The organism is Paenibacillus oleatilyticus (assembly GCF_018998565.1).
In the GTDB taxonomy this organism is placed as follows: Bacteria; Bacillota; Bacilli; order Paenibacillales; family NBRC-103111; genus Paenibacillus_G; species Paenibacillus_G oleatilyticus.
The window spans coordinates 1-54,262 of sequence record NZ_JAHNZO010000042.1; the positions used below are offsets into that span (position 1 = coordinate 1).

General features: G+C 53.7%; 55 protein-coding genes and 1 other RNA gene. 30 read left to right on the forward strand and 26 right to left on the reverse strand.

The window, feature by feature from the left end; translation table 11 throughout:
• Positions 1 to 181 precede the first annotated feature (181 nt).
• The 5 genes from KQX66_RS33320 to KQX66_RS33340 form a co-directional block, all read right to left on the reverse strand.
• Positions 182 to 1,282 carry an efflux RND transporter periplasmic adaptor subunit gene (locus tag KQX66_RS33320; RefSeq protein ID WP_216797859.1) on the reverse strand — a complete coding sequence of 367 codons (1,101 nt, stop codon included), beginning with the start codon at positions 1,280 to 1,282 and terminating at the stop codon, positions 182 to 184.
• A 21-nt stretch (positions 1,283 to 1,303) separates the two neighbouring features.
• Entirely contained in the window at positions 1,304 to 2,695 is a 1,392-nt protein-coding gene (locus KQX66_RS33325) for an ABC transporter permease (protein ID WP_216797861.1), read from the reverse strand.
• On the reverse strand, positions 2,692 to 3,384 hold the full coding sequence (locus tag KQX66_RS33330; RefSeq protein WP_216797863.1) for an ABC transporter ATP-binding protein: 693 nt from the start codon (positions 3,382 to 3,384) through the stop codon (positions 2,692 to 2,694). Before KQX66_RS33330 ends, KQX66_RS33325 begins: the two co-directional genes overlap by 4 nt.
• 165 nt (positions 3,385 to 3,549) lie before the next feature.
• Positions 3,550 to 4,740 carry an MFS transporter gene (locus KQX66_RS33335; protein WP_216797864.1) on the reverse strand — a complete coding sequence of 397 codons (1,191 nt, stop codon included), beginning with the start codon at positions 4,738 to 4,740 and terminating at the stop codon, positions 3,550 to 3,552.
• On the reverse strand, positions 4,737 to 6,101 hold the full coding sequence (locus KQX66_RS33340; protein ID WP_216797865.1) for a multi antimicrobial extrusion protein MatE: 1,365 nt from the start codon (positions 6,099 to 6,101) through the stop codon (positions 4,737 to 4,739). Before KQX66_RS33340 ends, KQX66_RS33335 begins: the two co-directional genes overlap by 4 nt.
• 184 nt (positions 6,102 to 6,285) lie before the next feature.
• Between KQX66_RS33340 and KQX66_RS33345 the strand changes: the two genes are divergently transcribed.
• The 4 genes from KQX66_RS33345 (at position 6,286) to pfkA (ending at position 9,380) form a co-directional block, all read left to right on the forward strand.
• The gene (locus KQX66_RS33345) at positions 6,286 to 6,603 is read left to right on the forward strand and encodes a hypothetical protein (RefSeq protein WP_216797866.1); all 318 of its coding nucleotides are present in this window, start codon (positions 6,286 to 6,288) and stop codon (positions 6,601 to 6,603) included.
• 94 nt (positions 6,604 to 6,697) lie between these two features.
• A complete protein-coding gene (locus KQX66_RS33350; RefSeq protein ID WP_216797868.1) occupies positions 6,698 to 7,303 on the forward strand; it encodes a hypothetical protein in 606 nt (201 codons plus the stop codon).
• Between the two features lie 37 nt (positions 7,304 to 7,340).
• Positions 7,341 to 8,366 (forward strand): tetraprenyl-beta-curcumene synthase family protein, encoded by a 1,026-nt coding sequence (locus KQX66_RS33355; protein ID WP_193394549.1) that lies wholly within the window; start codon positions 7,341 to 7,343, stop codon positions 8,364 to 8,366.
• Between the two features lie 48 nt (positions 8,367 to 8,414).
• Positions 8,415 to 9,380 carry a 6-phosphofructokinase gene (gene pfkA, locus KQX66_RS33360; RefSeq protein ID WP_216797881.1) on the forward strand — a complete coding sequence of 322 codons (966 nt, stop codon included), beginning with the start codon at positions 8,415 to 8,417 and terminating at the stop codon, positions 9,378 to 9,380.
• A gap of 56 nt (positions 9,381 to 9,436) precedes the next feature.
• Here pfkA and KQX66_RS33365 read toward each other — a convergent pair whose 3' ends face one another.
• Positions 9,437 to 9,889: a peroxiredoxin gene (locus KQX66_RS33365; protein ID WP_216797882.1), complete on the reverse strand. Its 453-nt coding sequence runs from the start codon at positions 9,887 to 9,889 to the stop codon at positions 9,437 to 9,439.
• 90 nt (positions 9,890 to 9,979) lie between these two features.
• Positions 9,980 to 11,011 (reverse strand): DUF4855 domain-containing protein, encoded by a 1,032-nt coding sequence (locus tag KQX66_RS33370; RefSeq protein ID WP_216797883.1) that lies wholly within the window; start codon positions 11,009 to 11,011, stop codon positions 9,980 to 9,982.
• A 331-nt stretch (positions 11,012 to 11,342) separates the two neighbouring features.
• On the opposite strand from KQX66_RS33370, the gene KQX66_RS33375 reads away from it, so the two are divergent.
• Both KQX66_RS33375 and KQX66_RS33380 read left to right on the forward strand, forming a co-directional pair.
• Positions 11,343 to 11,876, forward strand: a complete 534-nt coding sequence (locus KQX66_RS33375) for an NADPH-dependent FMN reductase (protein WP_216797884.1) — start codon at positions 11,343 to 11,345, stop codon at positions 11,874 to 11,876.
• Between the two features lie 28 nt (positions 11,877 to 11,904).
• Positions 11,905 to 12,612 (forward strand): uracil-DNA glycosylase, encoded by a 708-nt coding sequence (locus KQX66_RS33380; RefSeq protein ID WP_216797885.1) that lies wholly within the window; start codon positions 11,905 to 11,907, stop codon positions 12,610 to 12,612.
• Positions 12,613 to 12,692: 80 nt separating this feature from the next.
• Here the strand turns inward: KQX66_RS33380 and KQX66_RS33385 are convergent, their stop codons facing one another.
• On the reverse strand, positions 12,693 to 13,871 hold the full coding sequence (locus KQX66_RS33385) for a putative glycoside hydrolase (protein WP_216797886.1): 1,179 nt from the start codon (positions 13,869 to 13,871) through the stop codon (positions 12,693 to 12,695).
• 114 nt (positions 13,872 to 13,985) lie between these two features.
• On the opposite strand from KQX66_RS33385, the gene KQX66_RS33390 reads away from it, so the two are divergent.
• Positions 13,986 to 15,143 (forward strand): MFS transporter, encoded by a 1,158-nt coding sequence (locus KQX66_RS33390; protein WP_216797887.1) that lies wholly within the window; start codon positions 13,986 to 13,988, stop codon positions 15,141 to 15,143.
• A gap of 28 nt (positions 15,144 to 15,171) precedes the next feature.
• Here KQX66_RS33390 and tatA read toward each other — a convergent pair whose 3' ends face one another.
• On the reverse strand, positions 15,172 to 15,420 hold the full coding sequence (gene tatA / locus KQX66_RS33395; protein WP_054973572.1) for a twin-arginine translocase TatA/TatE family subunit: 249 nt from the start codon (positions 15,418 to 15,420) through the stop codon (positions 15,172 to 15,174).
• 126 nt (positions 15,421 to 15,546) lie between these two features.
• Positions 15,547 to 17,346, reverse strand: a complete 1,800-nt coding sequence (locus tag KQX66_RS33400; protein WP_216797888.1) for an alpha-L-fucosidase — start codon at positions 17,344 to 17,346, stop codon at positions 15,547 to 15,549.
• Positions 17,347 to 17,503: 157 nt separating this feature from the next.
• Between KQX66_RS33400 and KQX66_RS33405 the strand changes: the two genes are divergently transcribed.
• Positions 17,504 to 18,367 carry an AraC family transcriptional regulator gene (locus tag KQX66_RS33405; RefSeq protein WP_216797889.1) on the forward strand — a complete coding sequence of 288 codons (864 nt, stop codon included), beginning with the start codon at positions 17,504 to 17,506 and terminating at the stop codon, positions 18,365 to 18,367.
• Positions 18,368 to 18,448: 81 nt separating this feature from the next.
• Here the strand turns inward: KQX66_RS33405 and KQX66_RS33410 are convergent, their stop codons facing one another.
• The 4 genes from KQX66_RS33410 to KQX66_RS33425 form a co-directional block, all read right to left on the reverse strand.
• Entirely contained in the window at positions 18,449 to 18,643 is a 195-nt protein-coding gene (locus KQX66_RS33410) for a hypothetical protein (protein WP_036680096.1), read from the reverse strand.
• A 130-nt stretch (positions 18,644 to 18,773) separates the two neighbouring features.
• Positions 18,774 to 19,628, reverse strand: a complete 855-nt coding sequence (locus KQX66_RS33415; protein ID WP_216797890.1) for a YitT family protein — start codon at positions 19,626 to 19,628, stop codon at positions 18,774 to 18,776.
• A gap of 106 nt (positions 19,629 to 19,734) precedes the next feature.
• Positions 19,735 to 20,523, reverse strand: a complete 789-nt coding sequence (locus tag KQX66_RS33420; RefSeq protein WP_216797891.1) for a DUF4247 domain-containing protein — start codon at positions 20,521 to 20,523, stop codon at positions 19,735 to 19,737.
• Between the two features lie 60 nt (positions 20,524 to 20,583).
• Positions 20,584 to 21,117: a DUF4178 domain-containing protein gene (locus KQX66_RS33425; protein ID WP_216797892.1), complete on the reverse strand. Its 534-nt coding sequence runs from the start codon at positions 21,115 to 21,117 to the stop codon at positions 20,584 to 20,586.
• Positions 21,118 to 21,378: 261 nt separating this feature from the next.
• Between KQX66_RS33425 and cshA the strand changes: the two genes are divergently transcribed.
• Complete coding sequence (cshA, locus tag KQX66_RS33430; RefSeq protein WP_216797893.1) at positions 21,379 to 22,956, forward strand: degradosome RNA helicase CshA; 1,578 nt, start codon at positions 21,379 to 21,381, stop codon at positions 22,954 to 22,956.
• A 114-nt stretch (positions 22,957 to 23,070) separates the two neighbouring features.
• Here cshA and KQX66_RS33435 read toward each other — a convergent pair whose 3' ends face one another.
• A complete protein-coding gene (locus tag KQX66_RS33435; protein ID WP_216797894.1) occupies positions 23,071 to 23,169 on the reverse strand; it encodes a sporulation protein YjcZ in 99 nt (32 codons plus the stop codon).
• 278 nt (positions 23,170 to 23,447) lie between these two features.
• Here KQX66_RS33435 and KQX66_RS33440 point away from each other — a divergent pair, with 278 nt between their 5' ends.
• The 3 genes from KQX66_RS33440 (at position 23,448) to fsa (ending at position 25,204) form a co-directional block, all read left to right on the forward strand.
• On the forward strand, positions 23,448 to 24,239 hold the full coding sequence (locus tag KQX66_RS33440; RefSeq protein ID WP_216797895.1) for a YesL family protein: 792 nt from the start codon (positions 23,448 to 23,450) through the stop codon (positions 24,237 to 24,239).
• A 77-nt stretch (positions 24,240 to 24,316) separates the two neighbouring features.
• Positions 24,317 to 24,498, forward strand: a non-coding RNA gene (ssrS, locus tag KQX66_RS33445) — 6S RNA.
• Positions 24,499 to 24,547: 49 nt separating this feature from the next.
• Positions 24,548 to 25,204 carry a fructose-6-phosphate aldolase gene (fsa, locus tag KQX66_RS33450; protein ID WP_216797896.1) on the forward strand — a complete coding sequence of 219 codons (657 nt, stop codon included), beginning with the start codon at positions 24,548 to 24,550 and terminating at the stop codon, positions 25,202 to 25,204.
• A gap of 95 nt (positions 25,205 to 25,299) precedes the next feature.
• Here the strand turns inward: fsa and KQX66_RS33455 are convergent, their stop codons facing one another.
• Positions 25,300 to 25,785: a GNAT family N-acetyltransferase gene (locus tag KQX66_RS33455; protein WP_216797897.1), complete on the reverse strand. Its 486-nt coding sequence runs from the start codon at positions 25,783 to 25,785 to the stop codon at positions 25,300 to 25,302.
• Between the two features lie 241 nt (positions 25,786 to 26,026).
• On the opposite strand from KQX66_RS33455, the gene KQX66_RS33460 reads away from it, so the two are divergent.
• Positions 26,027 to 26,416, forward strand: coding sequence for a DUF1499 domain-containing protein (locus tag KQX66_RS33460; RefSeq protein WP_010491409.1), 390 nt, complete (start codon positions 26,027 to 26,029; stop codon positions 26,414 to 26,416).
• Between the two features lie 71 nt (positions 26,417 to 26,487).
• Here the strand turns inward: KQX66_RS33460 and tpx are convergent, their stop codons facing one another.
• Positions 26,488 to 26,991 carry a thiol peroxidase gene (gene tpx, locus KQX66_RS33465; RefSeq protein WP_216797898.1) on the reverse strand — a complete coding sequence of 168 codons (504 nt, stop codon included), beginning with the start codon at positions 26,989 to 26,991 and terminating at the stop codon, positions 26,488 to 26,490.
• Positions 26,992 to 27,120: 129 nt separating this feature from the next.
• Between tpx and gltC the strand changes: the two genes are divergently transcribed.
• Positions 27,121 to 28,023, forward strand: coding sequence for a glutamate biosynthesis transcriptional regulator GltC (gltC, locus tag KQX66_RS33470; RefSeq protein ID WP_216797899.1), 903 nt, complete (start codon positions 27,121 to 27,123; stop codon positions 28,021 to 28,023).
• 33 nt (positions 28,024 to 28,056) lie between these two features.
• Here gltC and KQX66_RS33475 read toward each other — a convergent pair whose 3' ends face one another.
• Entirely contained in the window at positions 28,057 to 28,200 is a 144-nt protein-coding gene (locus KQX66_RS33475; RefSeq protein WP_216797900.1) for a hypothetical protein, read from the reverse strand.
• A gap of 152 nt (positions 28,201 to 28,352) precedes the next feature.
• Between KQX66_RS33475 and KQX66_RS33480 the strand changes: the two genes are divergently transcribed.
• A complete protein-coding gene (locus KQX66_RS33480; protein WP_216797901.1) occupies positions 28,353 to 30,179 on the forward strand; it encodes an ABC transporter substrate-binding protein in 1,827 nt (608 codons plus the stop codon).
• A 76-nt stretch (positions 30,180 to 30,255) separates the two neighbouring features.
• On the opposite strand, the gene KQX66_RS33485 is transcribed toward KQX66_RS33480, so the two are convergent.
• Together KQX66_RS33485 and KQX66_RS33490 are read right to left on the reverse strand one after the other, a co-directional pair.
• Positions 30,256 to 30,939: a zinc metallopeptidase gene (locus KQX66_RS33485; RefSeq protein ID WP_010491399.1), complete on the reverse strand. Its 684-nt coding sequence runs from the start codon at positions 30,937 to 30,939 to the stop codon at positions 30,256 to 30,258.
• Between the two features lie 34 nt (positions 30,940 to 30,973).
• On the reverse strand, positions 30,974 to 31,405 hold the full coding sequence (locus KQX66_RS33490; protein ID WP_010491397.1) for a MerR family transcriptional regulator: 432 nt from the start codon (positions 31,403 to 31,405) through the stop codon (positions 30,974 to 30,976).
• Positions 31,406 to 31,798: 393 nt separating this feature from the next.
• On the opposite strand from KQX66_RS33490, the gene KQX66_RS33495 reads away from it, so the two are divergent.
• The 3 genes from KQX66_RS33495 to KQX66_RS33505 are packed head-to-tail and all read left to right on the forward strand — an operon-like array spanning position 31,799 to position 35,004.
• Positions 31,799 to 33,151 carry an ammonium transporter gene (locus KQX66_RS33495; protein WP_216797921.1) on the forward strand — a complete coding sequence of 451 codons (1,353 nt, stop codon included), beginning with the start codon at positions 31,799 to 31,801 and terminating at the stop codon, positions 33,149 to 33,151.
• A gap of 27 nt (positions 33,152 to 33,178) precedes the next feature.
• Positions 33,179 to 34,258 carry a DUF294 nucleotidyltransferase-like domain-containing protein gene (locus tag KQX66_RS33500; protein ID WP_216797902.1) on the forward strand — a complete coding sequence of 360 codons (1,080 nt, stop codon included), beginning with the start codon at positions 33,179 to 33,181 and terminating at the stop codon, positions 34,256 to 34,258.
• Positions 34,259 to 34,269: 11 nt separating this feature from the next.
• Positions 34,270 to 35,004, forward strand: coding sequence for an exonuclease domain-containing protein (locus KQX66_RS33505; RefSeq protein WP_216797903.1), 735 nt, complete (start codon positions 34,270 to 34,272; stop codon positions 35,002 to 35,004).
• 6 nt (positions 35,005 to 35,010) lie between these two features.
• Here the strand turns inward: KQX66_RS33505 and KQX66_RS33510 are convergent, their stop codons facing one another.
• Both KQX66_RS33510 and KQX66_RS33515 read right to left on the reverse strand, forming a co-directional pair.
• The gene (locus KQX66_RS33510; protein ID WP_216797904.1) at positions 35,011 to 35,457 is read right to left on the reverse strand and encodes a M67 family metallopeptidase; all 447 of its coding nucleotides are present in this window, start codon (positions 35,455 to 35,457) and stop codon (positions 35,011 to 35,013) included.
• Positions 35,458 to 35,524: 67 nt separating this feature from the next.
• Complete coding sequence (locus tag KQX66_RS33515; protein WP_216797905.1) at positions 35,525 to 36,835, reverse strand: MFS transporter; 1,311 nt, start codon at positions 36,833 to 36,835, stop codon at positions 35,525 to 35,527.
• A gap of 172 nt (positions 36,836 to 37,007) precedes the next feature.
• Between KQX66_RS33515 and KQX66_RS33520 the strand changes: the two genes are divergently transcribed.
• On the forward strand, positions 37,008 to 37,544 hold the full coding sequence (locus KQX66_RS33520; protein ID WP_216797906.1) for a TlpA family protein disulfide reductase: 537 nt from the start codon (positions 37,008 to 37,010) through the stop codon (positions 37,542 to 37,544).
• 75 nt (positions 37,545 to 37,619) lie between these two features.
• On the opposite strand, the gene cimA is transcribed toward KQX66_RS33520, so the two are convergent.
• On the reverse strand, positions 37,620 to 39,239 hold the full coding sequence (cimA, locus tag KQX66_RS33525; protein ID WP_216797907.1) for a citramalate synthase: 1,620 nt from the start codon (positions 39,237 to 39,239) through the stop codon (positions 37,620 to 37,622).
• 165 nt (positions 39,240 to 39,404) lie between these two features.
• Here cimA and KQX66_RS33530 point away from each other — a divergent pair, with 165 nt between their 5' ends.
• From KQX66_RS33530 to KQX66_RS38125, 7 genes are all read left to right on the forward strand, one after another.
• Entirely contained in the window at positions 39,405 to 40,712 is a 1,308-nt protein-coding gene (locus tag KQX66_RS33530; protein ID WP_216797908.1) for a DNA polymerase IV, read from the forward strand.
• Entirely contained in the window at positions 40,709 to 41,212 is a 504-nt protein-coding gene (gene mobB / locus KQX66_RS33535) for a molybdopterin-guanine dinucleotide biosynthesis protein B (RefSeq protein WP_216797909.1), read from the forward strand. Before KQX66_RS33530 ends, mobB begins: the two co-directional genes overlap by 4 nt.
• A 101-nt stretch (positions 41,213 to 41,313) precedes the next feature.
• Positions 41,314 to 41,547, forward strand: coding sequence for a ferredoxin (locus tag KQX66_RS33540; protein ID WP_216797910.1), 234 nt, complete (start codon positions 41,314 to 41,316; stop codon positions 41,545 to 41,547).
• Between the two features lie 159 nt (positions 41,548 to 41,706).
• Positions 41,707 to 43,530, forward strand: a complete 1,824-nt coding sequence (locus KQX66_RS33545) for a CHASE2 domain-containing protein (protein ID WP_216797911.1) — start codon at positions 41,707 to 41,709, stop codon at positions 43,528 to 43,530.
• Between the two features lie 62 nt (positions 43,531 to 43,592).
• Positions 43,593 to 45,692 carry a FecR family protein gene (locus tag KQX66_RS33550; protein WP_216797912.1) on the forward strand — a complete coding sequence of 700 codons (2,100 nt, stop codon included), beginning with the start codon at positions 43,593 to 43,595 and terminating at the stop codon, positions 45,690 to 45,692.
• A 27-nt stretch (positions 45,693 to 45,719) separates the two neighbouring features.
• Complete coding sequence (locus KQX66_RS33555; protein ID WP_216797913.1) at positions 45,720 to 47,324, forward strand: stalk domain-containing protein; 1,605 nt, start codon at positions 45,720 to 45,722, stop codon at positions 47,322 to 47,324.
• Between the two features lie 183 nt (positions 47,325 to 47,507).
• Complete coding sequence (locus KQX66_RS38125) at positions 47,508 to 48,956, forward strand: L,D-transpeptidase family protein (protein WP_216797914.1); 1,449 nt, start codon at positions 47,508 to 47,510, stop codon at positions 48,954 to 48,956.
• Between the two features lie 273 nt (positions 48,957 to 49,229).
• Here KQX66_RS38125 and KQX66_RS33565 read toward each other — a convergent pair whose 3' ends face one another.
• A complete protein-coding gene (locus tag KQX66_RS33565; protein ID WP_216797915.1) occupies positions 49,230 to 49,367 on the reverse strand; it encodes a hypothetical protein in 138 nt (45 codons plus the stop codon).
• A gap of 164 nt (positions 49,368 to 49,531) precedes the next feature.
• On the opposite strand from KQX66_RS33565, the gene KQX66_RS33570 reads away from it, so the two are divergent.
• Genes KQX66_RS33570 through KQX66_RS33580 form a run of 3 tightly spaced genes read left to right on the forward strand, consistent with a single transcriptional unit; the run spans position 49,532 to position 51,932 of the window.
• A complete protein-coding gene (locus KQX66_RS33570; protein ID WP_216797916.1) occupies positions 49,532 to 50,626 on the forward strand; it encodes a quinone-dependent dihydroorotate dehydrogenase in 1,095 nt (364 codons plus the stop codon).
• Between the two features lie 27 nt (positions 50,627 to 50,653).
• On the forward strand, positions 50,654 to 51,457 hold the full coding sequence (gene yjbM, locus KQX66_RS33575) for a GTP diphosphokinase (RefSeq protein ID WP_216797917.1): 804 nt from the start codon (positions 50,654 to 50,656) through the stop codon (positions 51,455 to 51,457).
• Positions 51,458 to 51,509: 52 nt separating this feature from the next.
• Entirely contained in the window at positions 51,510 to 51,932 is a 423-nt protein-coding gene (locus tag KQX66_RS33580; RefSeq protein ID WP_216797918.1) for a DUF309 domain-containing protein, read from the forward strand.
• 28 nt (positions 51,933 to 51,960) lie between these two features.
• Here KQX66_RS33580 and KQX66_RS37660 read toward each other — a convergent pair whose 3' ends face one another.
• Together KQX66_RS37660 and KQX66_RS33590 are read right to left on the reverse strand one after the other, a co-directional pair.
• Entirely contained in the window at positions 51,961 to 52,617 is a 657-nt protein-coding gene (locus tag KQX66_RS37660) for a phosphatase PAP2 family protein (RefSeq protein ID WP_253957609.1), read from the reverse strand.
• 105 nt (positions 52,618 to 52,722) lie between these two features.
• Positions 52,723 to 53,205: a thioredoxin family protein gene (locus KQX66_RS33590; protein ID WP_216797919.1), complete on the reverse strand. Its 483-nt coding sequence runs from the start codon at positions 53,203 to 53,205 to the stop codon at positions 52,723 to 52,725.
• 204 nt (positions 53,206 to 53,409) lie between these two features.
• Here KQX66_RS33590 and KQX66_RS33595 point away from each other — a divergent pair.
• Positions 53,410 to 54,262: RsmB/NOP family class I SAM-dependent RNA methyltransferase (locus tag KQX66_RS33595; RefSeq protein ID WP_216797920.1), on the forward strand; the 853-nt coding region annotated here is incomplete at its 3' end.

Consider the following 54,262-nt stretch of genomic DNA (forward strand, 5'->3'; position numbering starts at 1 on the left):
GGGGACCCCGGGTCCTCGGGAAATTTGATTAGAAGCCGCTTAGAGCGGACATTTCCCGAAGACAAAGGCGGCCGCTACCGCTTCTCCAGCGGATACCCCACCTCCGTTTGCATCTCTATTTTCGTAAAAGCCCACTTTCTCAACACTTTGACCGTACCCGAAGGTACGGTTGGGGGGGGAATTATTGAAGCACGACGGATTCGCCTTCATTCAGCCCGCTCAGCACTTCCGTCTTTTCCGGCGTCTCCAGGCCGATTTTGACGATGCGTTTCTCCAAGCTGCCGTCAGCGGCTTCGACCATGACGTAGTAGTCATTTTTATCCCGATTAATCGTCAGCGTCGGCACGACCAGCGCGCCGCTTTTCTTATCCGTTTGGATCGAGGCGGTCAAGCTGAGTCCGGCAATCAGCCGTTCGTTCGGCTCCAGGGAAATCGTAACCTCGAACTGGGCGGCCGTCGTGTTCGAGGACTCGCTGCTGCTGCCGGTGCCGGCCTTGGCGAATTTGGACAAACGCTCGACCTTACCCTTCAGCTTGACGTCCTTCAGCGCGTCGACGCGCACCTCGACATCCATGCCTTCCTTGATGCGGAACAAGTCGTATTCGCCGACATTGCAAATTAGCTGCAGCTTCGTCAGATCGACGATTTTGCCGATCCGCTCGTTATCTTTCACTGACTTCGGCTCCTTGGTGCCCTCGAACAGGAAAATGCCGTTTTCCGGCGCCGCAAAGCCGGCGGCTTGCAGCTTCTTCGTTTTCTCCGCAAGCTGCGTACGGGTATGCTCAAGGTTCACTTGCGTAATCTCGTTTTGCATTTTGCGGCTTTCCGACGCGGCAAAGCGCTTTTTGGCGTCCGTTTCGGTAATGCCCTCGGTGTCCGCATCGGCGATGCCGGTTTTTTCCTGAAATTGATTCAACCGTATGTCCATTTCCTGCTTCTTGGCATTCGCTTGAAGCTGGGCGATTTCGTTGCGGAGCTCCGTGTCGTCAAGCCGGAACAGCACGTCGCCTTTGGCCACTTGAGAGCCGTCCTTGACGGACCACGCCGCGACGTAGGCGCCGAACGGAGCGTTGATGTACGTCTCCTTCTGGTAGGAAGACTTTCCTTTCACTTCGACAATGTTGGTCAAATCCTCACGAGCGGCTTTGAATTTCAATGCGTTCGTTGTTTGCGAAACCGCCGGACGGGACGCATTCTGCGGCCGGCTTTGCCAATATAACAGCCCCGTAATGCCGATGACAAGCACCGCGCCTACGGCGGCGAACCATGTTCTTTTTTTCATAGCTGCATAACTCCTAAACTGTTAGTCTCGTTTGATGGCGGTCAGCGCATCCGTGCGCGACGCTTTGATGGCCGGATAAATGCCGGACAGTACGCCGGTCATGATGGCGAAGAACAGACCGACCGGCAGGATCCAGGGACTAATAAATAAAATTTCCGCCTGAGATCCCGCTCTTGGAGGTGTAAACTGCATGATGGCGATATTGATCCCCCAAATGACCCAATACGACACCAAAATGCCCACCAGGCCCCCGAGCAGCCCGAGCAGCGCCGATTCGACCATAAACATGTTGCGGATTTGGCTTAGATTGGCGCCCAGCACTTTCATGATGCCGATTTGCCGTCTGCGCTGATAGGTCGACATCGTCATGGCGACGATGATCGAGATCGAGGCGACGAATAAAATAAAGACCCCGGCGCCGCCGAAGATCAGCCGGACGATGAGCAGCTCGTTCTGCATGCTTTCCTCGCGGTGAAGATTCGTCTGCACGGTGAGCTTCAGCTTCTTGAGCAGCGATTCCAGCTCTTTGACATGGGCGCTGCTGTCCACCTTAATTTTGACCTCGTTATACTCGGCCGTCTGCGAGGAGTTCTTATCTTCCTTGACCTTGCCGCCATTCATTTGAATGATCGCTTCCTGAAGCCGCTTGCCGAGTGCCGGCGATACGAACGCCGTCTTCTGATGAATCAGCATATCGTCGGGAACGCCCTCCGGCTTCTTGAGGATGCCGACGACCCGGACGGGAATTTGGATGTCCACCGTTTCCCCGACATCGTTCGAGCGGAAAATTTGCGGCTTCAGCACGATTTGCTTCTGATATACGGGATACGCGATATATCGCTGTTCCCGCCAAGCATTCCGGGCATCGCGTTCGCTCATGCTCTGAAGCTGCTGCTGGCGGGCTTTGGAGATTTGGCTGTCGAACAGCCCCATCGTCGCCCCGTAGCTTAAAATAATCGTATTTTCCTGCTCCGAAGGCCCGCCTTGCTGCAGTTCATAGCCGAAAGCGGGCAGCGTGTCCAGCTCGGTGGCGAAGATTTGGTCGATATAGCCTTTTTTGCTGTCCACTTCAAATTCGAACTGGTTTAATGTCCGGTATGTAGCCAGTGCCTTAATATATGGGAATGTGCGCATCATGCCGATCTTGGCTTTCGTAAGCTCGTAAGGCTTCGCGCTGTTCGGATCGTTCGGATCGGCTCCTTCGGCGCGGCCGCCGCTGGTTACCGTAATCTCGTCCGATTTCAGGTATAGGCTCATCTGCGTCCGGCTGTATTGGTTGATCGACTCTCCGAAGGAGAGGGCGACCACGATGGAAGCCGAGCCGATGGCAATGCCCATCGTACACAACAGGGTGACGACGACGCGCCGTTTGAGCTGATCCCAGCCGAGCTTAAAATAATCGAGCAGCTTCATTCGGCGTCACCTGCCCATGCGCCATCTTCGACCAAATACCCGTCGCGCAGTTGAATGACCCTCCGGGTTCGCTTCGCGACCTCCAGCTCGTGGGTAACGATAACGAAGGTGATGCCGAGCGTCCGGTTCAATTCGATCAGCAGATCGATAATTTCTTTCTCCGTCTTCGTATCGAGGTTCCCGGTCGGCTCGTCCGCGAACACAATAGCCGGTTGCGTAATGAGCGAACGGGCGATACTGACCCGCTGCTGCTGACCGCCGGACAGCTGCGAGGGGAACATCTCAGTCTTTTCCCCGAGGCCGACCTTGGTGAGCAGCGACACGGCTTGCTCCCGGCGATGCTTGCCGCGCAGGCCTTGAAAAACAAGCGGCAGCTCGACGTTCTCGCGGACGGTCAAGTGCGGAATCAATTCGTACGATTGAAAAATAAAGCCGATATGTGTCCGGCGGAATTCCGCAAGCTGGTTCTCGCTCATTTTCTCGATCGCCCGGCCGCTGATCAGGATGCTACCGGACGTCGGCTTCATCAAGCCGGCCATCAGGTTCAGCAGCGTTGACTTTCCCGAGCCGGAGCTGCCGAGCAGGGCGACCATTTCTCCTTTGTCCACCCGGAAGTTAATTTCGTGCAGGACAGGCGTGTTCTCGCTGCCGCTGCGAAAGCTGTGTGACAAATGTTCTACCGCAAGCACATAACCCCTCCGTTGTTGAATTTTTCTCATTCAGTATAGACGACCGTTCCATTCAGAAGTGGAAAAAGAGGAAAAGTTAAGAAAACTTTAAGAGTCGCGGGCAAAAAAAAGCCGCCGGAACGTCCGCTTGGTAATAGACGTTTGCCACGGCGGCCAGTCCTGCAGCTATTGCAATGAATCTTGCTGTGCCCCTGCCGCAACGTTTTTCGCTTTGGCGTACAGGGCAAGAAATCCGAGCATGGCGACGAACGAGAGTACGGAGCCGACCGCATACATGGCATGTGGGCTCCAGCTATTGAACACCCAACCGCCGATCGTGCCGCTGAGCAGCCCGGCCAGCCCGGACCAAGTAATCGCGAACACCGCCTGGCCGCTGGCCCGAAAATGATCGGGGACCACGCTCTGAATATACCGGATGGTCGTAAACAAAAACACGCCGAACGTGATCGAATGCATCATCTGAATGGCAATGACCCACATCGGGTTATCCACCAGGCTCATGAGCAGGAAACGTACGGCATAAGCCAGACAGCAGAGCGCCAGCAGCGGCAGCTCCTTCAGCTTGTGCCCGTATTTGCTGAGCAGGAAGAACACCGGAATTTCGCTGAGCGCCGACATCATCCACGACCAGCCGACGACGGATTGGTCTCCGCCGAGCCGCTGCAAGAACAGCGCGAGGAAGCCGTCATTCATCCGGTGGGCGATGGACACCGTCAGTACCGTAAGCAGGAACGCGAGAAACGACCGGGAGCCAACGATCGGGAGAAGCCCGGAAAAGTCCGGCTTTTTCACGTTGGCGTCCCGCGTATCCGTAAGCAGGAACGACAGCAGTAGGGAGCAGGCAATCGTGCCGAGGCACAGCGCCACGGTCAGACCCGCACCGTAGCTTTTGAGCAGCTGGCCGAACACGAGGGCGGCGAAGGCGAAGCCGATCGAGCCCCATACGCGGAAGGACGCGTAGCTTTTGCCGTTGCGGCTCACCGTAAGCAGAATCAAGCTGTCGGTCAGCGAGGTCGTCGGCGACTGGAAAAAGAAGAAGGCGGCCATCAACACCATCAGAAGCCCGAACGTATCGGTGTGGAACGTCCAGGCTGCCATCAGCAGCTGCCCGATAAAAATGACGTTCAAAATCTTTTTCACGCTGCGGACCTTGTCGCTGGCCAAACCCCAAAATAAGTTTGAGAAGATGCCGATCATCGGGCCGACCGAATACAAAAGTCCGATTTGCAGCGTGGAAAAGCCTTTCGATTGGAAGTATAAAGGAAAGAATGACGTGATCACGGCCATCGTCATGTAATACGTAAACGTAAAGCTGCGCAGCACGACCTCGTTGCGCGGAGGTTTGGACATACTCATACGCTTTCACTCGATTCGTTAGGTTTTCGGTTCGCAGCCGGCAGCGGCTTTGGAATGGCATGGTCCGCCCGCAGAGCCGAGCGCAGCACGGCCCAGACGACCGCCGCTTCCGCCGCGACGCCGAACGATTGGGCCAGGGCGCCGATCATGCCGTTCCAGCCCGGAGTCCGGGCGACGCACAGCACAAGAACCAGCAGCGTAACGCACACGTTTGCGGCCTGAGACCAGACCATCACCTTGGTCTGACTGCGCAGCATCAGCAGCCCGTTGCCGAAATCGAGCCACGGGAACACGAGCGTCATCAGCATAAAGACGCGGAGCGTCGACAGGCTTGCCAGCATCAAGCGCTCGTTAACACCCATCACGTGCTGCATGAACCACGGGCCGGCCGGCGTATAAGCGAGCAAGGCGATCAGTAGGCTCGGGATGAGCGAGAACAGCAGGGTGAAGCGGACCACGGAAGCCGCATCCTTGCGGTAAAAGTTCAGCACAATCTGATGTATGTACGAGAAAAAGCTTTGCACCAGGTTCGTGAGGCTGGCGGCGATCGCAAACGAGGCGATGGCGAGCTTCAAGTCCGTCGTTTTTCCGAGAAAGGCGTTGATCGCCGGTCCCGAAATGACCGCGATAACCGATGAGAACAGCAGCGGCCGGTAAAACCGGAACACCTGCGAAGGCTTCTCGATCGGATGGTCCGGCTGCTTCTCCGGAATTTCGTCTTTTAACAAAGCCCTGCCTTCCCAGAAGCTCACGGCGGCTTCGATGACCATGCCCGTCAGGAAGATGACTGCGCCGACCGTTCCGCTGGTGACGCCCGTCCGTATAAAATAAAGCGAGAGCGCATACATTCCGGCAAGCCGGATCGCCATGCCGATCGTCAGCCATTTGGTCCGCATATTGTAAATAATAACGCCGTGAAACATGCAGCGGATTCCCGAAAAAATGCTGACGAACATCAAGACGCGGTACACCTCCACCATCGGCTCGACCATCGCGGCGTCGACCCCGAACAAACGCAAAAACACCCACGGTCCGACGGGGGTGTAGCTGATGAATGCGCCGATGAGGAAGATGGCCCCGAGAACATAAAGGCTGACCGCTGTCAAAGCGCGGAACGAGAGGCGGTCGCGCACCAAAGCGGAGCACGTCTGCCGCAGCAGCACCGCCGGTCTCTCGGTAATGCCCAGAATGCTCATCGGCAGGGCGTAGCTTGCGATGACAATCTCGGGAGAGGCCGCGCGCGCCAGCGTGCTGTTAATGATGACATGGGAGATCGTTACAAGGCTCGCCGACATTCCGAGGGGAACAAAGAAGGCAAGCAGCTGCCGAAACGTAATGCGGGTTTGCCCCAGATCGTTCATGTTGACTTCCCTCTTTTCACATGCCAAACATTATAACATGGATAGGGGAGTCAAGGGAGAAAAATTTACGTACCTACTGGAAGCGGCTCATCGTTCGTGATACATTTATATAGATAAAACGGATCGATCAAACGGTGCGTCCCTTTTGCATAATCGAGAAAAGGTGAGAAAGGTGGAAACGGAGATGACATACGCGTTTGAACTCGACGAACGTCTCGGCATTCCGCTGCCCCGTCTTGAACAGGACTTTGAAGACTACAGCCAGCAGGAACAAGCGGAGATGCTTCTGCGCTGGGAAGAAATCCGCGGCGGCATTCCCGATCGGATCAAGCAATTGGAACGGGTCATCATCGCGAAGCAGGAGCAGCTCAATGTGGAAGAGCATTTTCCGACGTCCTGCCGCTTAAACAGCGAAATCGCCGATCTGGCCAGCACGATCAACGAGCTGCACTTATGGTTTCGGGTTCATCAGGACATGCCGGATCGTGCGGTTCATCACTGATGGCGCGGCCCATTACCGAATATAATGGGGGGAACCCCGATGCATGCAAAGAGCTATGGATTGGCAACACGCTACGCAGAAGGAGGTTGTAAGCTTGAGTTGGACCGATAGTCTAAACAGACTCGCAGCGCAGCTGACGTCGCATAAACCTTCGCTGTATCCCGACGAAGAGCTCGACGACTTGGCCGATATCAAGATCGGAAAGCTGTCGCTGGACGCCTTCGAAGGGGAACGGAAAGCCTATGCGCTCACGGTAAAAGCGGGGCTGCATTTGTTTAACGAGAGCCTGGAGAAGTCGCATGCGCTATCCCAGGAAATTCATAATCCCGCCGGCAGCTACTGGCACGGAATCATGCACCGGATGGAAGGCGATTATCCTAACGCCGCCTATTGGTTTCGCATGGCGCGCAGCCTGCCGATTTATGCGGAGCTCGCCGAGCGGGCCTACGGTTACGTGCGGACGGCAGACCTGCAGGGCATTAATAATACGGCGTACAGGGAACGGCTGGAGGAGTGGGCATCCGGGTCCGGTTGGGATCCCTGCGCGTTTAACGAGCTGGTCGAGCGGCACGTCACCCGGATACGGGACGAGCAGGCTGAGGAGCTCTTGAAGCATATCCAATGGCTTGAGATGCGCCTGCTTCTCGAATACGGCTATGTCCAAAGCGGAGGCGGAGGAACGTTGCTTGAGTCGCCGTAATTCGTCAGCCGATGTGCCCCAACGCCCGATTGGACTTATGCTGCGCGTGTATCGCTATGCGCTGCCGGAGGTGCGGGAGCAGCTTCGCCACTGGCGGGAGAAAGCCGAAGCGATGCCCGATCCCGAGCTCCGAAAGCAGGCGATCGCCAGCATGACCAGCAAGCAGTTCCACTGCGAAGGCGGCTCGGTCTACGCCGTCGCGAATCTGCCCATGCGCCATGTGCTTATTCCCCTGATCGTCGCTTTCCAGACGATCAGCGATTATTTGGATAACTTGTGCGACCGGAGCACTTCGCTCGATCCCGAAGATTTTCGGCGTCTGCATCAATCGATGCTCGATGCGGTCGATCCGGCGGAGCCGCTGCACGATTATTACGAATTCCGGGAAGAGAAGGACGACGCTGGTTATTTGAACGAGCTGGTCAAGACATGTCAAGCCAGCCTCCGGCTGTTGCCCTCTTATCCGCTTGCAGCGGATTCGGTGCGCGAGCTTGTCGGTCTGTACTGCGATCTGCAGGTGTATAAGCACATTCACAGGGAGCTGCGCGAGGATGCGCTGCTGTCTTGGTGGGAGAAGCACCGGGGACGGTTTCCGGCGGTGGCGTGGAATGAATTTGCCGCCGCTACGGGATCGACGCTTGGCGTTTTCATGTTGTTTTTGGCTGCTTCCGATCCGAAGCTGCAGCCGGAAACGGTCCGGCAAATTCACGAGGCGTATTTTCCGTACATTTGCGGACTTCACATTTTGCTTGATTATTTGATAGACCAAGAGGAAGATCTGGCCGGCGGCGATCTTAATTTCTGCAGCTACTACGATAATATGGATCGGACCGTCGAACGCATCGCCTTCATTGTAGAGGAGGCGAAGAGCAAGTCGGAACAGCTCGAGCATCCGGGATTTCACCGGATGATTATCGAAGGACTGCTGGCGCTGTACTTGTCTGATCCTAAAGTCAGCAAGCAGCGGCAAGTGAAGACGATATCCCGGAAGTTGATGAAGGACAGTCCGCTGATGCGCTTGTTTTTCTTCATTAACAGTATTTGGATCCGCAAAACCTCTTGATTCTATATACAATTAAAGAGACAGTCAAGATGACGAGGAGGAACCACCATGTCTGTAAAAAAAATTGCGGTACTCACGAGCGGCGGCGATTCCCAGGGGATGAACGCGGCCGTTCGCGCCGTCGTGCGCAGCGGCTTGTATCACGGTCTTGAAGTATTCGCCGTGCAGCGCGGTTACTCGGGGCTGATCAACGACGACATCCGCGAGATGGACCTGCGGAGCGTCGGCGACATCATTCAGCGCGGCGGAACGATTCTGCAAACGGCACGCTGTAAGGAGTTCGTTACGCCGGAAGGGCAGCAGCTCGCTGCGGACAACCTGCGCAAGCGCGGAATCGACGGGCTCGTCGTCATCGGCGGGGACGGCTCTTATCAAGGCGCGAACAAGCTGAGCAAGCTCGGGATTAAAACGATGGGACTGCCGGGAACGATCGATAACGACATCCCGTTCACCGATTTCACCATCGGGTTTGATACGGCGGTCAGCATCGTTGTGGATGCGATCAATAAGATTCGGGATACGATGAGCTCTCATGAACGCTCGTCCATTGTCGAGGTCATGGGCCGCCACTGTGGAGATATCGCCCTCTATGCCGGCCTGGCCAGCGGAGCGGAGACGATTCTGGTGCCCGAGGTGCCGTACGATCTGGACGAAATCGCCAATCGCATGACGGAAAACTTCTCCCAAGGAAAGCGTCACAGTATCATTATCGTGGCCGAGGGCGTAGGCAAAGGGGAAAATATCTCGGCGGAAATTATGAAGCGCAACGGAATCGAGCCGCGGGTGACCGTGCTTGGACATATTCAGCGGGGCGGTACGCCTACGCACAACGACCGGATTCTGGCGAGCAGCCTCGGCGATTTCGCCGTACGCCGACTGATCGCAGGAGATTCCGGCAAGGCATGCGGAATGGTCAAAGGCGAGCTTGTTGCGACCGATATTGATAAAGTTGTGCATACCAAAAAACAATTCAATATGGAATTATACGAGCTTTCGAAACGGTTATCCCAATAAAAGCACAAAAAACATGCAGTCTTCCGTGGGCGGAAGGCTGCATGTTTTTTCATACGTTAGGACTTATTCCGAGTCTGGGCTAACACGGCCACAATTTCAGCGGTAGGACGGTTTCCTCTTGCCGCATACCGGATCGTGCCGTCCCGGCTGATGACATAGACGATGCGCTGCTGCCCAAGCAGACCGAATAACGTCTGGCCCACATCGTACAGCTGGCGGATCGTCTCTCCGGAATCGGTGACAAGCGGAAAATCGTAGCCGAACTTTTGCGAGAACTGCCGATGCTCCTCGAGCGAACCGGGATTGACGCCCAGCACCAGCGCATCATAATCGGCATACTGGGCTTTGGAATCTCGAACGGCGCAAAGCTGCTTCGTGCAGATGGGCGTGTTGTCCTTCGGATAAAAAATAAGCACGATCGGCCGTTTCCCCAAATGATCGGCTAGGCGGACCGTACCCTGCGTGCTTTCTGCGGCAAATGCCGGAGCCTTGGTTCCGATGGCAAGCAAAGACTTCCCCCTCCTATGATGACGAAGTACATTAGTTGTATTGTAGCGAATTGCTGCCGGAGGAACAAGGCATAGACATGCTCGCGGACGCTACAGTGAAGTATAAAACTCGACCATATGCTCCCAAAGCTGTTTTCCGGCGTATGACTTGTAGTTCATCTGCGTAGCGCTGCCCATGTAATAAGTAAACGGCTTATTGCTATGTTTGCGGAAGGTCGTTTCATATTCCTTGTATAAGTTATATCTATCGGACTTGCTTGCGTCACCGTCGATTTCCATGTCGACGCCGATGTTTGCGCTTCGGAGCTTGATATAACTATCGTTGGCAGGAATAATCGGCTTGCCGTCCGTGTAGCTCAAGTACCCGTTTGCTATGCTTTTGTCCACAACCAGCAGCGGTACTTTGTTTCCGTCAAAATAGTAATGCGGCTGAAGCAAAACGACATCGGCGATATTTTCGTTAATGACGTAAGCAAGGCGTTTCAATTGATCGTTATGAGGGGTGACATAAGGAGCCCATGCCACATTGAGGCTGCCGTTGTTTTTGGCCCATTGCTTGATCGACCTCATCGTTTTGACTACGGTGTTATCGTTCATGTTGCTTTGCAGCGTTTTGGTCCAGTTCGCTCCGGTATATTTCGTGCCGGTGTCGGGTCCGTCCAAATAAATGTTTTCGAAGTTGATATAGACACCTTTCACATACTTGTCCCAGTTGGCTTGTCCGATGGCCTTTTTAACTGCATCAAGAAATCCGGTGATGGAGTCATCGTATGTGTCTGCGCTGCTCTTCGAGTTTCGTGACGGGGTGGAGATCCAAAGCTTGGCTTGAGGATTGGCTGTGACGATTTTATTGGCCTGATTGGCGAAATCCGTTACATCCGCTGAAGCTGCCGTCGTTTTGGTCGTTACGATAAAGAAATGGTCCGCGCCTTTAGATAAATTGACAATATCCTCGGTCTTGTACTCCGGTTGGTTCGAGCCCGTATAGACCAATACGGATCTCATTTGCAGATTTGAGGAAGCCTGGGCTTCGGTAGTGAGCCCTGCTGCCCCGGCTAACAGGACGGAACAACCTAAAAGAGACAGACACCATGCTTTTGCCTTTTTCACAAATGAATTCATTGCTTTCCCTCCGTGATATCATGGTTTATATTTCCATATTATGCATTTTGTTTTGCTTCTTCAAATCTTTAATTTGTCTCTAATTCATTCTAATCGCGAAGCGCCATCGCTCCTTCGGCACTTGCTTCTTCCCGCCGATTTCGGTAGGATGGGGGAGCGGCCCATTTCATTGAAGTGGGAGACAACTGCGGTGTACATATATAAGCTGGAAGTCGAATTGCAGGAGCGGCCCGTCCGCGTTGTCATGAAAGCGAGCGCTCATAGGCGCAGGACTATGTCATTGAAAGCAAAGAGCAGTGAACATTATAGGAAGCAAAGGAGCAGTCAAACGATGAAAATTACGATTATTGCGGGAAGCAACCGTAAAGAGGCCACGAGCACGCAGCTGTGCCGATATATTGCGAAGCTGCTGGAAGAGAAGCAGTGTCAGGTTACGCTGTTCGATTTGTATGAGAAGCCGCTGCCGTTCTACAACGGGGACCTCGATCAGACGGATGCGAATATCGTTGAGCTGAGACAGCGTTTGTTGGAAGCCGACGGCATCGTGCTGGCGACGCCGGAATATCACGGGAGCGTGTCGGGCGTCCTGAAGAACGCGCTCGATTTTACCGGCTTCGATCACTTCGACGGCAAGGTGACACTGTCGGTCAGCTCGGCCGGGGGAGCCGTCGGCGTCAGCTCGCTGCAGCAGCTGCAGACGATCGTGCGCAACCTGCACGGCATCAACTGCCCGGAATGGATCTCCATCGGCGGAGCGCAGCGCAGCTTTACGCTGGAGGGCGAGCCTGAAGATGCGAAGACGCGGGAGCGCGTGCTGAAGACCGTCGGCTATTTCGCACAAATGATTTCGACGTTGCGGAAATAATCGGGAATGAAAGGGGAGTGGGATCGCCGTGGCGGCGATATTGCAAAATGACTGGGCTCCTTTGCTGGAAGACCAGTTTCAGGCGCCTTATTATCACCAACTGAGATCGTTTTTGAAGCAGGAGTATGCCACGCGTACGGTATACCCGGATATGCACGATATTTTCAATGCCCTTCATTATACTTCTTATGCGGATACCAAAGTGGTCATTCTCGGACAGGACCCGTATCATGGCCCGGGACAAGCTCACGGACTCAGTTTCTCGGTCAAGCCTGGAATCCCGGCACCGCCTTCGCTGCAAAATATTTTCAAGGAGCTGCAAAGCGACCTTGGCTGCTCGATCCCGGATAACGGCTGCCTGGTGCCATGGGCCGAGCAGGGCGTGCTGCTGCTGAACACGGTGCTTACCGTGCGGCAGGGCGAAGCGCATTCGCACAAAGGGCAAGGCTGGGAGACGTTCACCGACCGTGTCATTTCGTTGTTGAACGAGCGGGAGAAGCCGATCGTGTTCGTACTCTGGGGAAGCCCGGCCCAGCAAAAAATGCAATTGATTACCGAGCGGCGCCACTTCATCGTTCGGTCTGTTCATCCGAGCCCGCTATCGGCGCATCGCGGCTTTTTCGGCAGTCGGCCGTTCTCGCAGGTTAACGATTTTCTGCGGAGCATCGGCAGCGTGGAGATCGACTGGCAGCTCCCGAATCTGGGCGTGCAAAGCCGCAGCAGCGGCACGGCCTGATCTATTTTTACAAATGTAAAAGCCCGCTCCTTTCGATGTGGAAGGAAGCGGGCTTTTCGCTTATCTGGCAGACGAAGCTTTTACTTGTAATCGACATCCGGCGTGTACGTATTGACGGCGTTCCATAGCAGGAACTCTTCGGTGCCGTTATCTTTCAGCGCACGGATTTGCTCTTCGATCTCTTTTTTGCCGTAACGGACGTGACCGGGTACCCAGGTGGCGGTGAAATCTTGAATCCAAGGCCGGACGACCGGCTTCAGAGATTGCAGCGGGTCAAGCTTCTTGGCGGTATCCTTCATGGCCCCGTTGATCGTTACGTACGGCGCGGCATCCGGCACCTTGGCTCCGAACCAACCGTTCGAATAGTGGCTCGGATAAATCATCGGGCAGATGACGTCGACGTTCTGGGATATTTTCTGGAAGTCTTGGCCGATGCCTTCAGCAGCCGGTACGGAAGCGGCGTAGCCGAAGATATCAACCGATATCCGGACTCCCAAGGGGGTGAGCTGCTCCCGGGCGTACTTCACGAATTCGGCAACCGCTTCGATGCGGGAGCGCTCGTCTTTGTCGTACTTCAGTGTATCGGCCCGCTTCTCGAAGCCTTCCGGGAACCGGACGTAATCGAACTGGATTTCCTTGAAGCCCGCCTTGGCCGCTTCCTTCGCAATCGCAATGTTGTAGTCCCATACTTCTTTCTTGTACGGGTTCACGAAGCTGTCCGGCGGATTTTTGCCATTGCCCCAGAGGGAGCCGTCCGGGTTTACAAAAGACAGATCAGGCCGTTTTTTTGCCAGTACGGTATCTTTGAATACGACGATGCGGGCAATCGGGTATACCTTGTGCTCCTGCAGCGTGCTCATCAGCTTCGGCATGTCGGTAATAATTTTTTGCGTCGTGTCCATCGCATTCAGTTCGGGATTGCCGGTATCGTACGTTATGTACCCCCAGTCGTCCTTCAGGTCGATGACCATCGAATTCAACTCGGTATCGTCCATCAGCTTCAGCAGCGTATTCATACGTGAGCCGCCTGCGCTGTGCGCCGTGACGTAAATGCCTTTGACCTTCGGCGCATCTTTCTGCGGGTCCTTCTTGTCTACCGGAGTCAGCCGGTCGAACAGATTCCCGTCGGGGGAAGGCTGCTGGGCGACGGCAGTTTTGGAATCGATTGAAGCTTGGGCCACCTGCTCGAATGTCGCATCGGGATGATCGGCGCTGACGCCCCCCCAGGCCATGAGGAACGCGGCCAATAAAAGTTCCATGGATCAGTCTCTCCTTGCTAGTTTGATATCTATCATTATAATAAAAGAGTCGGTAATCCGATAGAGAGCTTTGATAGATTTTAAACGACACATCCAAAAAGGACCGATATCCGGATGAACAAACAAATCTGGACGCTGCGGGGACTAAACTTTTCCTACTATGCGACCACTGCCGTCCTCTTGCCGTTTCTGCCCATTTACTTCGAAGGAAAAGGCTACTCTTCCTCACAGATCGGACTGCTGATGATGATCGGGCCGTTTGTGACGATCTTCGCCCAGCCGATTTGGGGCTATTTGAGCGATCGTTACCAGACGCTAAAGCTGATTATCTTCGGGCTGTGGGTCATGACGGTATTGTCGAGCATCGGCATTTTCGAGACGAGCGGGTACACCCTCGCGCTGCTCTTTACGCTGCTGCTGTATTTTTTCATGCAATCGTCAGTGCCGCTGCTCGACACGGTGTCGATTAAATCCGCGCTGCAAGCGGGGAAAAGCTACGGTTCGATCCGGATGTGGGGATCGATGGGATTTACGCTGTTGGCGCTATCGTCCGGCTATGTATTGGACGCTTTAGGCGGGATGAACAGCATTCCTTATGTGTATTGGAGCATCTGGGTGCTGCCTTTCGTGCTGCTCGTATTTCTTAAGGACGAGAAAGGAACGGGGGAGCGCATTTCTCTCAAGGCGCTGGGCAGCTTGTTCGGAAACAAGCCGTTCTTGTGGTTTCTGCTGCTGGTCTTCATACTCATGGTGCCGCACCGGATGAATGACGGGCTGTTCGTCCTGTACTTGAAGGATTTGGGGGCCACGGATTCGATGGCCGGGTGGGCTTGGGCGCTTGCGGCCGGGGCGGAAATTCCGACCTTCGCGCTGCTCGGCCGCTATATGCACCGGTTTCACGAGCTGGCGCTGCTGGGGATCGTCGCGGTGCTGTACACGATCCGCTGGTTGTTATATGGCTGGGTATCGGACCCGTCGGTACTTATGTTATTACAAGCGACGCACTGTATGACGTTCGCCGCCTTTTGGATTGTTTCGGTGCAATATGTCGTCCGGCTCGTGCCGCAAGAGCTGCAATCTACGGGCCAGTCGATGCTGTCTATGGTGTTTCTGGGGCTTGCTGGTATTGCCGGCGGTTCGGTCGGAGGCTGGATCAAGGATGAATGGGGCGGCTCATACATGTATTACATGGGAGCGGGGATGGCTTGCATCGCATCGGTGCTGCTGCTCGGTACACATGCATATTACCGCAAAAAAAACCATCCGGCCTGATCGGACAGATGGTTTCGTCATAATGGAATTATTTATTCGCTGTCGGCTGAACGGGTTCGCTTGCCGACGAAGCCGCTGGAGCCGCCAATTCTTTTTTCGGGGCTTCGGGCTCCGGAGGATTATCGTCGGAACGGCCGCCGTTGCCTGACGTTGCATCTTTAAATTCGCGGAACATTTTGCCGAAACCGCGTCCGAGCTCCGGAAGCTTGTTCGGTCCGAACAAAAGCAGAGCGACGAGAGCGATCAAAATGATGTGCCAAGGGGATAATGCTCCCATAGTGTAAGTACACCTCCGAAATGGTATGATCTAATCATACCATTTATTTAATTGTACTATAACACATTTTTGTTACAAAAAGACAACGATTTTAGGATAGTCCTAAAAAAATTTTAAGAAGATAAATCAGGCCTCGAGTTTGTCAACGAAGGTAAGCCGCACTTCTTTCAAATTCATCAGCGTCGTGCCGGTTATCGCATCCGGCTTGACCGTTAGCGTATAGATGCCCGGCCCGGGAATGCGGACCGTTCCAAGCTCGGTGCTTCCGAAATCGTACCAGCCGCCCGTCGGCTGCACCGACCCTTGAAGCCGCTGGCCGCACAGCTCTACGCGATACGTTCCACCGGCTTCGCCTTCCGCCGCTCCGTAGACGATCGTAACCCGGCAGGCTCCAGGCGTCTCTGCGCGAAACGTCCACTCGATCGAATCGGTAGGATTGATCCAGTTCGTTACGACGTCGCGGTCTCTTTTGCCGGTATCGTAACGCAGTTCGCTACCTTGGATGTCGCCGTCGAAGGCGCCGAACCGGTTGACATAATCGCGTTCCAGCAGCCGTTTCACCGGATTGGCGTCAATCGCTCCTTCGAATTCGACAACGACTACGGTGACATTCGGGTCAAGCGGCTCGGCAGGCACCTCGATCAGCACATCTTCGCCGTTCAAGCGGCGATGGGCGAGCGGGCGCCGCTGCGGCTCGGCCAGCAGGTACGCGCTTAGAACGTCGTTGCGCAGCCCCGGAACGATCAGCTGCCCGCTCGCAGGCCATTCGAATACGTGCAGATAGAGGAGCCCGTCCTTTGTCGTGCAGCGCCCCCACTGAGGCTTGCCGATCGGGCTTCCGGTCGTACCATACACGCTCTCGCCGTTCGTTTTCATCCATTGTCCGATTTCCCGCAAAATATGCTTTGACGGTTCGTCGAATTCGCCTTCCGGTGTCGGACCTACGTTCAGCAAATAGTTGCCGTTCAAGCTGAACACGTCGCTCATGTTGTGGAGAATGCTGGTAGCGGATTTCCAGTTGTGATCCGTTTTCTTGTAGCCCCATGAATCATTCATCGTGTGGATCGATTCCCAGTCGTTGCGGTTAATCCGGATGTGCAGCTGATTGTCGCCGGAATTGCCGTAATCTCCGAAGCCGTCCCGGCGCACGCGGCGGTTCACCAGACAATCCGGCTGCAGGCTGCGGACCGTATCGACAAATCTTTGGCCCTGCTCGTCGGTCACCTTATGCCCGCAATCGAACCATACGATGGCGACATCGCCGTAGCCGGTCAGCAGCTCCCGGACTTGCGGAAATGCCTTTTCCTCCAAATACCGCTCATACCGCGCAAATTTGTCCTCATCGTTCACCCACGATTCCAAAGAGTCCCATGCCCCGATATTGTTCGGATAGTCATGCGTGTTGCCCTGGGAATCGGGGTGATGCCAGTCCATCGAGTGGGAGTAATAGAAGCACAGCTTGATTCCTTCCTTGCGGCAGGCCTCGGCTAATTCCTTCATCGGGTCACGGCCGAAAGGGGAGCGCTTGACGATATTGAAATCGTCTGCGGCCGAATCGTACAAAGCAAAGCCATCGTGATGCTTCGCCGTGATCACGATATATTTCATACCGGCATTCTTGGCCGCACGCACCCAGGCCTCCGCATCGAAGCGGACCGGGTTGAACGATTCCGCGAGACGCTCGTATTCCTTCACCGGAATTTGCCCGCGCAGCATAATGTGCTCTCCGTAGGCACCCGGCACTGACCGGCCCTTCCAGACGCCGCCAAGCAGCGAATACAATCCCCAGTGGATGAACATCCCGAAGCGCGCCTCCCGCCACCAAGCCAGCCTGTGGTCCTGCAGCTCTTCCTGCAGCAAGGGCGGGTTCGTCTGGTCGGCCGCTTCCGCTTCCGCATTATCCATGTACATGTCCCGTTTGATCATCGAGAAGCCTCCATCCGTTCGCGGTTCGTCGCTACCGCGTTGCTTACTCCCATTGTACCCGGCATATGATATAATCCCTATGGATGCGGTTAACGCTTATTTGTACGAAATTAACCTTTTTGTCGAACCGTCAAGTTAAGCTCTTCGAGGTGCTGCGATGTCAAACAACGAACCGGATTTTTCGCTGCTCAGCCATTTGCTGACGGATATGAAGACGGAATTGCTCAATGCAAGACGGAGCAAATGCAATCCCGACTGGATTCAAAAGCCGTTCACCCCCGCGTACAGCAAAATTTATTACATCTGCGAAGGGGAAGGGCGGATGGCGGTCGGCGGGCAGGAGCTGTTTCCCCGGCCGGGGCAGCTCGTTTTTGCTCCGGCAGGGCTGGTGCAATCGTTCTCGGTTACCGATCCGGCCCGGACGTATACGATGTACTGGTGCCATTTTACGTCCGACTTGAATTGGACAGGGTTGTTTTCGTTGTTTAAGCTGCCCTATTGTTTGACGGCGCCGAAGCCCTCCGAAGCGATTGCCTTGTTCGAGAGGCTGGCGGACGAGCATAGCGCGAAGAAAGGACCGGCTAGGTCAATCCGGGTCGAGGCTGCGCTCCTCGGCGTCATTGCCTGCTATCTGGAGCAGGCGGTGTTGAGACAGGAGGAGCAGGCAGGGCTATCATTCCGTCACAGCAAGCTTGGCGAGGTGCTGGACTACATTGACGCGCACTTGGCCGAGGAGATGACGATTGCGGAGCTGGCCGACATCGTGCATCACCATCCGAATTATTTTGTGCGCTTCTTCAAGCGCCAGCTCGGGACGACGCCGATGACGTACATCTATGAGCGCCGGCTCGAAAAAGCGAAGCAGCTGATCGGTTCGACCGACATGACCATCGGCGAGGTGGCGCAGGCGACAGGCTTTCACGACCTGTTCCATCTATCCAAAAACTTCAAAAAATCGGTCGGCATCGCGCCCACGGAATACCGCAGCTTGTCCCGCGGTTTGCAATTGCCTTCCGAATAGGGGCATAACACAAGACCGCTCTTCCTGCCACCGTACGGCGGCCGAAGAGCGGTCTTATACATGTTATGACGCTTTACTCCTTCAATGAAGAAAGGCGTCCTTTTGATGTTCTGAAATGCTGTATTGAATAATTTCCATGGCATCCTCTGTTTCGAGAGCTTCCAGTCCGTTGCGCAGCACGATCTCCGATTCGAGCTCGCGTTTCTTGAGGAATGGATACAGCTCCGGCGTCAGTCTCATGACAATGGTTGCCAACTTTACGGTTTCCACAAGCATCACCCTTCCCGTCATCTGTTGTTTAGAGATCAGGACTTACGAGTAATTCAGGTTAAGCCTTGGAAAAATGGTATGAAATTACTCCTCAATTATAGCATATTTCTGAATGTCTATGTACCGGAAATTTTGCTTAATTGCCGGGTTCGTTCCGGTCGGAGCGGCGGAACAAGCCCATAACGCCTACGGTCTCGGTGATATTGACGAAAGCCTGCGGATCCCATTGGCGCACCAGGTTTTGCAGTTCGTTCAATTCGTAGCGTGTCGTTACCGTCATCAGCATATGCTGCGCTTCCTTCGTATATGCTCCTTCGGTATCGATGACCGTGACGCCGCGCTTGAGCTTCTGCATTTTTTTTAGGAGCAGATCCTTTTTCTTGGTGACGATGAAGACGGTTACTTTCAAGTGCCGGATATGAATCGTATCGATGACTTTGCCTGTAATGAACATGGACAGCATGGAGTACAGGGCCAGATCCCAGTTGTTTTTGAACAAGCCGAGCGCCACGATCACAATGCCGTTCAGACCGAACAGAGACGTGCCAAGCGAAAAATCCCGTTTGCGCGTGAGGATGGAAGCGATGATGTCAAAGCCGCCGGTCGATCCACCCACCCGCATCGAAATGCCGGTTCCAAGCCCGACCAGCACGCCTCCGGCAACGGAAGAGATGATTAAATCTTTGCTGACGGTCATTGTAGGGATCAGCTGCATGAACCAAGTGGTCAATACAACCGAGACGACGCTCAAAATAATAAATTTGCGCCCAAGCGTCAGCAGTCCCCAGATCAGCAGCGGCGCATTAAAGATAAGAAACAAGAGCGAAATATTCCAATCCGTAAAATAACCGACCAGCATGGATACGCCCGAAATGCCGCCGCTGAGCAATTGATGGGGAATCAAGAACAGGTTGAAGCTCGACGCGATCAGAGCCGCGCCGAGAAGACAGGCGATTAAAGAACCGGTCCAGGAACGTTGAAGCTGAAACATGAATGCACCTCCCGCATGCTTTTAGTATGAAGCGTTTTGATGGTTTTGAACCCCGAAAGCCGAAAAAGAGCCAAGCTTCCCTTGATTAAGGGAAAGCTTGGCGGTTTTATTTGCGCTTGAACGATCCGGAACGCGAGCTGGTGCTCGGTTTCGAGGAACCGGAGGAAGGCGTCTTATAAGTCGGTTTCGAGCCGTCGCTCTTTCTGGCCGAATCTCCTACGGACGAATTACTCTTCGGCGGTGTGCCGGTCTGTGGATTCGACGGTGTGGTACTTTGGGAATTGGACGGCGTCGTGGTCTGCGGATTCGACGGCGTCGTGCTAAAGCTTCCTTTACGGTCGGACGTCGAAGGTTGCGGCTTGGTCGTCGAGCCTGTCGAGCCGGCCGAACCCGGGTATGGGACGGATTGATACCTGCCGTAATCGTTATAACGTTTGCTTGACGTGTACCCCTTGTAATCGTAGCCCGAACCGCGGCTATTGTTGAACCATCCGCCGCCGAACAGGGATTGCAGCAGCGTTGCCGCAACATAGCCCTGAAGGAACGAGGAGCTATAGTTTTCTTTGGCGTATTGGATAGAATCGACCTCGACCAAGGTAGTTCCTTCGGTGTTCGGGTCCTTCTGTACGTTGACGATTTTATTGTCGTAGACCAGGAACATCCGTTCTTCCGAATCCTTGCTCATTTCGGTCGGCTTTTCCTTGTCTGCGATTTCTTTGGCGACGGTCGGAACGTCTTTTCCCGCGACGGAATATATTTTAGCCGTGCTTTTTCCTTGCCCTTGAACGTCAATTAACGAATAGTTGTCTTTAATGTAGTTGCCGGCGTCGCCGCAAGCGGCCAGCAACGTGAATACCAGCAGGATGGCAATCCATTTGGATAATTTGTTGATCATGCGGCGGTCACCTCCGTTTCAAGCTGTTTATAAATCCGATTAGGAAATGAGGACTAACGGTCATCGAGTGCCCTTCATAAATTTAATTTGTCCCGCCGGTGTCGGGGAGCCCTCCATGGCGACATACTTTCCGTCCTGCCATTGCAGGAAGAAGTAACGGTTCTCCGAACCGAAATAGCGCCAGAACATGACCTCGTCTCCTGCGCGGAAATCGGTGTTCCCTTCGACACGCACCGTATCCGTGCGGTTATGCTCCATATGGTACGTTACTTCGCCGCCAACGTCGAGCACGGACGGCACGTCGTTCGGATCGTCAAGCGAGCCTTCCACAAATTCGCATAAAAAACATTCGTACGTGCGCCCTTTTTCCACAAGCAGACATGATATATGCTTGCCGTTTTGCAGATAATATGCAAAGCGGTGCGGCGCAAACCCGCGGTCAAAATAAACGGCCTTCCCGGATACGACATATTCTTCAAGGTCTACGTTAAGAATATCGCCGACCATCGTTTCCTCCAGCGGATTCGTTGGCTTCACTTCCGGCTCCGGATTGTTGCTTTTAATAATTGAACCGACTCGTTTCCATATGGACATGGGCATTTCGCTCCTTTTCAAAATCGACGAATATAATTATTATATACGATATTCGGCGAATTTGGGTTTCAAGTTTGAACAATTCTGGAATATGGCATCAGGATATGGTATACTACTAAAGATATTCTTAAGTACGGCCTTGACTGTTCATATTGACACGGCTTGGAAGGTGTTTCATGAAGAGATTAAAAATAGAAGATAGGAGCGCACTTAAGGGTATAGACAAAAGAAGAACCCTAGAACAAAGGAGATTGAAATCATTTGAAAACTTTCAGTGAATTCGGCTTAGAGCCAAAGGTACTTCGCGCAATTACGGAAATGGGCTTCGAGGAGTCGACGCCGATCCAGGAAAAAGCCATTCCGGTAGCGATGGAGGGACGCGACCTTATCGGCCAAGCGCAAACGGGAACAGGGAAAACCGCGGCATTCGGTATTCCGCTCATTAACAAAATCGATATCAAAGAAGAGCGTATCGTCGCTTTGATCATGTGCCCCACACGTGAATTGGCAATCCAGGTAGCGGAAGAGATCGAGAAGCTGGGACGCTTCAAGGGCATTCGCTCCCTGCCGATTTACGGCGGTCAAGATATCGTAAAGCAAATTCGCGCGCTGCGTAAAAAGCCGCAAATCATCATCGGTACGCCGGGCCGTCTGCTCGACCACATCAACCGTAAAACCATTAAGCTGGACGATGTGCAAACCGTTATTTTGGACGAGGCTGATGAAATGCTCGACATGGGCTTCATGGAGGACATCCAATCGATCCTGAAGCTTGTGCCGGATGAGCGTCAAACGATGCTGTTCTCGGCGACGATGCCGATCAACATTCAGAAGCTGGCTCAGCAGTTTTTGAGCAATCCGGAGCACGTATCCGTCATTCCGAAGCAAGTTAGCGCGCCGCTGATCGATCAATCGTATATCGAGCTTCATGAGCGCCAGAAATTTGAAGCGCTCTGCCGCTTGATCGACATGGAAGCGCCGGACCTTGCGATCATCTTCGGCCGGACGAAGCGCCGGGTCGACGAGCTTTCCGAAGCACTGCAGAAGCGCGGCTATACCGCAGAAGGTCTGCATGGGGACTTGTCCCAAAATCAGCGTGACAACGTGATGCGCAAATTCCGCGACGGAAGCATCGACGTACTCGTTGCAACCGACGTAGCGGCTCGCGGTTTGGACGTATCGGGCGTTACCCACGTCATCAACTTCGACCTGCCGCAGGATCCGGAAAGCTATGTGCACCGGATCGGCCGTACCGGTCGTGCGGGCAAGGAAGGCGCAGCCTATACGTTCGTTACGCCGCGCGAGATCGACCACCTGCATTTTATCGAGAAAATTACGCGTCACAAAATTTCCCGCAAGCCGATGCCGAGCCTGGCGGAAGCCATCGAAGGCAAGCAAAAAATGACGGCAGAGCGCGTGCTGGAAGCGATGCAAAGCGACGACCACAATCAATTTAAAGGTCTTGCGATTTCCTTGCTGGAGCAGCACGATTCCGTACATCTTCTGGCTGCGGCGTTCAAGCTGCTTACCGGCGAGAAGAAAGATATCGAAATCGAATTGACACCGGAAGATCCGATCCGTGCGAAGAAAAGAAGACCGGACATCCGCAGCAACGGACGCAGACCGTCGGGTTCTTACGGTACGGCCGGCGGCGCGCGCCGCAACGATCGTCCTTACGGCGGCGACCGCGGCGGCTATCGTGGCGGTGACCGCAACCGTCGCGACGGCGGCGGATACCGTGACGGCGGACGCGACCGCGACCGCGGCCGTTCGGACCGTGACAATCGCGGAGGGTACTCCCGTTCCTCCAACCGCTCGAACGAAGAAACACTCGTGTAACGAACAAGAAGCAAGCGCGCCAACTTCGGCGGGCTTGCTTCTTTTTTTGTGACAGAAAAAGGCAGGCTGTGCACGCAACTCACGCATGCCTGCCATTTCCTAATTAAGGAACGATTAGATAAATAAGCTGCGGCTAACGATGACCAGCAGAATAAACAGAACCAAAATAACGGCAGTGGAAGTCCACCATCCTCCTCCTGCGAAACCACCCATGGTAACCAGCCTCCTTCCTGTATTTTACCACCAGAAGAAAGCGTTATCCGGACGGATAACGGTTCTCATGTGCAAGTAGAGCTCCTCGGCATCCGGGCGCGGGTATCCCTTGCTTGCCCATGGACATTTCCGCTGCACGTAGATAACGGGATGACCGGGGGGCTTATTGCGGTTGGTACTTATAGCATATGTTCTTTGCATCATTATGTATGGACGGCTACCTAGATGGAATGAAATAGGCTATAATAAAGCAATACAGATGAAGGAGGGCATAGGATTTGGAATTTCGAGGAATCATGGGTGGGTTTTACCGTATTTCCGAATGGATCATGAGACTATCGGTTATTAACGTATTATGGGTCATATGTGCCATTCCTTTCTTTTTCCTGGGGCTCGTTTTTTTGCAGTCTCAATCGGCAGATCAAGCACTGCAAACGCTTATATTGATGGCCATTGTCGCGCCATTCACCATCTTTCCGTCGACGACAGCGATGTTCAGCGTGGCTCGCAAGTGGTTGACCGGGGAAGAGGATGTGCCGCTGTTCAAGACGTTTTTCCGCGGCTACAAGGATAATTTCGTCCAAAGCTTGCTTGGCGGTCTGATTTATATTCTCATCGGCGCCATTCTGTACACCAATTTCCAGTTTTATGGGAATCAAACGGGAGCCTTTGGCATTTTACGTTTTCTGGTACTATCGCTCACCGTGCTGTTGATCATTTCGTTGTTCCATTTCTTCTCGATCTTGTCGCATCTGCACATGAAGATTTTGCAAATCGTCAAAAATGCGCTGCTGATTACGATCGGCAATCCGGTGCGATCGCTGTCGATGATCGTGTTGAACGGCATCGTCCTGTATGTCAGCTTTAACATGTTTACGTTCCTGATTCCTTTTTTTATGGGCAGCTTGATCGCAGTCGTATCGTTTTGGCACTTTAATCTCATATTCGGAAAGCTGCAGGAGAAGCAGCAGGAGCTGGCCGAGAAAGAAGCGGAACAGCAGCGTCAGCAGACGGAAATTGCCGATAATCCGGAGGCGGCCGAATCGGAGCGCAAGGCGGATAATTCGTAATTTTCCCCCGGTTCCAACAAGAAGAGCGGCGCAAAGGTTTACTTTCACCCTAGAGTGGACTATAATAAGAATACAACAAAATCCTGCGATGTGCGTTTCGGTTTTACAGTTGTTTTGAACCAATGACTGTTTCTAGGGAGACCTACATTGAATCGCGGCTGTCATGCCCTCGAAAAGGGACTTCAAAACCGATTCTGCGGACACCCACCTGCGAGAGCGGGTTTGAAACACGAAATCGGACGGCATATGCGGGTTTTTTTGTTGCGTTAAAATGTTAGCGTTCACAATAAAAGAGAGGGATGTTGGAGATGAAGCTCTTTATCGACACAGCCAATGTGGAAGAAATCCGCAAAGCACATGAACTTGGTGTCATCGCCGGTGTTACGACGAATCCGTCGCTCATTGCCAAGGAAGGAAAAGATTTCTTCGAAACGGTGAAGGAAATCATCTCGATCGTCGGAAACCTGCCGATCAGCGCCGAGGTGATCAGCCTTCAAGCTGACGAGATGGTGGAACAGGGTAAAAAACTGGCTGCTCTTGGCGATAGTATTGTTGTAAAAGTTCCGATGACGGAAGAAGGACTGAAAGCGACGAAACGTTTCAGCGAGATGGGCATCAAAACGAACGTGACGCTGATTTTCAGTTCGACGCAAGCTTTGCTTGCCGCGCGCGCCGGAGCTACGTACGTGTCCCCGTTTGTCGGACGCCTTGACGATATTAACCAAATCGGCATGAATTTGATTCAAGAAATCAGCGAAATGTTCAAGGTACATAACATCGGCTCCGAAATTATTACGGCAAGCGTACGTACGACGACTCACGTCATCGACGCGGCGCTGCTTGGAGCGGATATTGCGACCGTTCCCTATAAAGTGATTCAGCAAATGATCAAGCACCCGTTAACGGATGCCGGCATCGAACGCTTCCTGAAAGACTGGGAAGGCGCCAACCAAAGCGCATTCTAAAAAAACAAGCGGGACGGACAACCTTCCTTCGTCAAACGCAAACTAACAGGGCCTGAGCTGCGCCTAATGCAGCAGTCAGGCCCTGTTTTTATTTGTCACCTGCAATCGCGTTTCATTTCATGCCATGCGATGCCGCCATGTTCGGATGCCGAGGACCGGATGTACCGGAAACCCAGGCGTTCGTAGAACGAAATCAAATGCTTCTCGCATAGCAGTAGTACGGCTTCGAGCCCGTCCTCCTCCGCTTGCTTCAGCAAAGCGCTCATCAGCCGGGCGCCGAGTCCGCTGCCGCGGTAATCCGGGTGGACGGCGACGGTCAGCACGCATAAAAACTGTCCTTCCGGATCGCTGGCTCCGGTCTGTTTCATTTCTTCATCAGCAAGGTTTTCATGAGAGAGGCGAACGGCATTGGCGATGCCGACGACCTGTCCGTCGTGCTCGGCGACCTTGAAATAACGGCCGAACGTCTGCAGGCGGAAATTGAACGCTTCGCGGGAAGCGGTGGCCTCGGGGGGATATGAAATGGCTTCTATGGCATAAGCTTCGGCCATGTCGGCTGGCAGTGCTTGTCTTATCAGCATCGATACGTTTCTCCTTAGAAAAAAATAGGGAATATAAGCGAAATCGCAATCTTGTCCCGGATTCGAATCATAGACTGGCTTCCATGTTAATATACTGGTACCAAGGGAATCACAGAAATCAATTTTGTACAAAATATGAACGGTTTTATTTGGATAGCTCTTTCTCTTCCCTGCAAACAGTGATATGATAAAAGATAGTGTTAACCGGAATAGATTGTCACTTCATTGAGGAGGGAAGGCTTTGCTAAAGCGCACCTTAATCGGTCTCATTCGCAGCCACGAAACAACAGGAGAGAAGGCTAAGGACCCGGCTTTGAAGACCCGATACTATAAAATCTCCAAAGATCAGGCTTGGGATGAAGTCGTCAACATGTTTAAAAAGCTAAGCGGGTACAAACTTCTCCACGAAGTCAAGAACGTCGGCGAAATCGTAGTGGAACGGCGCACCATTACCGGCCGCACGCAGGATATCACCCTTACCATGTTCGGCATTAACCCGCTCAAGACGGCGATCGATATATATTCGGCTTCCCGTGGCTCGCTCGGAGACCTCGGATCGAACTACAGGACGATCCTTGATATATATAGGCACATCGACAAGCGGTTAGCCGCTTATAAAATAAACGATTAAAAAAAACAGCGAGGAGCTCCATGGCTGCCCGCTGTTTTTTTGTGTGTCATGACTGACGGTCGGAAACGACATTAAACGAGCTTTTTCACCGCTTCGATCGCAGCTTCATAGTTCGGATGCTCCGTCATTTCGCCGAGGTATTCCACGTATTGTACGGTATCGTTCGCATCGATGACGAAGATGGATCTCATGAGCAATTGCAGTTCGTCAATCAGCACGCCATACGCTTTGCCGAACGAGCGGTTTTTGTAGTCGGACAGCGTTACGACTTTATCGATGCCCGCAGCGCCGCACCAACGGGATTGCGCGAACGGAAGATCCACACTGATTGTCAGTACTACAACATTGTCGCCAAGTTTGGCAGCTTCTTCATTGAAACGGCGGGTTTGCGCATCGCATACGCCAGTGTCCAAAGAAGGCACCACGCTGATCAGCTTCACTTTGCCGGCATAATCGGCAAGAGAAGAGGTTTCGAGCAGGTTTTTGTTGACTGTGAAATCGGGAGCTTTATCGCCTGGCTTAACTTCTGTTCCGATGAGGGTAATCGGGTTGCCTTTGAATGCCGCTTTTGCCATGAGTACATGGGCCTCCTTCAATGTTTGAGAATGATTGGTATTTCACCAAAATATATTATAATCTTTTATAAGAGAACTTGTCCAATAGGAGTGCACAACTTTAAACATAAACAGGGGGAAGGAATAGCTTTGGAACTTAGACAGCTGCAGTATTTTGTAAAAGTGGCGCGCAAACAGCACGTAACCCAGGCAGCGGAGGAAATGCATGTAGCGCAATCGGCGGTCAGCCGTCAAATCCATCAACTGGAAGAGGAGCTTGGCGTACAACTGTTTGTGCAAAAGGGCCGCAATCTGCAGCTGACTTCGGTCGGAAAGCTGTTTTTGTGCCGCGTGGAGGGCATCCTGACCGATCTGGATCGCGCGGTGGATGAGGTCCACGAATTTCTCGACCCGGAGCGGGGCGAAATTCGGATCGGTTTTCCCCACAGTCTCGGCATTAACTTGCTGCCGACAGTCGTAGCAAGCTTCCGCAAAAATTACCCGAACGTCAAGTTTCGCCTGCGTCAAGGAACATACAACAGCTTGATCCGCGACGTCATGAAAGGAGAAATCGATCTGGCTTTCATTTCACCTTTTCCGGAGAAGCATAACCACGTGGTCGGTGAAGTGCTGCTGCAGGAAGAGCTGTTTGCCATCGTCCCGGAAGGACATGCGCTAGCGGGAAACGATTCGATCAAGCTGGAGCAGCTCCGCGGCGAATCGTTCGTCATGTTCAGCGAAGAGTATTCGCTCCGCGCGATCGTTTTGGAAGCTTGTGCAAAGGCGGGCTTTACGCCCCAAATCGGATTCGAGGGGGAAGAAACGGATACGATCCGCGGGCTGGTAGCGGCAGGCATGGGCGTTAGCCTGCTGCCGGAGATGGCGCTGAAGGAAATTAACGAGCTTCAGCCGGTCAAGGTGCGCGTTACGGAACCGGTCGTCACGCGCAGCATTGGGCTGATTCGGCGGAACGGCGAAAAGCTTCCGCCCGTGGCAGAAGTGTTCCGCAAATTTTTGCTCGACTTTTTCGAGAAAAAGACCGCCCGGGCTTAACATGCGTCTTCATCTTCATCGCTAGTCCCGGGATCAAGCGAATATCGAGCTGATGGCGGTAACGCCAACCAGCCAGTCCATAAGCGGCACACGGGGAAACCGGGAGCCGCTTGCTTTTTTTTCGGTTTCTTTCACTTGCTCCAGCATTTGCATTTCAAGATCGAACGGGTTTAACATGGTGTCTCTCCTCCTGAGGAAGCCTTTATATTTCGCTTGCTTGCGGCTTCTGGTTTCATTATACCTTGCGAAAGATGAATAAAAAGTGTAGCATATTGTTTATTTCTTTCATCTTTTATGGACGCATGGACCGGCGAGGAGGCGTTTTCAGAATGATCGATTTCTACTATTTGCGCCTGCGCAAGAAATATGCGGAGGTTAAGGAACAGGCGGAGATTGAGATTACGCTGACGGAGCTGACGGATATTTTTCAATGTACGGCCCGCAACGTCAACCTGGTATTGAAACGGATGGAAGAAGCGGGCTGGATTCACTGGACTCCGGGCCGGGGGCGGGGTCATCGCTCAAAAATCGTATTTTTGGCCAAAAGCGAAACGATTGCGCTGGAATCCGCTCAAGCGTTAGTAAAGAAAGGCGACATTCAGCAAGCCTTCGCTTATTTGGAAGAGCATTCCGCTTTGCCTGCGCTCAAGGACCAATTCGTTTATTGGCTGGATTCTCACTTCGGCTATCGGCCCGAGGTGAAGAACGATACGCTGATGGATACGCTGCGGCTGCCCTATTCCAAGCGGATTGCCTGCCTGGACCCGGCGCTTATCACCTTTGTCGTAGAATGCCATATGGTACAGCAAATTTTTGACGTATTGGTCAGAATGAATACGAAGACGGGCAAAATCGAAGGTGGGCTTGCGCACTACTGGACCAACGGGAACAACGGCAAGGAATGGACATTTTATTTGCGCAAAGGGGTATTTTTTCATCACGGGAGAGAAATGACCTCGGAGGACGTCAAATATTCGATTGAACGTCACAGCTTCAAAGAATTGGGCTCGCCGTTTCGTTGGCTGTTTGCGGATGTAGAGCGCATCGAAACGATCGGCAGCTACGCCATACGCATCCATTTGCGGCGGCCTAATCCGCTGTTCCTGCATCATTTGAGCTACGATCGAACTTCCATCGTTCCGCAGGATGCGGTGACGGAGCTCGGAGAAGCATTTCGCCGGATGCCGGTCGGGACCGGACCTTTTCGTGTGGTCCAAAATGACGATAATATGCTGGTGTTGGAGGCGTTCCCGCGTTATTTCGATCGGAGGGCGCATCTGGACCGGATTGAAATTTGGTATACGCCCGAGTTGATGCGCAAAGCGAGTCATCTTCAGCCGCCGAATTATATGATGCGGCACCAATGCGACACGGCTGAAGAACTGCCTAAAGACTGGCAGACGATACAGACGATCGGTCGGGATTGCAGCTTTTTCACGTTTAATTTAAACTTGCCGGGACCGCAGCAGAAGCTGGCTTTTCGAAGGGCTGTGGTGCATGGGATCGACCGGAAGCTTCTGGTGCCGTCAAGCGCGCCCGGAGATGTCACGTTCGCCAAGTGGTTTTACGAGGAAAATCGGGAGCCAAGCGATACGGATGAGCAATATGATCCGATACTGGCCAAACGGCTGCTGGCGGAGAGCGGGTATGACGGGGAAGAGCTGCTGCTTGTGCACAGTCCCCATCACAAGTGGTTCGCGGAGAACTTGCAGACCCAGCTTGGCGAGATTGGCATAAAAGTAAAGCTGAACGAAACGAAATGGGGAACGTCGGAAAGAGATGAAATCGTCCGAAGCTCGCATTTCACCTTTAACCGCAACGTCTTGGATCATGACGTGGAGCTGTCGGTTATCGAGCTGTTTCTCGCAGACAACTGTGTCGTTCGGATGCATCTGGGAGACGAGTTGAAGCAGCAGACCGATTTCATCATCGAACGGCTGTATCAAGAAGGCTCTCCCGTCACGCGCGGCACGTATTTGAACCGGCTTCGGCAGCTTGTAACCGATCAGGCTTACGTATTGTTTCTGTTCCATCATACGCAGCGCACCGTGTTTCATCCGTCTTTAAGGAACGTTAGTTTGAACTCGCTCGGTTGGGTCCGGTTTCGGGATCTATGGTTCGAACCAACGATGGAAACCTTACAGCAGGAGCGTTAAGACCGCATGAAAAAAAGCCGCCGGATCACTCCAGAAAGGAGCGGGTCCGGCGGCTTTCGCGTTCGGTGCAGCAAGCTTAATCGTCGCTGCGGTTGGTGAAAATCATAATGTACTTGATCAGCTCGAGCAGCGAGATCAGCGCAGCGGCTACATAAGTAAGCGCAGCGGCGTTAAGTACTTTGGCTACGCCTCGTTCTTCATCGTTTGTGATATAACCTTCGGCAACCATTAAGTCGCGGGCCCGGTTGCTGGCGTTAAACTCTACCGGCAAGGTCACGAGCTGAAAAGCGACGGCGGCGGAGAAGAAAATAATCCCCAGACCCAGCAATCCGGTCCAATGGAACAAAAAGCCTGCGATCAAGAGCAGCGGCGCAATGCCGGAAGCGAAGTTCACGACCGGGAACATCCGGTGGCGGGCTACGAGCATCGGGTAATTCACTTTATGCTGAATGGCGTGACCGACCTCGTGGCAAGCGACCGATACGGCCGAGATGGTGCTCTCGTAATAAACCGGCTCCGACAACCGTACCGTGCGGGCGATCGGATCGTAGTGGTCCGTCAGCGCGCCGGGAATCGGCTCGACCGGAACGTCATACAATCCGTTGGAATCCAGCATGCGGCGGGCCGCTTCGTATCCCGTCATACCGGATTGCACGGGCACATCGGACCATTTGTTAAAGGTCCCTTTGACCCGGAACTGCGCCCAAATGGAGAGTATGAACGCAATGATAATAAGGAAATCCATAGGGTGAAAAAACATCGATCCATTCCTCCGTTTGTCAACATCGTTTCGATTAGGAAAGAGGGCCTTTACCTAACAGCAACAATAAAGCCTCGATGCATGCAGCGGTGGGCTGCGTGAGAATTTTGTTCAGGTTCTTCAACTGCGACGGCTTCAGCTTCTCAAGCATCGGTCCGACTTCCTTCGCTTCCTTCTCAAGCTGCTTAAGTAACAATTGCAATGATGTCAGCTTATCTGTCACTATTTCATCTCGGCTCACCTTATTCCATTGCAACAGGCTAGCCTTGATTTCCTCTAAGGTATACTTCTCCCTCTTCATACTTTCAATACGTTTCAGACGCGCTAAGGTTTCATCGCTGTAGTAACGATAATTCGTATCGGATCTTTTCTCCGGTTGAATCAGCCCGAGCTTCGTATAGTAATCGATCGTTCTGGGACTGACCTCCGATAAGCGCGCCAACTCGCCGATTTTGTAAAGCTTCATCTCCCCATCTCATGTCACCTCGTTTTATATAGATACTGGAATAGGTGCTCTTGTATTCATGATACCTGAATCCAAACCATACAGTCAAACGTTACACTTTTACCTGGGGGAAAGTTGCTTTGATTGCCTGAAGTTTAAATATACGCGTTATTTTATATAACGCAAAAAATTGGAAAATAAACGAAAAATGCTATAAAACCGAATTATGAAAAGGTTATGTTAGATTATTTTTCGTAATTTATGATTGGTCAGTGAAAATCCTATTGTCAAAATCGTGTCTCGTGGATATAATGACAATATAAATTTCAAACAATGTAATTAAAACTAACATTCAAGAGGGAAGTGGTCGATTTGTTTAAAAGGTTATTCTTATCCGCGGTAATTATGTCAGCTATGTTGCCTGCAAGCCTCGCATTCGCTGCGGATGAAGCGACACCCGCCCAGCTCCAAGGTGCAATCGACGCGGTATGGGTCATGCTGGCCGCGATTTTGGTCATCTTCATGCAAGCGGGCTTTGCGCTGCTGGAAGCGGGTTCTACCCGGATGAAAAACGCCGGCCACGTTGCTGGGAAGACCGTATTGACTTTCGGCCTTTGCGCAATCGCCTTCTGGGCCGTCGGCTTCGGTTTTGCTTTCGGAGACGGCAACAGCTTCTTCGGGACGACGGGCTTCTTCGTCGACGGGACGGAGGAACAAGCCAAAGCGGCCTTCGGTTCGCTATCCGCATCGGACGTCCCGATCGCCATCAAGTTTCTGTTCCAGCTGGCGTTTGCCGGGGTATCGCTTGCGATTGCCTGGGGCGGTTTTGCTGAACGCGGCAAGCTGGCGGTCTACTTCATCTTCGGCACGCTGTTCACAGTCGTCATCTATCCCATCGTAGCTCATTGGGTATGGGGCGGCGGTTGGCTCGCTCAAATCGGAATGCAGGATTTTGCAGGCTCCACGGTCGTTCACTTACAGGGCGCTACGGCTGCGCTTGTCGCAACGCTGCTGCTTAAGCCGCGGATCGGCAAATATAATAAAGACAGAACGCCGAATCTGATTCCCGGGCATAACCAAGTTCTCTCGGTGCTCGGCGTAATCATTCTCTGGATCGGCTGGTTCGGCTTCAATCCGGGCTCGACACTGAGCGCGATGAACGACGGCTTCTTCGGCTACATCGCCTTAACGACGAATCTTGCGGCAGCGGCAGGCGCGGTAGCGGCTATGATCGTGTCCTGGATGTATTTTGGCAAGGCCGATATTCCCAGTATGCTGAACGGCGTGTTGGCCGCCCTAGTGGCGATTACCGCAGCTTGCGCTTTCGTTACTCCGCGCGACGCTGTCATTATCGGGGCGATCTCCGGTATCCTGACCTTCTTCACGGCGCAATGGTTTGAAAAAGCGGGCGTCGACGACCCGATCTACGCCTTCTCCGTTCATGGAATAGCGGGCATCTGGGGGACGTTGTCGACCGGACTTTTCGCAACGCCGGAGCTGGCCGCGAAAGTAGGCGTCGGGAAAGCTGGTCTGTTCTACGGCGGCGGCTTGGAGCAGCTTGGCGTGCAAGCGCTTGGCATTTTCGGGGCCTTCCTGTTCGTGCTGATTCTGTCCTTCGTGATTTTGTACTTGATCAAAGCGACGATCGGTCTTCGGGTAACGGAAGAAGAAGAAATCGTCGGTCTGGATTTATCCGAGCACGGGACTTACGGGTATCCGGAGCAAATGAAGAAAGCGGCGCATGGCAGCGCGGCTACTATGGTATAGAGCGAAAAAGCAGAAGGGGATGTCGTCATGGACCGTCTCGCACTTGAAAGGTTTCGATGGGAAACGTCCCGGGTCCGGAGCTTGCAGAAGCTGAGGGCCCTTCGGGATCAAGTTAACGAGGAGTTTGAGCGGCGTCTCCTTTTTGCCGAAGCGCTGGAATGGAGCCGGGAGGTTAACGAATACCACGATGCATTAATCCGCCGCGTCATCGCGCTGTCCGAGAACCGGCTGCAGGAAGAGCAGGGAAAAACCGCACCGCTTCCCTATGCGTTCCTGCTGTTCGGCAGCGGAGGACGGGGCGAGCAGACGTTGTGGAGCGATCAAGACAACGGCTTGATCTACGCGGACCCTTCATCCGCGGATGAGCGCATGGAGGCGGATCGTTACTTCGCCGAATTGGCGGCCCGTATTACGGAAGGCTTGGAAGCGGTCGGTTACCCGCCTTGTCACGGGCAAGTTATTTGCACCAACGAGCAATGGCGCAAGCCGCTGGGGGATTATCGTCTGATGGTCAACGAGTGGATGCAGGAGCCGGATTGGGAGCATGTGAGATATTTGCTAATTACGGTCGATGCACGTACGGTGTACGGGGATGAAACGTTAGGGTGCGCACTTATCGAGGAAATCTACCGGTATACCGCGGCCCAACCCGCCATGCTGGAGCACATGCTGCGCAATACGCTGCATCATAAAGTATCGATCGGCGTGTTCGGCCAACTGATCAAGGAACGATACGGCGAAGATGCCGGGGGAGTCGATGTGAAATACGGCGCCTACATCCCGATTGTTAACGGAATCCGCTTGCTGGCGGTGGAAGCGGGAATCCGCCGTTCGTCTACCGAGGAGCGAATAAAGTTATTGATCGCAGGCGGGCACATTCCGGAAGAGCTCGGCCAGGATTGGCTGGAGGCTCTGACGCTGGCATTGAAGCTGCGGTCGATGACTCCTTATCAGATCGAGGAAGGCCGGTATGTGACCCGCGGCAAGCTGACCGCAGACCAGTTGACGAAAGAACGGGTGATGGAGCTGAAACAGTGTCTCCGCATCGGAACGGACTTGCAGAAGTACGTCAGGAAAAGCATTCCTAAGGAGATAAACAAAGGTTAGGTGATCGGCTTATGAAGGATATGCGGCCGGGCGGCCGGATGTGGCAGCTGTATAAAATGGGCGGGCTCACTCCGGCGATCACGTCGATGTTCGATGCGCAAAGCGCGCAGCAGATGGCCTTTATCCGCTCCATCATGAAGGAACAGCGCAAAAACTCATTATATGAAATTTCTCTGAGCACGGTGGAACTGGTCGTTTTCGACTTGGAAACGACCGGTTTTTCGCCGTATAACGGGGATGAAATTATTTCATTCGGGGCTGTGTCCGTTACGGGGACTGAAATCAAGGAAGAGAGCACCTATTACAGCTTGGTCCATCCGAAGAGAAGCATCCCCGGGGAGATCGAAAAGCTGACGGGGATAACGAACGAGATGGTGGCGGATGCCCCGGATTTGCTGCATGCGCTGCGCGGTTTTTTGGAATTCGTCCGGCAGAAGGTGCTGGTCGCTCACGGTTCCGGTCACGACAAGCATTTTTTGAATGCGGCGCTCTGGCGGACGTCCAAAGTTAACCTGAACCACCGTCTGCTCGATACGATGATGATTGCCAAATGGCTTCACCCGAAGCTGAGAAAATACGATTTGGACACGCTGCTCGACCTGTACGGCATCGAAGTGACGAAGCGCCATCACGCGCTTGAGGATGCGCGGATGACCGCTCATTTGTGGATCGGGATGATGCGTGAAATCAAGTCGAAGGACGTGCAGACGTTAGGAGATTTGTATGCGCATTTGAGCCATCATTAAAGCAAGTCAATCCATCACGATTTCGTACGAAATCGCCTCAAGACCGAAATTCTCCTGCTGCCTTTTCCGAAAGGCGAAGGCCTTTACCTCGGGCAAAGACGGATCGCGCAGCGAAACGATCCAGTGACTGGGCGTTGAGTGCCATAAGGTGGCCAGGTCGTGATCCGACGGATAAGGAGCAGTCCGGGGGTGGGAATGAACGATCCCGACCAGTTCTTGCTTTCCGCCGGCAGCGTACAGGGCCCGGACAAGCTCCTGCGGGTGCAGCTCGAAGCTGTGCAGCGGATTTGCCGCGACGTTGGCGATCGGCACATAGTTTAAGGCCACAGGAACGCCTACCGCAGACAGACAGCCAAAAAGAAGGCCGCACGCTTCGCGTGGCATCGCTTCAAGGCAGTGGCCGAGCATCTCGGACCATACTTCGCGGCGAATTCGAATCTGTAAACGATGCATCGGAAGGAGGCGCCTTTCATTGTCTTTTGCGCCATTATACTACAATTGTCCGTATTCCCGCTCCTATTTACCCTCCGATTTTTCCTTGCGGTTTAATGAAGAAGAAGGCCAGGACTAACGTCAGAAGCGACAAAGACGTAACGGTAATGAACACGATTTGATGCGACTTGTCCATCATCCACCCGAACAGCGGAGGGCCGAAGGCAACGCCCAGGAAACGCAGGCTGCTGTATAACGACGTGATCATCCCCCGCTGCTCCCGCTCGACGGAGCCGGTAATCATCGTGTTCAAGCACGGCAGAAGCAAGCCCGTTCCGACACTGCTCAGAGTCAGCAGGCCGATAAATACATAAATGCTTTTATTGTAGAACAAAATGCATAAACCGAGCGACACGGTCATGAGCACAAGGCCGATATTAATGAGCCAGCGCATCAGGGTGCCGTTCTTTTTGATGAGTGAGCCGGTCGTATAGGATGTGACCACCATCCCGAGGAGCGGAATGGCGAGGACGAGCCCTTTCATCACCCCGTCGATATGATAAGGGGCCACTTCGAGAATGTCCGATAAATAAAAGAGGACGCCGAACAAGACGAACAAAGCCATGGAGCCCGCAAAAAACGACGTGATCAGCCAGCGCCCCTTTTGTTTCAAAATGGCGCCGATATTCCGAAGGTATTCGCCGAGCTTGGGAGGTGCCTGCTCCTTCTTGGGCTCCTTCAGCAGAAACATGACGGCCAGCAGCGATAACAGGCAAAAGAACGGAAAAGCGAAAAAAGCGGCATACCATACAATTAACGCAAGCAGCGAGCCGAGAATCGGACTGACCACTTTGCCGGCTCCGTTCGAAGCTTCCGTTAACCCCAGCGCTTTACTTTCCATCCCTGCTTTGTACAGATCCCCGGCCAACGCCATGGCAATAGGAGCGGTGCCCGCCGCGCCCATCCCTTGAATCGCCCGTGCAATAATGATCACGGTATATGAATTCCAAAGGGCGCCCAAGCCGGCTAAAATCCCGGCCCCGCCGTAAATGATCAATGAAGGAATCATGATCGCTTTGCGGGAAAACCGATCGGACAAGTAGCCGGCGATCGGGATCACGAGGCCCGCAGTGACGGAAAACAACGTGATCACCAAGCTGCTCTGAAATTGCGAAATCCCGAGGCGCTTCTGCATATCCGGCAAAATGGGAACAAGCATCGAGTTACCGAGCACCAGTACAAGCGGTACGCTGGCGATGGCAATAAACTCCCAGATGACCCCTTTTCCGCCCTTCTCTGCCGCTTTCGGGCTGTCAGTGGCTTGCTCTTCTTTTGAGGCCGAGTAATCGATATCGCTTTCGAACATAATCCGCAGTTTTTTCGGTTTTGCTTTCTCCATACGATATTCAACCCTCCGCTAATAACCGAATCGTAAAGTTAATGTGTCCATTCATGGAAGGCGCCATGCTTCCCGGCTTTATCCAGCGGAGCGTGATTGGGTAGTAACGTTTTCAGGCAAATGGGGGATACTGTAATTGTAAGCAAGCCGGAGTATAGACAGGAGAGAGACGATGAAACGAAACTTGCTGATTTTCGGATTTGTATTGGCTTTGGCGGGACTGGCTCTATTTCAGAATAACCGCATTGACCGGATATTATCGGTTTCAGCTGCGGGCCGGCCGGAAATAAAAGTGGAATCGCCGGTCCCCGCGTTTACTTTGAAGGGACTGGACGGGGGAGAATATAAGGTCGGCGGTGTCCGCGACAAGCCGCTGATGGTGAATTTCTGGGCTTCGTGGTGCGGACCGTGCCGTGAAGAAGCACCTGCCTTAAAGCAGGTGTACGACCGTTACAAAGGACGATTCGATCTTTACGCGGTCAACGTGACCAAAGGGGACGAGTTGGAGGCGGTACGGCGCTTCGTCAACCAAGCGCAATTTTCGTTCCCGGTGCTATTGGATACGAGCGGAGAGGTGGCTGACGCTTACCGGCTGTTATTCGTCCCGACAAGCTTCCTGATCGACCGGCAAGGGCACTTGAAGGAAGTTATTCATGTGCTGCCTCCGGACCAATTGGAGGACAAAATCAAACGGCTGATTGCAAGTTAAACTTGAAAAGCCGTTACATCAAAACAGGCCGCATGTCTCCGGTTGGAGAAATGCGGCCTGTTTGCCATCGCTATTTTAGTGATTTACGAGCCCGAGGCGTTCCCGGCTTTCTTCCGGCTTGTCGGCCACCCGGGTCATGCCGAGCAGCGCATACCGGATGCTGTCGACAAGGGCGTGCCAGCTCGCTTCGATAATATTTTCCGATACGCCGACGGTGCTCCACGTGCTGTTGAAATCGGTCGATTCAATCAGCACGCGAACTTTCGCTGCCGTGGTGTCCTTCTCGTCCAAGACGCGCACTTTATAATCGGACAAATGCATGTTGTTGATATCCGGATAGTATTCGACCAGACATTTGCGCAAGGCGTTGTCCAGCGCATTCACGGGACCGTTCCCTTCGGCGGCGTTGTAGATCGTTTTGCCGTGTACGTTCACCTTGACGATCGCTTCGGAAAGCACCGGCTGATCGGCGGATTTGGCGACCATAATTTTAAACGAGTCGAGTGTGAACACTTCCTCCAGCTTTCCGTAAGCGTCCCGGATCAGAAGCTCCAGCGTAGCGTCCGCGCCTTCGAATTGATAGCCCTGATGCTCCATCTCTTTAATTTGCTCGATGAGCTGCTTGGTCTGCTGGTTGTTCGTATCGAAGTCCAAGCCAAGCTCCTGAGTTTTGAAGACAAGGTTGCTCTGTCCGGCAAGCTCCGAGACGAGTACGCGCTGCTTGTTGCCGACCAACTCGGGCTTGATATGCTCGTACGTGCTGGAATCGCGCAAGATCGCCGAGACGTGAATTCCGCCTTTATGCGCGAATGCCGCAGAACCGACGTAAGGCTGGTTAACCGGCATATGCATGTTGGCGATTTCGCTGACATAGCGTGCCACGGTGGACAAGCTGGCCAATTGCTCCGCGCTGATCACATCGTACTTCAGCTTTAACTGTAAATTCGGAATGACCGATACCAGATTGGCATTGCCGCATCGTTCCCCGTAGCCGTTGATCGTACCCTGCACTTGCCGGGCTCCGGCCATGACGGCGGCCAGGCTGTTCGCTACGCCGAGCTCGCAATCGTTGTGCGCGTGAATGCCGATCGGACAGGAGATCAAGGACGTTACTTTGGTCACGATAGCCGAAATTTCGTGAGGCAGCGTGCCTCCGTTCGTATCGCACAGCGCAATCCAGTCGGCGCCGGCTTCCTCGGCCTTCTTGATCGTCGCCAGAGCGTATTCCGGGTTGCTCTTGTATCCGTCGAAGAAGTGCTCCGCATCGTAAATGACTTCCAGCCCGTTTTTCTTCAAGAAACGGACCGAATCGTAGATCATCGCCAAATTTTCTTCCAGCGTCGTCTGGATGGCCGTGTGCACTTGGAAATCCCACGATTTGCCAAAGATTGCTGCGGCCTGAACGCCGACTTCAAGAATCCGGTTCAGGTTAGGATCGTTCTCCGCCAACGTCTCTTTGCGTCGCGTGCTGCCGAAAGCTGTAATTTTCGCATGCGACAATTTCAATTCCTTCACCCGCATGAAAAACTCAATATCCTTGTTATTGCTGCCGGGCCAACCGCCTTCAATATAAGAAACGCCCAGCGCGTCCAGCTTTTGGGCGATTTTGAGTTTGTCCTCGACGGAGAGGCTGACGCCTTCGCCCTGAGTGCCGTCTCGAAGCGTAGTATCGAAAATTTTAACCGTGCCCGCCATAATGATCCTCCTGTTTCTTTTAACATTTTATTGCGCTAAAGTATAATTTATAATTATAGCACAATGTAGCGGCCAAAGGGTATTGCCAATCCTAAAATATCCCCGGCTTGACCCCGGCGCTTCGGGCGAATTATGCTGTAAGTAAGAGGACGGGAGGCGGATGCCATGGTTGAGACAAATGGGAGTGCCAACGGCTATCCCGTGAACGGCAGAGTGATTCTCCACATCGATATGAATGCGTTCTATTGCTCGGTGCATGAAGCGGTAGAACCCGAAAAATACAAAGACAAGCCCATTGCGGTAGCCGGAAGCGTAGAACTGCGCAAGGGTATTATTGTCACCTGCTCCTATAAGGCAAGGGCGCGCGGAGTGAAGACGGGGATGCTGGTGCGGGAAGCCGACAAGCTTTGCCCCGGCTTAATCTTGATCCGCCCCGATTTTGATCTGTACAGGCAGTTTTCTAGACGGTTTATGAAGATTGCCTACGAATATTCGCCGCTGGTCGAAGCGGTGTCGATAGACGAATGTTACGTCGATATTACCGGCTCCAAGATGTTCGGAACTCCGCTCGAAATCGCCGAGACGATTCAAAAGCGGATCCGCGATGAGCTTCTTCTGCCTTGTTCGATCGGCGTCGCGCCGAACAAGCTGCTGGCCAAAATGGCTTCGGATATGAAAAAGCCCAACGGCATCTCGGTGCTGCGCAAACGGGATGTGCCAACCGTACTGTGGCCGCATCCTTGCGCCAGCTTGTTCGGTATCGGCAAGAAAACCGCCGAAAAGCTGAAACGGCTGCAAATCCATACGCTCGGCCAGCTCGCCCATGCCGACGAGCGGCTGTTGAGCGACCGGTTCGGCGTGCTCGGTCCGGCATTGAAGCGGGCCGCCAACGGAGAGGACAACTCGCCGGTTAATCCGGATAAAGAACAAAGCAAATCGATCGGCCATGCGACAACCTTGCCGGTGAATTATACGGACCGGGCCGATATCCACCGGGTGTTTCTGAATTTGTCCGACCAAGTCGGGCGGCGGCTGCGCCGGCAGGGCCTGGTTGCGGAGACGGTACAGATCTCGATACGTGATCCCGATATGAAGACGATCACGCGGGCCTCGAAGCTGCCCGAGCCTTCGGAAAGTGCGGACGACTTCTACCGGACAGCCTGCCAATTGTTCGACGCTCACTGGAAGGAAGGGCTTCCGGTGCGATTGCTCGGCGTGACGCTGCAGAATTTGACAGCCAAGCAGGAAGTTGCGGTACAGCTCGATTTGTTCAGCTATCAGAAGCAGCCTGTAAAAGAAAAACTGAATCAGGCGATGGATGCGCTTCGCGACAAGTACGGCGAAGGCGTGATTTTGACTGCGGGGATGCTGGGCGACGATCCTTCCACGCTCATTCGCAACACCAAGAGGCGCGGCACGTCACTGCAAATGGATCATCTCCGGTTAAAGGGATTGGAGGAGGACGAGTATTGACGACGATTATCGGTTTCGCAGGTTATTCCGACAGCGGCAAAACGACGCTAGTTTCGCTGCTGGTTCCATATTTTGAGGAGCGGGGCGTCAAGGTTGCGGTTATAAAGCACGATGCGCACGGGCATTATAAGGAAGCTCCCGCAGCGGATTCCACTTTGTTTATCCAGTCCGGGGCGTCGGCTTCCGTCGTCTTGTCCCCGGATGCCGTAAGAACATACGAACGCAAAACGGTCACGCTTCAGGAGACAATCGAACGGTTAAAAGGAAGCTACGGGCTGATCCTAATAGAAGGCTTCAAGCGGGAGCCGCACGATAAAATCGCCGTATTCCGGACGGAGGAGCAGGCGCGGATCGTGCATGAGCTTGCTGCGCCCCCGATCGCTTGCGTATCCTCGGATCGTAAGCTCGCCGAAGCCGCGGCGCCGGGCATTCCTTTCTTTTCTATGGACGCCGTAGAGTCGATCGCCGAGTTTATCCTATCCCGTATGAGAAATCCATAACGAAGCGGTATCATATCGTTCGCTACTTTCTATTTGAACTTTGTAAGCTTTTATATTATATTTTAGGATGTGGTTACACAATCAAGGGAGGAAGATTAGACATGGCAAAATACACTTGGGTGGATAAAGAAACCTGTATCGCTTGCGGTGCCTGTGGAGCGACGGCGCCGGACATTTACGACTACGACGATGAGGGTCTTGCAGAAGTAATTTACGAAGGCGACAGCAACAAAGGCGTAACCGAAATTCCGGAAGATCTGTACGATGATCTGCAGGATGCTCAGGACGGCTGCCCGACGGACTCCATCAAAGTCGCAGACGCTCCTTTTAACTAATACTCTGAATAGCTATAGCTTCATAGCGCAAAGAGCCTGTTTCCTCCGTGGAAGCGGGCTCTTTTTTCGTTCCGGCCTGCTTGAAATAAATAACTTCGTTCCGGGATTTTATGGTAAGATGAATAGCGGAAACTGCAAGAAAAACAGGGGGCCTTTTTCATGAAAAAAGGATGGAGCAAGACCGGCGTTATCACAGCGGGCAATGCGGTAATCGTGCTGCTGTGTATCGTGCTTTTGACGACCGGGGCGCTTAAGGTATTGTCCGACAGTTTATTCGACTTTAACATGAAGCAAACCATGACCCAGGCCCCGCATGAGGATATTATCGTCATCGGCATCGATTCCGCCTCCATTCAGGAAGTAGGGCCTTATCCGTGGGACCGGAAAGTATACGCCGAGCTGATCCGGCTGCTGGAAAGCGCAGGCGTCAAGGCGATCGGCTTCGATATCGAGTTATACACCGAAAGCGACAAGCCGGAAAGCGACCGGGCGCTGGCGGACGAATTGGCCAAGTACAGCAACATCGTGATTCCGTCCCACGCGAACCTGGAAAATAAATTCGACCGGTCGATGAAAGTGAAGGCGGGGGAGCTTCTGGTTGCCCGTTCGGTGACGGAACCGATTCCGGCCTTTCGCCAGTCGGTTGGAAAATCGCACATCAATGCGGCTTACGACAGCGACGGCGTCATTCGCACCAACTGGATGCAAATCAATTCGCCCCAAGGCGTCTATCCGTCGTTCGGGCTTGCGATGGCGCAGCTCGCGGGAGTCGATGTGAGCCGGTACCTGGACCTTCCTTTATTGGACGGCCGTCCCAAGTCCGAAATGCTGATCCGTTGGGATGCGAAGGAATTCGATTTCGAAACGATTCCGTTCGCCAAAGTGCTGAAGGGCGGCGTGCCGCCTCAGACGTTCAAAGACCGGCTGGTGCTTGTCGGCTATACGGCTCCAGGCTCGGACGAGGGCGTTACCCCGGTGGAGAAGCATATGCATCTGGTGTATGCGCACGCCAACATTTTGAATCAGATCTTGAAGCAGCAGGTCGTGCTGCCTGTAGACAGGCGAATCGATTTTGCGCTTACGCTGCTGGTCGTTCTGCTGCTCGGGTGGGTGACTTGGCGGCTGCGGGCGATCAGCGGAGCGGTTTTTACGCTGGCGGTCGTCGTTCTTTTGTTCGCCGGACAATACGAGTATTTCGCGGCCTACTCGAAGCATCTGGACATTGTTGATGCGGTGGCTTGCGGGCTCCTCGCCTATTTCGGCAATTTGTCCATGAAGACGTATTTTGAAACGAAGCAAAAAAATTACATTACCAAGCAGTTCGGACGCTATATTTCTCCCGACCTTGTTAAAGAGATTGCGAGCAGCGAGGAGGAAATCCAGCTCGGGGGGATCAGCAAGGAACTCACCGTTCTGTTCCTCGACGTCCGCGGGTTTACCCCGCTGTCCGAGAAGCTGAAGCCCGAAGAAGTTGTCGACTTCTTGAATATGATGTTTAACTTGATCACGGAGCGGGCCCTCGAAAACCGCGGCACGATCGATAAATTTATCGGGGATGCGGCGATGATCCTGTACAATGCTCCGTTGGACGTGCCCGATCATCCGTATTATGCGGTCAAAACTGCTTACGAAATTCAGAGGGGGATGGAGAAGGTGCGCGCCGAGGTGCTGGAGAAATACGGCGTTTCGATCAGCGTTGGTATTGGCATCAACACCGGCGATGTCGTAGTCGGCAATATCGGGTCATATTTGCGGGTCGACTATACGGCGATTGGCGACAACGTGAATACGGCTGCCCGCATCGAGTCCAATACGCAGCCGAATCAGATCCTGGTGTCCGAAGCAACTTACGAGCGGACGAAGCATGCTTTCGATTATCAATTTGCCGGGGAGAAGCTAATGAAAGGAAAGAGCGTTCCGCTCAAGCTTTTTGAGGTGATGGGAATGAAAGACGTTCCGGCTTCATTTGGCGAAATTCGTTGAATAATACCGTTTCTCACTTTACAATATGAATAGATTTTTGGATTCCGGAGAGGGGTTTTGTTGTGGCGAACGCAGTGCGGATCAATAGACGGAAGCGAAAGCCGGCTCTGGCTTGGGTGCTTGTTTTCGCTATGCTGTTGCAAGGGGGAGCCGCTTTGGTTCTCGCAAGCCCGGCGAATGCCAAATCATCCCGGTCGGCGGCTGTCGTTGAAGTAACGGGGGATGTAGCGTACAAGAAATCGGGCGGCTCGCGCTCTTACGCGGTGTATCAGGACTTGAATTTGAATCAGGGCGATTCGATCGTGACCGGTCCGTCCTCCTCGGTCGTGCTGCGGGTGGTGGACCGCGAGGACGAGATTACGATCGGCGAAAATTCCGAAGTATACATATCCGATTTAGTTGAAAAAAACGGCGGCAAGAAAACCAAGGTGAAATCTTGGGCTGGCAGTTTATGGGCGAAAGTCAAATCTCTGATCGGCTCGAAGGAAGAATTCGAAGTCGAGACGCCGACGGCGGTTATGGGCGTCAGGGGAACGAACTTTATGACGTCCGTCAATTGGAAGACGGGGGAAACGACGATGGCCGTGGCGGCGGGAATCGTCTCCGCTTCAGAAGCTGATTCCGCTGCGGATCATAAGCAGACCCGGAATGCAGAAGGCGTGTCGGTATACCCGGCCCAGCAGGTGGCGTTCAGCTCCTCCGAACCGAATAAGGACCCAAGAGCGCAAGCGGAGTATGCCGACCCCAAAGCATTGGTCGAGGTTCTGGATAAAAAAGTGCTCGAAAGCTTTATCAAGAATATCGGGGATATCCAAAAAGAGCAAGATAAAATTAAAGCGCAGCTAAAAGAAAATCTGGATAAAGGCGAGGCAAAACCGGACGGGCGTTCGATTCTGAAGATTAGTACGCCGGCAGATTTGGAAGCCGTCACAACCAATTTTGACCGGTTTCTGTCCCTGCTGGCCAAATCGGCCGTAGACGCAGGGAAACTGACTCAAAAAGCTGTGGACGAAGCCAATGCGAACATTGCCGACGCTTCAAGAAAGCTGGATATTCACAATCCGCCCGCCATGGATAAAAATGCAGGCATTGATCCGGAAGTGGAGCAGTTAAAAAAACAGGCGGAGCCGAAAAATACCGCATATGAGCAGGAGCAAAGGGAGCTGCGCGATAATCAGGCAAAGCTGGCGGCTTTGCTTGATCGTGTTGAAGCCGATAGGCAGCGAATTCAAGACCAGAACCGGAAAGCCGTTGCAGAAGCGGATCAAAAGGCAACGGAGCAATATACGAGCACGCTTAGTGCGGACGAGAAGAAACAATTCGAGGAAAGCCAAAGGAAAAACGCCAATCAGCCTGCGCCCGATTCATCCTCCCGCCCTACTTCGCCTCCCGCTGATTCCGGGAGTGACAGCGGATCGGGCGGCGGCTCTACGGACGACCGTCCTTCCGCCCCAGTGCTGATTAGCCCGATAGCGGAAGCGACGGTGCGGAATCCGGTGCAAATTAAATTGAAAGCCGCCGCCGGGACAACTATCCGTGTGCTGAACGGCACGGAGGAAGTCGGACGCGCGGACGGCCAGGGAGATAGCGAAGTCACCGTTACGCTTCGGGCACTGCAGCCCGGAACTTACAACTTAACGGCCCAGGCTTTCCGCGAATCCGCAGCAAGCGTTCCGGTTTCCATTCCGCCGATTCATATTTTGGGAGTAACTCTGGCACAGGCCGACGGCGTCAAGGACGGGAAGATCAACTTGGCGTTGACGATGAAAGGCTTTACGCCTGCTGCGTCGTTCTATTCCGTCGAAGCGCATCTGCTTTATAACAAGGCGGCGCTGGACTACAGAGGTCCGGCAGACCTGACGTCCGTTCCGGGCACCGTATTCTATGGCACTCAAACGGCAGAGACGCTTCGCCAGGTAAGCGACGGCTCCAGGAGCGAATTGATCTACGCGGCGACAGCCTTTGAAACGCAGGGCTCCGGCGCAATAAAGCCGATTCAATTAATCGGAGATACATTGCTTGTAAACGTACCTTTATCGGTTGTCGATTCGGCCGCCGGTTCCGCCAAAGTTGATCTGGGCTTTATCAAAATCATCGACAAACAAGGAAATACGGTATACGAAAGCAGAGACATTCAATCGATTAGCGTCGGCACGAAGTAAGGTGCGGGGTACGGGAAGGAGCAAGCTATGAAGAAAGCAACGAAACGAATCGCCGTGTCGCTTCTGATGTCCGCCATGATTGGCGGCGCATCGGGCGCGCAAGCTGCCGAGTGGTCGAAGGACGCCCTGCAGGGCGAGAACGGGCAACCGTTAACGGAGATGACAACATTGGCCGGAAACGGCGGCTTGGGGAGCGTGGACGGAGCGGGCGCGTCCGCTTCCTTCCGGATGCCGGGAGGATTGGCTGTGCTGAAGGACGGTACGGTGCTGGTTTCGGATACCCGAAACCAACTGATCCGCAAGCTGTCGCAGGGGACGGTCAGCACCTTCGCCGGTGCACCCTATAAACAGGACGTCAAAGGCTTCCCTGTTGGCGCTCTGTTAGACGGGAAGAGCAATGCCTCGCTTTTCAACGAGCCTCAAGGACTTACTGCCGACGCTAACGGCAACGTATACGTAGCCGATTCGGGAAATCATGCGATCCGTAAAATCGATACCGCCGGTCAGGTCAGCACCGTCGCGGGCAGCGGGCTGCTCGGAAGAAAGGACGGCAAAGGGCAGGATGCTTTGTTCTATCGTCCGACGGATGTGGCTGTCGCAGCCGACGGTACCTTGTACGTGGCGGATTCGCTCAATCATGCGATCCGAAGCATATCACCTTCGGGTGAAGTCAAGACGCTGAATGCCTTATCGTCCCGCGTCGTAGAATTGTTTCCCGGACAGGTATCGCCTGCGGGGGATTTTGCCGACGGGGATTTGAAAAGCGCCAAGTTTAACGAGCCGACCGCTCTTGTGCTGGACGCCAAAGGAAATTTGATCGTAAGCGATTCCGGGAACCAGCGCATCCGATATATCGATTTGCAGACGGGGAAGGTAACGACGCTGGCAGGCGGAGGTCAGGCGGCAACGAACAAAGAGCTGCACGTTCAGAGCGGCTTCGCCGACGGGAGCGCGTCGGATGCGAGATTTAACTTTCCGATGGGCCTTGCCTTGACGGGGGAAGGCGGACTTGTCATTGCCGACAGTCAGAACCATGCGATTCGTTACTTGCTGGACGGGCAAGTCAGCACCATCGCCGGGGCAGCCGACCGTACAACCGGAAATGTTGACGGGATTGAAGGAAGCGCTGCGTTCCATCGTCCGATGGATGTCGGAGTTCGTGCCGATGGAGCGATCCTGGTGGCCGACGCCTACAACAACAAGCTTCGCGAAGTCAGTCTGTATCGGTTGCCGGACGGTTTTCCGAAGGATGGCGCCGTTAAAGTCGTCGTGGACCGGCAGCAGATCGCGTTCGAGGCCCAGCCGGAGATCGTCAACGGAAGAACGATGGTTCCGATCCGGGCCATTACGGAAGCGCTTGATTATAAAGTGACATTCGACAATGCGGCCCGGGCCGTGCAGCTCGCCAAGGACGGCGAGACGATCGAGCTGTATATCGGAAAGACCGGAATCAAGCGGACGGTACCCGGACAGGAAGCAACCGTCAAGCCGACGGATGTCGAGCCGTATATTTCGCAAAATCTCACCTTCGTGCCGCTCCGTTTCTTTGCCGAAGAAATCGGAATGGACGTTCAGTGGGACGAGGCGACACAAACGGCGATTGTGCGCAGCAAAACGAAATTATCAAAGTAATTTGCATTCCGACAAAATAAGACCTATTCCGAGGAATTTTTTAAGCGGCGCTCTTCTCGGAGTAGGTCTTTTCGATTAGGTTTACATCGGAAGAAAGGATGCAGGAAGCGAAGCGAGAGTATTAAGAAAAGCGCTTCTCTCGCCGATATAGTTTGCAGGAAGACGGAAAGAGAGGGGCGCCCCGTGAAACCGAAAGATTCGAAGGATTCGGAAGAACAGCTTCAGCTCTTTTTCAAACAGGATCCGTTTTATTTAAAAAAATACGTCAAAGAGCATCCGAACAATAAAATGGCGTGGTACTTGCTCGGACGCGACTATGAAGCGCAGGGGAAAAAGGGAAAGGCGCTGTACTGTTACGCGCAGGCCGGAGAAGTCTATGAAGCGTATGAGAATCAGAAGGTGGCTCTGCCTCCTGAGGAAATCGAACCGATCCATCGCTGGGGAACGGAACGTCAGAAGGACAGACGGAAACGGCTCGCCCGCCTGATGGCTGTCGGTCTGCTCGCGTTTGCCGGTATATTGTTTGCCCCCGAGCTGGGGCGTATATTCGAGAAGACGGAAGAAAGCGCCCGCACGCCGGTCATCGTGCTGCCGGAAGGGATGACGTCCTCCGAGCTGCTGGAAACGAAAGTGTACTATATGGCCGGCGAGAAAACTCAACAGAATGTCGGCGCTGCGCTGCAAGAGATGCTTCTGCGTGAACGAATCAGCAGCTACGCGATTTTGGCCCGGGGGATTCCGCTCGACGGGACCGCTTGGATCAACTGGCTGAAGAAGCCGGAGACGCTGCTTTCTGTCGAAGCGAAAGCGAATGCGGCGCAGCAGCAGATCGATTATCATGATGCGGCTGCTTGCAGCTGCCAGCCGAGCGATCCGCAGAAGGCGGATGGCATTGTGGCCGCTTGGATGACGAAGCAGGAGCAGGATCTCGTGCTGCGCTCTGCCGTTGCGGCTTATATCCGGCGTACGGGGCAAGCGCCGGCGCAGGCTTCGCAGCTGACGGAAGCGTATCCGAACAACGTGCTGCCGGGGCTGACTCCCTATATGAAGGAAACGTTCGACCGGGACAAGGAGGCTTTGGCTGCAGAGCTGAGCGCATGGCTCAAGCAAGCCGGGGCGCAGCCTGCGGCCGCCGACGGAAATCCCGTGCCGCCCGGAACGGGACAGGGGAGTTTGACCAAGCCGTTAACCGAACCGATGCGGATTATTATCGATAAGCAGGCTCACCGGCTGTCGGTCGTCAGCGGCAACATCGTCGTCCGCAATTATCCGGTAGGCTTGGGGGCCGAACGAACACCGGAGGGCAGCTTCGTCATCTCGGAAAAGGTGCGCAATCCGAACGGAAAATCGAACGGGGAGTTCGGGAGCCGGGGGATGACGCTGTCCGATACGAATTATGCGATTCACGGAACGAACCGGCCGTCCAGTATCGGCAAGGACGAATCGCTGGGCTGCATTCGTATGGCTAAGGAAGATGTGGAGGAGCTGTTCGATCTGGTACCGCTCGGAACGAGTGTGACGATCGGCAAAGGCGCGCTGTCCAAGGAGGAATCACGCAGCCCCGAACCGTATGGGGTGACGCCGCAAAGCGTCGACACGAATCCCGGGAAGAAGTACAATTGGTTGAATTAGGGAGCTTGGTCTTCCAAGTCGGCTGAGGCTTTAGCATGAAAAGCATCACCTTGATAGTCGGTGGAGCATGCCCTTACGGCCGCTCTTGAAACTCGTGATATTCAGATTCCATTTTGCGGTATTATCACGAATTTCAAAGGCGGGCAGCGCAAGCGCTTCCTACAGGGCATACTCCACCTGTTTTACCGGTGATATTTTCAAAAGACTTCTACCATAGCCTTTGTTAGAGAAGACCAAGCTCTTGGGCTAGAGGATGGAAAGCGCTAACAAGCCTTAATGGTTGAAAATAAGCAGAACAATCATGCCGAGAATGACGACGCCGAAGATGGAGCTGGCCCACACGATCAACTTCTTATTAGGCTCATCCTTTGTTTTCCGCTGCGCATAGGGGGATATTTTCTTTTTTGACATAGACCTCAGCCCTGCCTTTATAAATGGATTAAGCATATTTTAACATAATGTATTGTTTTAAGTTGTATGGATTTTGTGACTTGTCCCCTTTATTTTTGCTTCGTAAAGCGCTAAACTGTCAAAAGAGACTAACGAAGAGACACGTGCGGGGAGAGGACAGAAGCATGCTTTACAAAAAAATCGCAAAGCCGGTGCTGTTCGGGATGGACCCGGAGAAGGCGCATCATCTCATTATCGACGGACTGCATACGTTTGCCAAGCTGCCTGGCGGACGGGGGTTGCTTCGCGCGATGTGGGGCGTCCGGGCGTATCCGGAGCTGGAGAGCGAGCTATGGGGGATCAAGTTTCCGAATCCGGTCGGCTTGGCGGCAGGGTTGGACAAAAATGCGAAAGCGGTCCCCGGTTTTTCGAACATCGGTTTCGGCTTTATGGAAGTCGGCACGGTGACACCGAAGCCGCAAGCCGGCAACGAGCTGCCGCGGCTGTTCCGGCTCCCGGAGGACGAGGCGCTCATCAACCGGATGGGGTTCAACAATGTCGGAATCGAAGGCATGAAGCGAAATTTGCGCAATCAAGGCCAGCGCACGATTCCGCTTGCCATCAATATCGGAAAAAACAAAACGACGCCCAACGAACAGGCGGAAGACGATTACCGCGCTTGCATTCAAGCGCTATATGGATACGGAGACTTTTTCGTCGTCAATATCAGCTCGCCGAACACGCCGGATTTGCGCAATCTGCAGCACGGGGACGATCTGTCGCGTCTGCTCGCGGCCGTGAAGGACGAGATCCGCAAACAGCATGCCCGCTTCGGCGGACGGGAGAAGCCGGTGCTCGTGAAGATTGCGCCCGATCTGGAGTCGCAGGAAATCGAGTATATGGTCGAAACGATTGTACGGAGTAACGTCTCCGGCATCATCGCGTCCAATACGACGATCGCCAGAGACGGTCTGCGCCATGCGAACCGGGGAGAAACGGGCGGATTAAGCGGCCGACCGCTGACGGGGCGCTCTACCGAGCTGATTCGAACCGTATACCGTTTGACGGACGGGAAGCTTCCGATTATCGGCTCGGGAGGCATTTTTACGGCCGAGGACGCCTATGCGAAGATTCGGGCGGGAGCCAGTCTGGTCGAAGTATACACCGGCTTGATCTACGAAGGGCCGGACGTGCTGCGGCGCATAAACCGCGGACTTCGCACATTGCTTCGGCAGGACGGATTTACGCACATATCGGAGGCGATCGGATCGGGGCATTAAGGCAAGAAAGATTTGGAGGTCGACGGAATGGACGGACGCGATTGGAAAAAGTTTCTACTGCCTTACGAACAGGCGGTCGAGGAATTGAAAGTCAAATTCAAGACATTGCGCGCGGAGCTCAAAAGCCGGGATGAATATTCGCCTATCGAATTCGTAACCGGCCGGGTCAAGAGGACTTCCAGCATTTTGGAAAAAGCCAAACGGCTGAGTGTTCCGATGGATCAGCTCGAGACCGGGATCGAAGATATTGCGGGCATCCGGATCATGTGTCAATTCGTTGAGGATATCGAACGATTGGCCGAATTGATCCGTGCCCGGGAAGATATGACGCTATTATATGAGAAAGATTATATTACGAATAACAAGCCGAGCGGTTACCGCAGCTACCATATGATTGTGGAATACCGGGTCCAGACGGCGCTCGGCATGAAGCGCGTGCTGGCCGAGATTCAGCTGCGGACGCTGGCGATGAATTTCTGGGCGACGATCGAGCATTCGCTGAACTATAAATACCGGGAAAGCTTGCCGGAGGATGTCGTCGCACGGCTCAGCCGGGCGGCGGAAGCCGCTTACCAGCTCGATCAGGAGATGAGCAGCATCCGGGAAGAGATCGTCGAAGCTCAAAAGCTGTTCGAGGACAAGTCGAGTATTGTGACCAAGGTGCTAAACGGCATTCAGGAGCTGTATTTTCATCTGCGGGTGCGGGAAGCCGCGCAGTTTCAGATGCGCTTCAACGAGCTATGGGATACGGATGACGTCTGGCTGCTGAAGAAGCTGTCAAACGAGGTGGATCAGGCGGTTCACCGGGCGAAGAAAAATTCCTTGGCCTGAAGTCCGGTGAAGCCGGGCCTCCGCTGGAGGCTACCGAAACGGAGGCGAGACGGTGACAACGTCATACGATCGTTTATATATAGAGTTCGTCTATTATTTTAACGTGGCGCGTGACTATTTCGAATGTCACGAAGTGATGGAGGAGCTTTGGCTCGAGGAAGGTAGACATCCGTTGTACCAAGGCCTGCTGCAGGTGGCAGTAGGCCTTTACCATTACCGCAACGGCAATACAAGCGGGTCGATCAAGCTGTTTACCGCAGCGTTGGACAAATTGGATAACTACCCGGAGGACGCGCTGGGGATCGACCTGGGCCGGCTTCGCGACGACAGCCGCCTGTACTTGAACAAGCTGGCGCGTGCGGAGGAGCAGCCTTTTGCTTTCTACGATCTGGACATCCATATTCTGGACGCCGAACTGGAGGCATTGGTGGAAGAGCTGAAGCAGAATCCGCCGGAGCCGCACGAAGAGGATTAGACCGGCGGCCGGGCGCAGCACTGCGACGCTAGGACCGCCGCGAGACGAGAACGGCTTGCAGCCCGACCCCGCATACGGTAAGCCATGCCGCCCCGGCGGCAAATCCGGCGACAACGTCGCTCGGATAATGAACCCCCAAGTAAATGCGGCTTACGCCGATCATGATGATCAAACAGCCGGCCGTTACGGCGATCACCAGCTTCAGAACGGGAGATTTGACGAACATGAAGAAGAGCATGGCCAGCATGCCGTAGAAGACGATCGACGCCATGGAATGACCGCTGGGGAAGCTGTAGCCCGTTTCTTCCACGACCCGGCGCAGCATCGGCCGCTCCCGTTCGAAAATTAGCTTCAGCAGCTGATTGAACAGCATGCCGCCGGTGACGGCCACTACGAAAAAAAGAGCTTCCCATTTCTTCTTTCGCCACACCATCAGAGATACGCTAACGGGCAGCAGGACGAACAACGTCTGAAACGCCCCGAATAAAGTAATCCCCTTCATCCATATGGTCAGCTTAGGACTGATATGCGATTGAATCCAATCGATATACGTCCGGTCAAAGCGCTCCAGTTGATTTTCCCGTAAATCGTGTGCGAACTTAACGAAGATCAGAAGCGACAGCAGCACGATAACGACTGCGGTCAATATATATTTTCCGGTCAGCCATGCTTGTTTGGGTTGCATCGTGGCCCGTTACAGCTCCTTTTAAAAAAATGAAATAAAAAAGAAACAACGGACCGCAATCCGCTGCTTCGGGTATCCTTGGGCGTCCACCGACAGCCGGCAGGATTATTTTTTATGTTTTTCGAAAAAGGCTTTGAATGATTCGGCTTTTTGTTCACCGACGAGACGCTCGACTTCTTTGCCGCCTTTGTAATAAATCAAGGTCGGGGTTGCTTCGATATTGTATTTTTGCCATCCGTCCCTGAACTCTTCAAGATTGAACTGCCTGACGTCGATGTTGAAATCCTTGGCGACCGGCATAAGCACAGGCGTTGTCACCTTGCAGTGCGGGCACGTCGAACCGAAATAGTACAGGTAGAAATCTTCCTGAGCTGCGATCTTCTTGTCGAGCGCGTCAGGCAAAATGATGTTTTGGTAGTACGGATCCTCCAGCAGCGCCAGCGTGGCCGGATTCAGCTTGTCCGGCGCAATGCCGTATACGTTATTCGCGTACTTTCCGAATTTCGCCTGGTTGGATTGTTGATTGACAAAATAAAGAGCTCCGAACAGAACGACGATAATCGCTAAAAAGATACCTAACTTTTTCATGATTCCCCTCTTCCTACCGAGATAAATGGTTACTCCAAAAACATTCGTTACTTATGCAAAGTTTCCTCCTTCTATCATACAATAAAATTGAAGGATTTTCGACATTGGCGTGGAATACATGGGTAGACTAGGGACATCCAAGCGAAGGAACACCGGAAGCGATAAAATCTTTTTCTTCCAGATTAACTGAAACGAGTGACGATAATGACGGAGCCGATGCTGCCGGAAGCATTTAAACAAAAAATGGAAGGCTTGCTGGAGGCCGAATATTCGGCCTTTCTGGCGTCTTATGGGGAGGAACGGCATTACGGCCTGCGCGTCAATACGCTCAAACTGTCCGTAGAGCAGTTTCGCGGCTTGACCTGCCTGGAGCTCGAACCGGTTCCATGGGCGGGAACCGGCTTTTACTACCGGGAAGGAGACGGGCGGCCAGGAAAGCATCCGCACTACCATGCAGGACTGTATTACATTCAGGAGCCGAGCGCAATGGCTCCTGTCGAGCTGCTTGACGTCCGCCCCGGCGAAAGGGTGCTGGATTTATGCGCCGCGCCGGGCGGAAAAACGACGCAGCTTGCGGCCAAGCTGCAAGGAGCCGGGCTGATCGTAGCGAACGACGTGCATCCGGACCGGGTGAAGGCGCTGGTGAAAAACATTGAGCTGAGCGGCGTACGCAACGCCGTCGTGCTGAACGAAGATCCGGCGAAGCTGGAAGGAGCTTTTGCCGGCTACTTTGATAAGATTCTGATCGATGCGCCCTGCTCGGGCGAAGGCATGTTCCGCAAGGAAGAGGATATGGCCAAAGTCTGGCGTCCGGACTGGCCGGAGAAATACGCCGAGATGCAGCGGACGCTGCTGAGGCAGGCGGCTCACATGCTGAAGCCGGGCGGCTTGATGGTCTACTCGACCTGTACGTTCTCGCCGGAGGAGAACGAGGCGATGATCGCCGCGTTTCTGGACGAGCACCCGGCGTTTGCGGTCGAGCCGCCCCCCGCCTTCGGCGGCTGGGCGCCCGGCCGGCCGGACTGGCTCGGCGGGCGCTACGCCCGCGGGGCCGAAA

Coding starts and splice junctions, on each gene's coding strand:
- KQX66_RS33320 (WP_216797859.1), bottom strand. CDS start 1,282: ATGAAAAAAAGAACATGGTTCGCCGCCGTAGGCGCGGTGCTTGTCATC.
- KQX66_RS33325 (WP_216797861.1), bottom strand. CDS start 2,695: ATGAAGCTGCTCGATTATTTTAAGCTCGGCTGGGATCAGCTCAAACGG.
- KQX66_RS33335 (WP_216797864.1), bottom strand. CDS start 4,740: ATGAGTATGTCCAAACCTCCGCGCAACGAGGTCGTGCTGCGCAGCTTT.
- KQX66_RS33340 (WP_216797865.1), bottom strand. CDS start 6,101: ATGAACGATCTGGGGCAAACCCGCATTACGTTTCGGCAGCTGCTTGCC.
- KQX66_RS33345 (WP_216797866.1), top strand. CDS start 6,286: ATGACATACGCGTTTGAACTCGACGAACGTCTCGGCATTCCGCTGCCC.
- KQX66_RS33355 (WP_193394549.1), top strand. CDS start 7,341: ATGCTGCGCGTGTATCGCTATGCGCTGCCGGAGGTGCGGGAGCAGCTT.
- pfkA (WP_216797881.1), top strand. CDS start 8,415: ATGTCTGTAAAAAAAATTGCGGTACTCACGAGCGGCGGCGATTCCCAG.
- KQX66_RS33370 (WP_216797883.1), bottom strand. CDS start 11,011: ATGAATTCATTTGTGAAAAAGGCAAAAGCATGGTGTCTGTCTCTTTTA.
- KQX66_RS33375 (WP_216797884.1), top strand. CDS start 11,343: ATGAAAATTACGATTATTGCGGGAAGCAACCGTAAAGAGGCCACGAGC.
- KQX66_RS33385 (WP_216797886.1), bottom strand. CDS start 13,871: ATGGAACTTTTATTGGCCGCGTTCCTCATGGCCTGGGGGGGCGTCAGC.
- KQX66_RS33390 (WP_216797887.1), top strand. CDS start 13,986: ATGAACAAACAAATCTGGACGCTGCGGGGACTAAACTTTTCCTACTAT.
- tatA (WP_054973572.1), bottom strand. CDS start 15,420: ATGGGAGCATTATCCCCTTGGCACATCATTTTGATCGCTCTCGTCGCT.
- KQX66_RS33400 (WP_216797888.1), bottom strand. CDS start 17,346: ATGATCAAACGGGACATGTACATGGATAATGCGGAAGCGGAAGCGGCC.
- KQX66_RS33405 (WP_216797889.1), top strand. CDS start 17,504: ATGTCAAACAACGAACCGGATTTTTCGCTGCTCAGCCATTTGCTGACG.
- KQX66_RS33410 (WP_036680096.1), bottom strand. CDS start 18,643: ATGCTTGTGGAAACCGTAAAGTTGGCAACCATTGTCATGAGACTGACG.
- KQX66_RS33415 (WP_216797890.1), bottom strand. CDS start 19,628: ATGTTTCAGCTTCAACGTTCCTGGACCGGTTCTTTAATCGCCTGTCTT.
- KQX66_RS33420 (WP_216797891.1), bottom strand. CDS start 20,523: ATGATCAACAAATTATCCAAATGGATTGCCATCCTGCTGGTATTCACG.
- KQX66_RS33425 (WP_216797892.1), bottom strand. CDS start 21,117: ATGTCCATATGGAAACGAGTCGGTTCAATTATTAAAAGCAACAATCCG.
- KQX66_RS33435 (WP_216797894.1), bottom strand. CDS start 23,169: ATGGGTGGTTTCGCAGGAGGAGGATGGTGGACTTCCACTGCCGTTATT.
- fsa (WP_216797896.1), top strand. CDS start 24,548: ATGAAGCTCTTTATCGACACAGCCAATGTGGAAGAAATCCGCAAAGCA.
- KQX66_RS33455 (WP_216797897.1), bottom strand. CDS start 25,785: ATGCTGATAAGACAAGCACTGCCAGCCGACATGGCCGAAGCTTATGCC.
- tpx (WP_216797898.1), bottom strand. CDS start 26,991: ATGGCAAAAGCGGCATTCAAAGGCAACCCGATTACCCTCATCGGAACA.
- KQX66_RS33475 (WP_216797900.1), bottom strand. CDS start 28,200: ATGTTAAACCCGTTCGATCTTGAAATGCAAATGCTGGAGCAAGTGAAA.
- KQX66_RS33480 (WP_216797901.1), top strand. CDS start 28,353: ATGATCGATTTCTACTATTTGCGCCTGCGCAAGAAATATGCGGAGGTT.
- KQX66_RS33485 (WP_010491399.1), bottom strand. CDS start 30,939: ATGTTTTTTCACCCTATGGATTTCCTTATTATCATTGCGTTCATACTC.
- KQX66_RS33490 (WP_010491397.1), bottom strand. CDS start 31,405: ATGAAGCTTTACAAAATCGGCGAGTTGGCGCGCTTATCGGAGGTCAGT.
- KQX66_RS33495 (WP_216797921.1), top strand. CDS start 31,799: ATGTTGCCTGCAAGCCTCGCATTCGCTGCGGATGAAGCGACACCCGCC.
- KQX66_RS33500 (WP_216797902.1), top strand. CDS start 33,179: ATGGACCGTCTCGCACTTGAAAGGTTTCGATGGGAAACGTCCCGGGTC.
- KQX66_RS33505 (WP_216797903.1), top strand. CDS start 34,270: ATGAAGGATATGCGGCCGGGCGGCCGGATGTGGCAGCTGTATAAAATG.
- KQX66_RS33510 (WP_216797904.1), bottom strand. CDS start 35,457: ATGCATCGTTTACAGATTCGAATTCGCCGCGAAGTATGGTCCGAGATG.
- KQX66_RS33515 (WP_216797905.1), bottom strand. CDS start 36,835: ATGGAGAAAGCAAAACCGAAAAAACTGCGGATTATGTTCGAAAGCGAT.
- KQX66_RS33520 (WP_216797906.1), top strand. CDS start 37,008: ATGAAACGAAACTTGCTGATTTTCGGATTTGTATTGGCTTTGGCGGGA.
- cimA (WP_216797907.1), bottom strand. CDS start 39,239: ATGGCGGGCACGGTTAAAATTTTCGATACTACGCTTCGAGACGGCACT.
- KQX66_RS33530 (WP_216797908.1), top strand. CDS start 39,405: ATGGTTGAGACAAATGGGAGTGCCAACGGCTATCCCGTGAACGGCAGA.
- KQX66_RS33540 (WP_216797910.1), top strand. CDS start 41,314: ATGGCAAAATACACTTGGGTGGATAAAGAAACCTGTATCGCTTGCGGT.
- KQX66_RS33545 (WP_216797911.1), top strand. CDS start 41,707: ATGAAAAAAGGATGGAGCAAGACCGGCGTTATCACAGCGGGCAATGCG.
- KQX66_RS33555 (WP_216797913.1), top strand. CDS start 45,720: ATGAAGAAAGCAACGAAACGAATCGCCGTGTCGCTTCTGATGTCCGCC.
- KQX66_RS33565 (WP_216797915.1), bottom strand. CDS start 49,367: ATGTCAAAAAAGAAAATATCCCCCTATGCGCAGCGGAAAACAAAGGAT.
- KQX66_RS33570 (WP_216797916.1), top strand. CDS start 49,532: ATGCTTTACAAAAAAATCGCAAAGCCGGTGCTGTTCGGGATGGACCCG.
- yjbM (WP_216797917.1), top strand. CDS start 50,654: ATGGACGGACGCGATTGGAAAAAGTTTCTACTGCCTTACGAACAGGCG.
- KQX66_RS37660 (WP_253957609.1), bottom strand. CDS start 52,617: ATGCAACCCAAACAAGCATGGCTGACCGGAAAATATATATTGACCGCA.
- KQX66_RS33590 (WP_216797919.1), bottom strand. CDS start 53,205: ATGAAAAAGTTAGGTATCTTTTTAGCGATTATCGTCGTTCTGTTCGGA.